The organism is Caulobacter sp. CCNWLW153 (assembly GCF_036889365.1).
GTDB lineage: Bacteria > Pseudomonadota > Alphaproteobacteria > Caulobacterales > Caulobacteraceae > Caulobacter > Caulobacter radicis.
Genome location: NZ_JBAKFV010000005.1, coordinates 286,396 through 344,066 on the forward strand (window position 1 = coordinate 286,396; position 57,671 = coordinate 344,066).

At 68.7% G+C, this 57,671-nt stretch carries 40 protein-coding genes (2 of these 40 only partly in view); 15 read left to right on the top strand and 25 right to left on the bottom strand.

Annotated features, from left to right (window positions below):
* Positions 1 to 740, bottom strand: partial view of a LacI family DNA-binding transcriptional regulator gene (locus tag V6S85_RS10590; protein WP_334348911.1) — the 5' portion only. The gene continues 280 nt to the left of window position 1, outside the view; only the first 740 of its 1,020 coding nucleotides appear in the window; the start codon lies at positions 738 to 740; its stop codon lies beyond the left edge, outside the window.
* 402 nt (positions 741 to 1,142) lie between these two features.
* Here V6S85_RS10590 and V6S85_RS10595 point away from each other — a divergent pair, with 402 nt between their 5' ends.
* Positions 1,143 to 1,877: a response regulator gene (locus V6S85_RS10595; protein WP_116563982.1), complete on the top strand. Its 735-nt coding sequence runs from the start codon at positions 1,143 to 1,145 to the stop codon at positions 1,875 to 1,877.
* Positions 1,874 to 3,922 carry an ATP-binding protein gene (locus tag V6S85_RS10600; protein WP_334348912.1) on the top strand — a complete coding sequence of 683 codons (2,049 nt, stop codon included), beginning with the start codon at positions 1,874 to 1,876 and terminating at the stop codon, positions 3,920 to 3,922. The genes V6S85_RS10595 and V6S85_RS10600 overlap by 4 nt, the downstream gene beginning before the upstream one ends.
* A 495-nt stretch (positions 3,923 to 4,417) precedes the next feature.
* Here V6S85_RS10600 and V6S85_RS10605 read toward each other — a convergent pair whose 3' ends face one another.
* Both V6S85_RS10605 and V6S85_RS10610 read right to left on the bottom strand, forming a co-directional pair.
* Entirely contained in the window at positions 4,418 to 7,186 is a 2,769-nt protein-coding gene (locus V6S85_RS10605; protein WP_334348913.1) for an exo-rhamnogalacturonan lyase family protein, read from the bottom strand.
* A gap of 114 nt (positions 7,187 to 7,300) precedes the next feature.
* Positions 7,301 to 8,446, bottom strand: coding sequence for a pyridoxal phosphate-dependent aminotransferase (locus V6S85_RS10610; RefSeq protein ID WP_116563985.1), 1,146 nt, complete (start codon positions 8,444 to 8,446; stop codon positions 7,301 to 7,303).
* Between the two features lie 91 nt (positions 8,447 to 8,537).
* Between V6S85_RS10610 and ybaK the strand changes: the two genes are divergently transcribed.
* Positions 8,538 to 9,011, top strand: a complete 474-nt coding sequence (ybaK, locus tag V6S85_RS10615) for a Cys-tRNA(Pro) deacylase (RefSeq protein WP_334348914.1) — start codon at positions 8,538 to 8,540, stop codon at positions 9,009 to 9,011.
* A 125-nt stretch (positions 9,012 to 9,136) separates the two neighbouring features.
* Here ybaK and dusA read toward each other — a convergent pair whose 3' ends face one another.
* The 14 genes from dusA to V6S85_RS10685 all read right to left on the bottom strand — a co-directional run bounded on the left by dusA (position 9,137) and on the right by V6S85_RS10685 (position 21,493).
* Positions 9,137 to 10,198, bottom strand: coding sequence for a tRNA dihydrouridine(20/20a) synthase DusA (dusA, locus tag V6S85_RS10620; RefSeq protein WP_334348915.1), 1,062 nt, complete (start codon positions 10,196 to 10,198; stop codon positions 9,137 to 9,139).
* 276 nt (positions 10,199 to 10,474) lie between these two features.
* The gene (locus V6S85_RS10625) at positions 10,475 to 10,900 is read right to left on the bottom strand and encodes a hypothetical protein (protein ID WP_334348916.1); all 426 of its coding nucleotides are present in this window, start codon (positions 10,898 to 10,900) and stop codon (positions 10,475 to 10,477) included.
* Positions 10,900 to 11,559: a hypothetical protein gene (locus tag V6S85_RS26565; protein WP_442885655.1), complete on the bottom strand. Its 660-nt coding sequence runs from the start codon at positions 11,557 to 11,559 to the stop codon at positions 10,900 to 10,902. Before V6S85_RS26565 ends, V6S85_RS10625 begins: the two co-directional genes overlap by 1 nt.
* A gap of 581 nt (positions 11,560 to 12,140) precedes the next feature.
* Entirely contained in the window at positions 12,141 to 13,367 is a 1,227-nt protein-coding gene (locus V6S85_RS10635) for a type II secretion system F family protein (protein ID WP_334348918.1), read from the bottom strand.
* Positions 13,360 to 15,063 carry a GspE/PulE family protein gene (locus V6S85_RS10640; RefSeq protein ID WP_334348919.1) on the bottom strand — a complete coding sequence of 568 codons (1,704 nt, stop codon included), beginning with the start codon at positions 15,061 to 15,063 and terminating at the stop codon, positions 13,360 to 13,362. The genes V6S85_RS10635 and V6S85_RS10640 overlap by 8 nt, the downstream gene beginning before the upstream one ends.
* Positions 15,051 to 15,704, bottom strand: a complete 654-nt coding sequence (locus V6S85_RS10645) for a prepilin peptidase (protein ID WP_334348920.1) — start codon at positions 15,702 to 15,704, stop codon at positions 15,051 to 15,053. Before V6S85_RS10645 ends, V6S85_RS10640 begins: the two co-directional genes overlap by 13 nt.
* Complete coding sequence (gene gspG, locus V6S85_RS10650; protein WP_243410435.1) at positions 15,701 to 16,117, bottom strand: type II secretion system major pseudopilin GspG; 417 nt, start codon at positions 16,115 to 16,117, stop codon at positions 15,701 to 15,703. Before gspG ends, V6S85_RS10645 begins: the two co-directional genes overlap by 4 nt.
* Positions 16,114 to 16,806, bottom strand: a complete 693-nt coding sequence (locus V6S85_RS10655; protein WP_334348921.1) for a hypothetical protein — start codon at positions 16,804 to 16,806, stop codon at positions 16,114 to 16,116. The genes gspG and V6S85_RS10655 overlap by 4 nt, the downstream gene beginning before the upstream one ends.
* Complete coding sequence (gene gspD / locus V6S85_RS10660) at positions 16,796 to 18,757, bottom strand: type II secretion system secretin GspD (protein ID WP_334348922.1); 1,962 nt, start codon at positions 18,755 to 18,757, stop codon at positions 16,796 to 16,798. The genes V6S85_RS10655 and gspD overlap by 11 nt, the downstream gene beginning before the upstream one ends.
* A gap of 25 nt (positions 18,758 to 18,782) precedes the next feature.
* Positions 18,783 to 19,325: a hypothetical protein gene (locus V6S85_RS10665; RefSeq protein ID WP_334348923.1), complete on the bottom strand. Its 543-nt coding sequence runs from the start codon at positions 19,323 to 19,325 to the stop codon at positions 18,783 to 18,785.
* On the bottom strand, positions 19,301 to 19,828 hold the full coding sequence (locus V6S85_RS10670; RefSeq protein ID WP_334348924.1) for a hypothetical protein: 528 nt from the start codon (positions 19,826 to 19,828) through the stop codon (positions 19,301 to 19,303). The genes V6S85_RS10665 and V6S85_RS10670 overlap by 25 nt, the downstream gene beginning before the upstream one ends.
* Positions 19,825 to 20,637, bottom strand: coding sequence for a hypothetical protein (locus V6S85_RS10675; protein ID WP_334348925.1), 813 nt, complete (start codon positions 20,635 to 20,637; stop codon positions 19,825 to 19,827). Before V6S85_RS10675 ends, V6S85_RS10670 begins: the two co-directional genes overlap by 4 nt.
* Entirely contained in the window at positions 20,634 to 21,191 is a 558-nt protein-coding gene (locus V6S85_RS10680; protein ID WP_334348926.1) for a hypothetical protein, read from the bottom strand. The genes V6S85_RS10675 and V6S85_RS10680 overlap by 4 nt, the downstream gene beginning before the upstream one ends.
* Positions 21,191 to 21,493, bottom strand: coding sequence for a hypothetical protein (locus V6S85_RS10685; RefSeq protein WP_334348927.1), 303 nt, complete (start codon positions 21,491 to 21,493; stop codon positions 21,191 to 21,193). The genes V6S85_RS10680 and V6S85_RS10685 overlap by 1 nt, the downstream gene beginning before the upstream one ends.
* Positions 21,494 to 23,602: 2,109 nt before the next feature.
* Here V6S85_RS10685 and V6S85_RS10695 point away from each other — a divergent pair.
* A complete protein-coding gene (locus V6S85_RS10695) occupies positions 23,603 to 24,286 on the top strand; it encodes a hypothetical protein (RefSeq protein WP_334348928.1) in 684 nt (227 codons plus the stop codon).
* A gap of 531 nt (positions 24,287 to 24,817) precedes the next feature.
* Here the strand turns inward: V6S85_RS10695 and V6S85_RS10700 are convergent.
* From V6S85_RS10700 to V6S85_RS10730, 7 genes are all read right to left on the bottom strand, one after another.
* Positions 24,818 to 27,343 (bottom strand): RHS repeat-associated core domain-containing protein, encoded by a 2,526-nt coding sequence (locus tag V6S85_RS10700; RefSeq protein ID WP_334348929.1) that lies wholly within the window; start codon positions 27,341 to 27,343, stop codon positions 24,818 to 24,820.
* A 230-nt stretch (positions 27,344 to 27,573) separates the two neighbouring features.
* Positions 27,574 to 28,092 carry a hypothetical protein gene (locus tag V6S85_RS10705; RefSeq protein WP_334348930.1) on the bottom strand — a complete coding sequence of 173 codons (519 nt, stop codon included), beginning with the start codon at positions 28,090 to 28,092 and terminating at the stop codon, positions 27,574 to 27,576.
* Between the two features lie 8 nt (positions 28,093 to 28,100).
* Positions 28,101 to 30,641, bottom strand: a complete 2,541-nt coding sequence (locus tag V6S85_RS10710) for an RHS repeat-associated core domain-containing protein (protein WP_334348931.1) — start codon at positions 30,639 to 30,641, stop codon at positions 28,101 to 28,103.
* A gap of 32 nt (positions 30,642 to 30,673) precedes the next feature.
* Positions 30,674 to 34,792, bottom strand: coding sequence for a transglutaminase domain-containing protein (locus tag V6S85_RS10715; protein ID WP_334348932.1), 4,119 nt, complete (start codon positions 34,790 to 34,792; stop codon positions 30,674 to 30,676).
* Between the two features lie 104 nt (positions 34,793 to 34,896).
* Entirely contained in the window at positions 34,897 to 37,455 is a 2,559-nt protein-coding gene (locus V6S85_RS10720; RefSeq protein WP_334348933.1) for an Ig-like domain-containing protein, read from the bottom strand.
* Positions 37,456 to 37,966: 511 nt separating this feature from the next.
* Positions 37,967 to 40,573, bottom strand: coding sequence for a M14 family zinc carboxypeptidase (locus tag V6S85_RS10725; RefSeq protein ID WP_334348934.1), 2,607 nt, complete (start codon positions 40,571 to 40,573; stop codon positions 37,967 to 37,969).
* Positions 40,574 to 40,599: 26 nt separating this feature from the next.
* Complete coding sequence (locus tag V6S85_RS10730; RefSeq protein ID WP_334348935.1) at positions 40,600 to 43,233, bottom strand: TonB-dependent receptor plug domain-containing protein; 2,634 nt, start codon at positions 43,231 to 43,233, stop codon at positions 40,600 to 40,602.
* Positions 43,234 to 43,646: 413 nt separating this feature from the next.
* On the opposite strand from V6S85_RS10730, the gene V6S85_RS10735 reads away from it, so the two are divergent.
* From V6S85_RS10735 to V6S85_RS10765, 7 genes are all read left to right on the top strand, one after another.
* Positions 43,647 to 44,570: a fatty acid desaturase gene (locus V6S85_RS10735; protein ID WP_334348936.1), complete on the top strand. Its 924-nt coding sequence runs from the start codon at positions 43,647 to 43,649 to the stop codon at positions 44,568 to 44,570.
* Positions 44,567 to 45,400, top strand: a complete 834-nt coding sequence (locus V6S85_RS10740) for a phosphate/phosphite/phosphonate ABC transporter substrate-binding protein (protein WP_334348937.1) — start codon at positions 44,567 to 44,569, stop codon at positions 45,398 to 45,400. The genes V6S85_RS10735 and V6S85_RS10740 overlap by 4 nt, the downstream gene beginning before the upstream one ends.
* Before the next feature lie 236 nt (positions 45,401 to 45,636).
* Positions 45,637 to 47,913 (top strand): TonB-dependent receptor, encoded by a 2,277-nt coding sequence (locus tag V6S85_RS10745; protein WP_334348938.1) that lies wholly within the window; start codon positions 45,637 to 45,639, stop codon positions 47,911 to 47,913.
* 9 nt (positions 47,914 to 47,922) lie between these two features.
* Positions 47,923 to 48,681: an SDR family NAD(P)-dependent oxidoreductase gene (locus V6S85_RS10750; protein ID WP_116565568.1), complete on the top strand. Its 759-nt coding sequence runs from the start codon at positions 47,923 to 47,925 to the stop codon at positions 48,679 to 48,681.
* 188 nt (positions 48,682 to 48,869) lie between these two features.
* Complete coding sequence (locus V6S85_RS10755) at positions 48,870 to 49,937, top strand: ABC transporter substrate-binding protein (protein ID WP_334348939.1); 1,068 nt, start codon at positions 48,870 to 48,872, stop codon at positions 49,935 to 49,937.
* 10 nt (positions 49,938 to 49,947) lie between these two features.
* Positions 49,948 to 50,946, top strand: a complete 999-nt coding sequence (locus V6S85_RS10760) for an ABC transporter permease (RefSeq protein ID WP_334348940.1) — start codon at positions 49,948 to 49,950, stop codon at positions 50,944 to 50,946.
* Entirely contained in the window at positions 50,943 to 51,737 is a 795-nt protein-coding gene (locus tag V6S85_RS10765; RefSeq protein WP_334348941.1) for an ABC transporter ATP-binding protein, read from the top strand. Before V6S85_RS10760 ends, V6S85_RS10765 begins: the two co-directional genes overlap by 4 nt.
* Here V6S85_RS10765 and V6S85_RS10770 read toward each other — a convergent pair.
* Positions 51,731 to 52,615, bottom strand: a complete 885-nt coding sequence (locus tag V6S85_RS10770) for an alpha/beta hydrolase (RefSeq protein WP_334348942.1) — start codon at positions 52,613 to 52,615, stop codon at positions 51,731 to 51,733. The genes V6S85_RS10765 and V6S85_RS10770 overlap by 7 nt on opposite strands.
* A gap of 167 nt (positions 52,616 to 52,782) precedes the next feature.
* On the opposite strand from V6S85_RS10770, the gene V6S85_RS10775 reads away from it, so the two are divergent.
* The 4 genes in view from V6S85_RS10775 to V6S85_RS10790 are tightly spaced (at most 18 nt apart) and all read left to right on the top strand, a layout consistent with a single transcriptional unit that may run on beyond the window.
* Positions 52,783 to 55,059 carry a TonB-dependent receptor gene (locus V6S85_RS10775; RefSeq protein WP_334348943.1) on the top strand — a complete coding sequence of 759 codons (2,277 nt, stop codon included), beginning with the start codon at positions 52,783 to 52,785 and terminating at the stop codon, positions 55,057 to 55,059.
* A gap of 16 nt (positions 55,060 to 55,075) precedes the next feature.
* Positions 55,076 to 56,140, top strand: a complete 1,065-nt coding sequence (locus tag V6S85_RS10780; protein WP_334348944.1) for an LLM class flavin-dependent oxidoreductase — start codon at positions 55,076 to 55,078, stop codon at positions 56,138 to 56,140.
* Between the two features lie 2 nt (positions 56,141 to 56,142).
* Positions 56,143 to 57,426 carry an MFS transporter gene (locus V6S85_RS10785; RefSeq protein WP_334348945.1) on the top strand — a complete coding sequence of 428 codons (1,284 nt, stop codon included), beginning with the start codon at positions 56,143 to 56,145 and terminating at the stop codon, positions 57,424 to 57,426.
* 18 nt (positions 57,427 to 57,444) lie between these two features.
* Positions 57,445 to 57,671, top strand: the start of a protein-coding gene (locus V6S85_RS10790; protein ID WP_334348946.1) for a Gfo/Idh/MocA family protein. The gene runs 856 nt beyond the window's last position; 227 of the gene's 1,083 nt are visible here — the first part of the coding sequence; it begins with the start codon at positions 57,445 to 57,447; the stop codon falls past the right edge of the window.

Below are 57,671 nucleotides of genomic sequence, written 5' to 3' on the forward strand. Positions count from 1 at the left end.
AAGATCGCGGTCGGCGGTTCGGTCAGGCCCAGCAACCGGTCGCCCGCCTCCAGGCCCGACAGCGGCATGAAATCGCCGGGCGCGATCCATTCGGGCTTCACCCGCTGGCCGCGCTCGGCCATGGCGGTCATGTAACCCTCGCGGCGACGGCGGGCCGAGCCGTGATCGGCGGGCCCATCGATGAAGCCGATGCGGCGATGACCCAGATCCCAGAGGCGGGCCGTCATGTCGTGGGCCGCCTGCTGGTCGTCCATGAAGACGTAGGGCGAGCGGCCGAAGTCGCGGTCGGGGGCGACGCGCACGTAAGAGAGCCCCTGGGCCTCGATGATCGCCAGGATCTCGGGGTCGTCGCAGACGGGCGGGGTCAGCACGAGACCATCGAAGCGGCCGGCCTTCAGGGCTTGCTCCAGGCCCGGCCCCCTCGCCTGCCCCGGATCGTCGACCTGCTCGATGACCATGTGATAGCCGGCCCGGCGGCAGGCGCGCATGGCCCCGACCTGGACCTCGCCGACATAGTGATAGGCGCCGACCCGCATGAAGACGACGCCGATCAGGTAGCTGCGGCGGCTGGACAGCGAGCGGGCCGAGACGTTGGGCCGATAGCCGAGCTTTTCGATCAGGTCCTCGACCCGCGCGCGGGTAGCCGGACCCACGCCCTCCTCGCGGTTGATGACGCGCGACACCGTCTTGATCGAGACGCCCGCCTGCTTGGCGATATCGACGATGGTGATGTCGCTCATGCGCTCCGCTCGGCCCTCCGCGCCCTGTGCTCCGCGCGATGTCCTGTGGTAGCGGCCCGCCTAACTTCCGCAAGTCCGGCGCTGCCGTATCGGCCGCCGCGCCGAACGATACAAGGCGGATACATAGCGACAAATTGCAGACGCGTTACACCGGCAAAGCTGGTCCATGGGCCTGGATCCGCAACGATTCCGTACTTTTCGGCGGTCATCGCCGGGCGTTCGAATCGAAGAGGCATGTCCGCGCCGCAACCATGGAGCGGAACCTTGAGCCCGCCTCCCGCGCCGGTCGCCCCACCAGGCGCCCCCCAGGCGCCGCCGCGACGTCATGACGCGCGCCGCCGCCCGCTAGCCCAGCCCGCGCTCGGGACGCGGACGCCCTCGCCATGTCATAACCGGGAGCCGATGACCCCCGACGCCTCGATCACCGAGACCGCGACCGTCCTGCTCGTGGAGGACGACGACGTCCTGCGCCGCGAGATGGCCGCCTATCTCGGCGCCCAGGGCTATGCCGTGCGCCAGGCCGGCGCCGTCGAGGCCGCCCGCGAGATCCTGGAGACCCACGCCGTCGACGTCGTGGTGCTGGACGTCAACCTGCCCGGCGAGGACGGACTTTCGCTGTGCCGCCAGCTGGCCCGCCCCGATGGCCCCGCGATCCTGATGCTCAGCGCCATGGGCGAGGCCGTCGATCGGATCCTGGGCCTCGAGCTGGGCGCCGACGACTATGTCGTCAAGCCGATCCCACCGCGTGAGCTCCTGGCCCGGGTCAAGGCCCTGATGCGCCGCCGGGCCGCCGCCGGCCCGCAGGGCCGCAATCCCAAGCGCAACACCTACGCTTTCGCCGGCTTCCGGCTCGACCTTTCGGCCCGGCAGCTGACGGCGCCGGGCGGCATGCTGCTGCTGCTGACGCGGGGCGAGCTGGCCATCCTTTCGCTGCTGCTCGACAACGCCCGCTCGGTGGTGTCGCGCGAGGACCTGCTGACCGTCATCCGCGGCGAGGCCGCCGAAACGGTGGGCCGGGGCGTCGACCTGCACATCAGCCGCCTGCGCCGCAAGATCGAGGCCCAGAGCGACCAGGAACTGATCAAGACCTATCGCGGCGTCGGCTACGTGCTGGACGCCAAGGTCGTGATCGAATGAAGCGCCTGATCGCCCAGCTGCGCCGCCCCGACGCGCCGATCGCCCTGCGCATCGTCTGCCTGCTGGTCGGCAGCCTGGTGGTCGCCCAGCTGGCCACCCTGGCCCTGACCCTGCTGCTGCCGCCCAAGCCGCCCGAACAGCACAGCCTGGCCGACATCGCCGCCGGCCTGAAGGGCGCCGCCATCGACACCGGCTCCAGCCGCCCCCTGGTGCGCACGGTCGAGGACGAGCCGCCGAGCCTGAACAGTCCCGGCTGGGTCGCCTCGGAGCGGTCGAGCGCCGACCTTGCCCGGCTGCTGAACGCCGATCCCGACGACGTGCGGCTGCTGTTCTACGCCCCGCCGCCGTTCGCCGGCGCCGGCGGCGGCGCCCCGCGCCAGCGCGCCGACGCCGCTCCCTCGCCCCTGACCTTCCTGTTCACGTCGTACGCTCAGGCCCAGCCGATGACCGGTCCCGGCGGGTTCCAGCGCCCGCCGATGCCGGGCATGCGCCCCTCGGTCGGCCCCGGCTCGGTGGGTATTCCCATCACCGCCACGCCCAGTATACCGATGTCCGGCGGTACCTGGCGTCCGGGACGAGGACCGCCGGGAGCGACGCGCCCCGACTTTCGTCCTCCAGGCGGCGCGATCGGCGATGCGCGTCCCTCACGACCGGGCCAGGCCTTCCAGGGCGCCCGTCCCGACGGCGCCGGCGCGGCCATGGCCGGCCCGCCGCGCGTGATCCCGCGCCTGCCGCAACGGCTGTCGTCGGATCCGCTGTTCACCGCCCCGTTCCGCACCTCGACCTTCGTGGCCGTGTCCGAGCCGCGCGAGCCGGTGACCGCCCCCGCGCCGCCGCCCCCGCCTCCACCCGAGCCGATAGCGACCCATACCGTCGCGACCCCGCCGCCGCTGACGCCGCGCGCCAAGCCGGTCGTCGAGGCCGTGGCCGCCGCCCCGCGCCTGGCCGCCCCCGCCGCCGCGCCAAAGCCCGTCGTCGCCCAGGCCAAGCCCCAGCCGCAGGGTCGCGCCCTGCCCGCCCCCGTCGCCCGCGGCCTATTCGGCCTGGCGCCCGCGCCCTATATAGAGGGCGACTTCGTGGCGGCCGTACGCGTCTCCGACGGCCGCTGGGTGACCCTGCAACCCAAGCCCGAGGGTTTCCCCAACAGCTGGCAGCGCCGGGTGCTGCTGTGGTTCCTGGTCTCTTTCGCCATCGTCGGACCGGTCGGCTACCTCTTCGCCCGCCGGCTGGTGGCCCCGCTGGCCGGCTTCGCCGACGCCGCCGAAGCCCTGGGCCGCGACCCGTCCTCGCCGGTGCTGGCCGCCCACGGCCCGGCCGAGATCGGCCGCGCCGCCCGCGCCTTCAACCAGATGCAGGCCCGCCTGACCCGGTTCATCAACGACCGCACGGCGATGATCGGGGCTATCTCGCACGACCTGCGCACGCCCCTGACCCGCATGCGTTTCCGCCTGGAGCGCGCCTCGCCCGCCCTGCGCCGCGAGATCGGCCAGGACATCGACCAGATGGAGGCGATGATCAATTCGGTGCTGGCCTTCATGCGCGAGAGCGCCGAGGCCGGGGCCCGCCAGCACGTCGACCTGCGCTCGCTGATCGAGTGCGTGGTCGATGACGCCGAGATCACCGGCGGCGACGTGGTGCTGGAGCCCGGGACCGCGCCGCAGGTCGAGATCGACGTGCTGGGCCTGCAGCGGGTGTTCACCAACCTCGTGGACAACGCCGTAAAGTACGGCGACAGCGCCCGGGTGCGCCTCTATGTCGACGGCGACGAGGCCGTGACCGAGATCCGCGACCGGGGCCCGGGCATGAGCGAGGACGAGCTGGGCCGGGTGTTCACGCCGTTCTACCGCAGCGTGGCGGCCCGCACCTCGACCAAGCAGGGCGTGGGCCTGGGCCTGGCCACCTCGCGCACCACCGTCCGCGCGCACGGCGGCGAGATCAAACTGTCCAACACCGGCGAGGGCCTGATGGCCCAGGTCCGTCTGCCGCTGGCCGTGCAGCGCGGCGGCGCCCAGGAACCGCCGGCGATGCTGGAAGCGGCGGAATAGCCTGGCCCAAGACGCTCCGAGCGGCCCCGCTCGATGCGGTCCTCGCCACGCTTGGGCCGGCGCCAAGAGCCCTCCCCATGGCGGGGACGGCTTTGATTATGACCCGGGGCTGGGCGCGTCTGATAAGTTTGGCTGAGAAAGTTGCAAGGCGTTGGATTGGTTCAAGACTTTTCGCTGAACGCCGGAGATCCACGCTGCTCTATCCCCGTCAGGACCACCTTTCCAAGTCCAACCCAACTCACGCCTTCCTCGCCCTTGTGGCGAGGATCCATCGTTCAGCCTGCTCAGACCTTTCGAGTTCTGCCGGGATCTGAGCGGCGGCCGGCATGGGCCCTCGCCACGAGGGCGAGGGAAGCGGGTGTTGGTGGGGCGCGCGACCGGCCAGCGCACCGGAAGCTGAAAACGCCCCCTCCAGCCCTTGGGGCCACCTCCCCCAGGAGGGGGAGGATCTCTATGGGCCACCTCCCCCAGAGGGGGAGGGTCTTGAGCTACCCCCTAGAACGTGTCCTTGCCCAGGTCCTGGCCGCGCTTGCCGGCGGCGGGAAGGTTGGCGCGGGCCTCTTCCAGGACGTCGCCGATCAGGGCGAGGTTCTGGATGGTGGCCAGGCCCCATTGCGAGCTGGCGTTGGTGGAGATGCGCGGGATCTCCTCCATCGGCTCGATGACGGCGGGACCATCGACGCGGCGCTTGGTGGCGATCGTGCCGACGCCCAGGCCCGCGTCGCCGCTGAAGTATTCGCGCCAGGCCCGCTGGGCCAGGGCCGGATCCTTGCGGTGGAAGGCGGCGTAGGCGGTCAGGCGCGAATGGCCTTCCTTGAGGTTGCGGCCCTTGGCCGGCGCGCCGGTCTTGGCCCGGAACTCGGCGTCCGAGGCGTTGTAGAACTGGCAGTAGTCGAGCCAGGCCTCGCGGTAGCGCGGGTTGTCGATCAGCTGGAACAGCTCGGAATGGACCTCGACCGCGCCGAACACGGCGTTGAGGTGCGAGACGCTGACGGTCTCGCCCTTGCCCAGGAACTTGCCGGTCTTGAGGTCGAAGTCCGTGCCGCCGGCGAACCACTGCTGCTTCATGGCCGCGATGGTGTCCATGCCGGCCACGATGCGGTCGCGCCAGTGCTTGTTCCCCGTCCGCTCCCACTCGGTGAGCCAGGCGGCGGCGAACGCGCTCCAGCTGGTGCCGAAGCCCATGTCGACGACGCCCGGCGGCCGCGAAGGCTGGGCGCCCGGCAGCTTGCGGCCGATGTCGACGCGGGTCAGGCTCTCGTCGGAGTCGATCAGGGCGTGCATCAGGTCGCCGACCCGCTCGTCGGCGGTCAGGTAGTAGTAGTAGCGGCGGTAGGCGGCGTTCGAGACGCGCGGCTGCTTGGAGCTGTCGGCCCAGTGCTGCACGCCATGCCGCGTACCGAGGCCCCGGTAGGGGCCGATGTGGCAGACATCGACCTCGCCGGTGTGGCGGGTCATGGCCTCGGCCAGGCGGAAGACGTCGGCCCGGCCCGAGCGCACGAACGACAGCCATAGCCAGAGATCCGGCGACAGCTCGGAATTGGCCCAGGCGAAGCCGCCGATGTCGTAGCGCCAGACGTGACGGTCGCTGTCATAGGTGTGCATGACGTCGCCGTGGTTCCAGAAGCCGTACCAGCGGTGCTGCTCGACATCGAGCATGTAGAAGGCCAGCAGGCCGTCGTTCTGGTCTTCCAGCGCGCGGCGGGTCGGGGTAGAGCGGTCGACTAGGCTCCAGTCGCCGAACACCTGGGCCGCCTTCAGCCGAGCGGGCGTGGCGACCAGGCGCGGGGTTTCGCGCAGGCGCGCGGCCATGGCCGCGAAGTCGGGACGCGACGGCGTGGCGGGCAGAGCCCAGAGGGTGATCTCGTTGGTGCGGGCGATGCCCAGCGGGCGGCCCCAGTTCTTTTCGTAGTCCTCGTAGGTGATCTCCAGGCCTTCGCGCTCGGCCGGGTGATCGTTCATGCCCAGGCCGTCGTGATAGAAGCGCAGGTCCATGGCCGCGGCGTCCGGCGACCAAAGCCAGATCGTGAACTCGGCCGCCTCGGTGTGGGCGTTCCGGATATCCAGGCGCGTCGGGCAACGCTTCCAGAAGTCGGTCATGGCGAAGGCCACGCCGCCGCTGGCCCCGCCGACATAGCCCAGGCCCGTGGCCCGGCCGCTGGTGATGGCGTCGATCCAGCCGTGGCCCGGCTTGGTGCGCTTCTTGATCGAGAAGCCGTCGGAATTGGGCTGGCTGAGGGTGAAGTCGCCCCACGCCGGGATCAGGTCCAGGCGCTTGGAGACGGTCGGCGCCATGCCCTCCAGCCCCGGGGTCTTCTGGCCGGCGACCTGGGCGTCGCGCCAGGCCTTGCCCGGGTCGCGGCGCAGGCCGGTCAGCGGACGGATCCCCTCGCCCCAGACGCCGTCGTTCTCCCCGGCGAAGCGGACGTGGCGGTCGTAAAGCGGATCGGTCATCGGCGCCTGGCCGACGAGGCCCAGGCCCCGGATGAAGTCGCGGTTCTCGTCGCCGTCGAAGACGAAGCTGTGCATGATCCGCAGCGAGCGGCCGCCGGCATAGACGTAGAGGCGCAGGGTGAAGGGCAGCCATGCGCGGCCAGCGCCCCGGTGCTTGCCTTCCAGCTTCACGACCGCGCGCACGGGGCCCTTCTGCTCGACGACGAGGCTTTCAATCTCGCCCTCGAAGCGGGTCTGCGTGACCGGACCGCTATCGAGGTCGGGCTTGTCCTGGGTCAGGGCCACCAGGCGCACGTTGCGGACGGTCTCGCGGCCGGCGACCGTGGCGCGGGCGATGATGTCGGCGCCCTTGCGCGGGATGGTCCAGGACTGCTCGCCGCTGATGATCTCGACCGCGTCGGCGGTCTCGCGCACCGAGACGGCGGCGGCGGGCGCGGTGGGCTTGCCGGCGACGATCTTGAGGGTCTCGGCGCGGCCGGCGTCGGCGGGAATGGCGTGGCCGGTCCACTTCAGCGAGCCGTCGGGCCAGTAGGCCAGCGGCCAGGTCTGGACCGGCACGGCTTCACCATTGGCGCCGGCGATGGCGAAGGTCGCCTTGGCCTTCTGGGCGCCGCGCGGCCAGGGCAGGCCGAAGGTCTGGCCCTCGTGGGCGGCGGGCGGCGCGCCGTCGAGCCAGCGCACGCCCTCGGCGTCGAGGTTGGCCGGCGCCTTGGGCGCGGCCTGGGCCTGGGCGGCCCCGGCGGCCATCGGGGCGACCGCGCCGGCAAGAGCGGCGGTCCGCAGGAAATCGCGGCGGTTGAAAGGATCCATGGCGGTGCGCCCTCCCGTACCGGGGCGGTCGAGACGCCGCGCGAGCAGCCGTCGCCACCCTTTCATCACCGGAACGGGCGCAGCTTTATTCTCACATAATGGATAGTCAACGCATTATCTGGAATTTCGCGACTGAGCTGCAAACCACGGTTGAATGCGTTCCAGCGCTTCACGCACCTCTTGTGTCGAGACCGCGAAACTGAAGCGGATGAAGTGGCGGCCCTCGACCGGATCGAAGTCCAGGCCGGGGGCGGTGGCCACGCCGGTCTCGCGCAGCAGCTTCTCGCAGAAGGCCAGACTGTCGTCCGTCAGGTGGCCGATGTCGGCCCAGATGTAGAAGGCGCCGTCCGGCGGGGCGATGGCGGTCAGGCCAAGCGACGGCAGGGCGTCGAGCAGCAGTTGGCGGTTGGCGCGGTAGACCGCGACATGGCCCTCCAGCTCCTCGCGCGCGTCCATGGCCGCCAGGCCCGCGTGCTGGCTGAGCGAGGGGGCGGTCAGGAACAGGTTGCCGACGAAGGCGCGGGCGCGGGCGACGAGGTCGGCCGGCGCGACCAGCCAGCCCAGCCGCCAGCCGACCATGCTGAAATACTTGGAGAAGCTGTTGACGATCAGCGCCGTCGGCTCGAACTCCAGCATCGAGTGGGTCGGGCCGGCGTAGCTGAGGCCATGATAGATCTCGTCGGAGACGATGCGGATTCCGCGCTCGCGACAGACCTGGGCGATCGCCGCCAGTTCGTCGGGCGGGATGATCGTGCCGGTGGGGTTGGCGGGACTGGCGATGATCACGCCGGCCGGGGCCGGTTCGAGGGCGGCCAGGGCCTGGGCGGTCAGCTGGTAGCGGCTCTCTGGACCACAGGCGATCTCCACCGGCGTCAGGTGCAGGGCCTTGAGGCTGTTGCGATAGGCCACATAGCCCGGCCGGGCCAGGGCGATGCGGTCGCCGGGCGTGAAGGCGCTGGAGAGGGCCAGCACCAGGGCCGGCGAGGCGCCGCAGGTCAGGACCGCCTGCTCGGCCTCGATGGCGACGCCGTAGGTCTCCTGGTAGTGGCGGGCGATGCGGGCCTTCAGCGCCGGGCTTTCCCAATAGCCCATGCCGTCGCTGTCGAGCACCTGGTGGGCGCGGGCGATGGCCGGCGCCGGCGCGCCGGTCGAGGGCTGGCCGAACTCCATGTGGATGATCGAGGCGCCCTCCCCCTTCAGCTGGTGCGCCAGGCGGCTGATGCCGATGGCGTGGAAGGGTTCGATCTCGGCGCGGGTCATCTTGGAGCGGTCCGTCGGAAAACTTGGCCCGACTGCTAGACCTGTTCTGGCCTTTGCGCCATCAACCGCCGCGCAGTCGAGGGGAAGTCAGATGTCCAAGAGCACGCCCGCCACCCTGGCGCTTTCCAAGGCCGGGGTCGCCTTCGAGGTGGCGACCTACGACTACGACCCCAATGCCGAGCGCGTGGGACTGCAGGCCGCCGAGGCGCTGGGCGTGGATCCCGGCCAGGTGCTCAAGACCCTGATGGCCCAGGTCGACGGCAAGCCGGTCTGCGTGATCGTGCCGTCCGACCGAGAGGTCAGCATGAAGAAGCTGGCGGCGGCCTTCGGCGGCAAGTCGGCGGCGATGATGAAACCGGCCGACGCCGAGCGCCTGACCGGCTTCAAGGTGGGCGGCGTCAGCCCGTTCGGCCAGCGCAAGAAGGTCCCGACCGCCATCGAGGACGAGGCCTTCGCGCTTGAGCGCGTCTACATCAACGGCGGTCAACGCGGATTGCAGGTTTTCCTGGCCCCGGCCGACGCCATGACGGCGTCGGGCGCGATCCGCGCGGCGCTGGTGGCCTAGAACCGGTACGTTACGCCGACCTGGGCGACCGGGTCCTTGGCGTCGTCGGGACCTCGGTTTCAGAAAGTCCCTTGCAGTCCTGTTCGGGCGGCGAGCCCGCAAGACCGCCCGGCAGTTCCCAAGGCTCAGCCGGCGGCGGGCTCGACCGTGTTCTGGACGCCACGGGCCTCGCGCTCCTCGACGGCGCGACGGACGGCTTCCAGGGCCTTGTCGACGACTTCGATCCCGGCCCCCTCGCCCACGCCCTCGACGGTGAGGATCCGACGCCAGGCGCGCGCGCCCGGCAGGCCGTGGAACAGGCCCAGCATGTGGCGGGTGATCCCGGCCAGGCGCCAGCCCTCGGCCAGGCTGCGCTCGATGTAGGGACGGTAGCGCTCGACGGCCTCGAAGGGCGTGACGTCGGGAAGGTCGAGCCCGAACACCCGTCGGTCGACCGCGCCCAGCAGGCCCGCCTCGTGATAGGCCGCCCGCCCCAGCATGACGCCGTCGACGTGCTCGAGATGCTCCAGCGCCGCGTCGACGCCGGGCACGCCGCCGTTGATCGAGATGGTCAGCTCCGGCCGCTCGCGCTTCAGCCGGTAGACCAGCGGGTAGTCCAGCGGCGGGACATCGCGGTTTTCCTTCGGCGACAGGCCCTGCAGCCAGGCCTTGCGGGCGTGGACGATGAAGGTGGCGACGCCAGCGGCGACGCACTTGTCGACCAGGGTGAACAGCGCCTCTTCCGGATCCTGGTCGTCGACGCCGATGCGGCACTTGACCGTCACGGGGACCTTCACGGCGGCGGCCATGGCGGCCATGCACTCGGCCACTAGGTCCGGCTCGCGCATCAGGCACGCGCCGAACCGGCCGCTCTGCACGCGGTCGGACGGGCAGCCGACATTGAGGTTGATCTCGTCGTAGCCGTAGTCCTCGCCGATGCGGGCGGCGGCGGCCAGGTCGGCCGGCTCGGACCCGCCAAGTTGCAGCGCCACGGGATGCTGATCCTGGTCATAGCCCAGCAGCCGCTCGCGATCGCCGTGCAGCACGGCGCCGGTGGTGACCATCTCCGAATACAGCAGGGCGCGCGACGACAGCACGCGGTGCAGCGACCGGCAATGGCGGTCGCTCCAGTCCATCATCGGGGCGACGGAAAACCTATGCGGTTGGAACTGCTTGTCTTTTTTAGTAGATTCAACGTGTTGGATCATCCGATTACCCGCCGATTGCACACGCCGATACGCCTCTTGTCGCCACTCTACGATCGCTGTCTGCACACATGGCGCACACGAGGATGGCCGCGTTGACGAAGCTACCTTGCGGGTCCTGGAGAGCCCAGGTCCGCCGTAAGGGCCGCTATATAGGCGAGACGTTCGCCAAGCGCGAGGACGCGCGGCGATGGGCCACGACGGCTGGCCGGGTCAATGCCGCCTTGTTGGGCTCGCGGGCGCGGTCATCGAGGCGGCGCCTCCGACCTCGGCCGGCCGTCAGCGTGCGCGCCTTATTGAAATCATCTTGAACAATAATGCGATCACGTGAACCACGAGCGAGAGACCCAACACCATATATAAAACATCAATTGCATTTATCATTTGATTTGCCGGCTTCAGAATATTTACAGAATACAAAAGTATAAAGGAAATTAGAATCGGAATAAATGTACTCCAAATATAGACAATGGAAAACGATCTTGTTGAAATAGATAATCTGTCATAATTGTAATTTCCAAAAATTTCCAGAAACCCGATCAATATTACAGAAAATAGCGATATAAATATTCCCATGGCGGACACACCAAAAGCCGCCCTCACAATGCCCACGTCAAATCCCAACAACCACGATGTCGCGCAAAATACTTCAGGGACAACAACAGATACGGAAATAACTTTTCCATATTGCAGCCAAGACATCATCAATTATCCTTAAGATATTTTGGCTCAACAATGTTTTGAACCGTCCCCGTCGCAGTATCGCTAAACGTTGACCCGGAGACACCCGCGCCCGTGGAGATGGCTTGAGAGGGAGACGAACTCCACCTGAGCACACCACCAAGCTCCAAGGCGTCCCTGAGGCTGCCGCTACTCGCACGCGATACTGCATTTTCCTGAAGCTTGTTTATCACTGCAGACTCCAAGCGCTGGGCGACTTGACCGCCGGCCAGCGAGCCTAAAGCTCCCCACCCTGCGCCTGACGCCAGCTCTGCTTGTGTGGGGGCGCGGTGCTCAAGTCCCGCCTTTATGGACTTGTCCGCAACACCCATCGCGGCCCCCTTGGCCAATTGCCCGACCGGGCCACCCAGGTTTATCAAGCTTCCCAAGCCCCCCGCCCCAGCGCCGGAGAGGCCTGAATTGAGCACGGCGCGGCGATCAGTGATGCGGCCATGCTCAATTTTCTGGGCCAATGCCTCTGATCCAGCCCCCACCACGCCGCCGATCAACGTACCGACCGTCACATCTTGAGCCTTCTTCTTGGCAAGGACCAGAAGGAGGGGGTTTTCGCCGCTGGGATCGGTCGCGTTAAGTGGGTCACCATCCACATAGGCGTAGAGATTGAGATCCGCCTTGTAGCCGATGGGGTCGGTTTGGAGGAACCAGCTTCGACCGGCGCGCCCTCGGCGTCATACCGGGTCGCCACGAACGCACCGCCGCGCTGGGTGCTGGGCGTATCGTAGAAGCCCGGGCAGCCCTGGCAGATGGAGTAGGTCCCAGACGGCGAGCCTGGCCCCAGCAGCACGTCCTTGGACGTGATGATGTCGAACCCCTTGTCGTGATAGGCCTTCAGCGCCGACGACAACACCGGCCGCGTGTCGAACTGCGGCCAGTACCAGGTGGATGGCGTGAAACTACTCGTCGCCGGCGCGCCATCGCCGGAGGCCACGCGCTGAAACGGAATCGCGGCCCGCGTCACGAACTCGGGATCTTCGCCCATCGTCGTTCCCGGGATGTAGCGCGCGCCCGTCTGGCTGACGGAGTCCGGCGCGTTCGCCCAGGTGAACCGACGGGCGGTGGAGGCCGAGTCTGGCGTGTCCTGCACCTGCTCCGGAACCGCGCCTTCCAGCGTCGCCGCCGTCGCGGCCAACGCCCGGATGACCGCCGCCCGCGGCGCGGGCCCTTGCGCTATTTCAACAGCGCGAGCAAAGGCCTTTCTATCGGGTCAGCGCAACGCCGCCTCGCCCAGTTCGGTGACGCCCGACAGCAGGCCCGCCATCAGCAGACCGACCATGCCGCCGAGCAGCACGATCAGCACCGGGCCGGCCATCCGCCCGAAGGCCTCGATGCGCCGCACGGCCGCCTCTTCCTCGAGCCGGCCGCCTCGCGCCAGCATCTGGCCGAGCGCGCCGGAGGCCTCGCCGACCGCGGCCAGGCGGGCGGCGGCCGTGGGAAAGCCCCGCACTCGCTCCAGCGCCGCCGACAGAGCCACGCCCTGGCGCACGGTCGGGGCCAGGTTCGCCAGGCGCTCCCGGGCCGTGGGCGAGCCGACCCCGCGAACCGCCAGCCGCAGGGCGTCCGACATCGGCGCCCCGGCCGCCAGCATGCCGCCCAGGCCGATGGCGAAGCGGCCGAACACCAGGGGACGGACCAGCGGGCCGGTGGGCCCTTCGACCAGGAACCGGTCGACCGGCTCGGCCAGCAGGCCCGCCCGCCCCATGACGAAGAGCGCGATCGCCGCCACCCCCGCCCCGGCCGCCAGATAGGGCCCGCTCGTCTGCAGCGCCGAACTGGCCCCGATCAGCAGCCCCAGGACCAGCGGCGGCGGGCCGTTGGAGGTCTCGACCAGCGGCGTCAGGGTCGGCACCACGAACAACAGAATGACCAGCAGGGCCGCCACGGTGCTGACCAGCACGAAGATCGGATAGGACAGGGTCGAGATCAGCTGTTCGCGCAGCTTGTCGCGCGAGGCGACCAGGTCGCTGGCGCGCTGCAGACCGCCCGGCAGGTCGCCCGAGGCCTCGCCGGCGGCGACGAAGGCGGCCACGAAGGCGTCCTTGGACGGCAGGTTGCGGGCGAAGGCGGCCTCGACCGCCTCGCCGCCGCCGATCTGGGCCGCCAGCCGGCGACAGAACTCGCGCACCGCGGGCGGCGCCCCCTGCCCGCCGAGAATGCCCAGTGCCGAGCGGATGTCGGCGCCGGCGCGCAGCAGGTCGGCGAGACTGCCCAGCAGAGTCGACAGCCGGCGATCGTCGATCGTCCGGCGCGATCCGCCCTGCCCTCCGGCGCCGGCGCCGCCGTCCCTGGCCCGCTTCAGCCGGACCGGCGAAAGGCCGTCGCGCCGCAGGCGCTCGAAGGCCTGGGCCTCGCCGCCGGCCTCGATCCGCCCCTTGAGCCGGCGACCGCCAGCGTCGAGCGCGACGTAGTCGAAGCGGCCCGCCCCCTCAGCCATGGACCGCCGCCGTCACTTCCTCGATGGTCGTCACGCCCTCGAGGGCCTTGGCCAGGCCGTCGCGCAACATGCTTTCCAGACCGCGGCGATGCGCGTGGGCAGCCAGGGCGCTTTCGCCCTCGCCTTCGGCCACGGCCCGCAGCATTCGGTCATCGGCGAGGAAGGCCTCGGCGATCGGCATCCGCCCCCGGAAGCCCCCGCTGCACGACGGACAGCCCACGGCGCGGAACACCCGGCGCGGCGCGGAAAGGCCAGCGGCCGCCAGCACCGCCTCGCCGGCGGCGTCGATCGGCCCCTCGACCCGGCAATGCGGGCACAGCCTGCGCACCAGCCGCTGGGCGGCCGCGCCGCGGAAGGCCGCCGCCAGCTGATAGGGCTCCACGCCCATGTCGCGCAGCCGCGGGAGCACCCCCAGGGCGTCGTTGGCGTGCACCGAGGCCAGCACAAGGTGGCCGGTCATGGCCGCCTGGATGGCCACCGCGGCGGTCTCCGGATCGCGGATCTCGCCGACCAGGATCACGTCCGGGTCCTGGCGCAGGAACGAACGCAGCGCCGCGGCGAAGGTCAGGCCCAGCTGGGCGGCGACCTGGGTCTGGGAGACGTGTTCGAAGTGGTACTCGACCGGGTCCTCGATGCTGAGCACCTTCTTGGCCGAACCGGCGAAGCTCTGCAGCATGGCGTAGAGCGTCGTGGTCTTGCCGCTGCCGGTCGGGCCGGTGATCAGGAACAGGCCGTGCGGCATGTGCGCGGCCTTGTCGAGCGGCTCCGACACCGCCACTCCCAGCCCGAGGGCCTTCAGGTCGAGCGGCACGGCCGAGCGGTCGAGGATCCGCAGCACGGCCGACTCCCCGAACACGGTCGGCGAGGTGGCCACGCGCACGTCGACCGCCTTGCCTCCGACGACGAAGCTGGTGCGGCCGTCCTGGGGCAAACGACGCTCCCCCAGATTGAGATTGGCGATGACCTTGATGCGGGACACAGCGGGGGCCGCCAGGTCGGCCGAGACCACCCGGTGCTCGACCATCCGCCCGTCGATACGCAGGCGAATGGCCAGGTCGTGGCGGCGCGGCTCGAAATGGATGTCGGACGCGCCCGCTGACAGGGCCGCCTCGAAGACGGCCGCGACCAGCCGCGCTCCGCCGCCGTCGAGCGCCCCGTCCGACACTTGGTCGATCTCACGCTCCAGTCGGCGCTCGTCGGGCGCATCGTCCGAAGCCGCGCGGGCGGCCTGGCCGAACATCGTGTCCATGGCGCGGCGCCAGTCGGCCGGCCGGGCGACGAACAGGCTGACGGTCTCGCCGGTGGCGAAGACCAGGCCGCTCAGCGCCTCGTTGTCGAGCGGGTCGCAGGCGGCGCAGATCAGGCCGTCGCGCACCCGGCGTAGCGGCAGGATGCGGGCCCGGCGCAGGAACTCCTCGGAGACGCCGAGTTCGGCCGGGTCGACGGCGGGCGACAGCCGCTCGGGGCGCCAGATTTCGCAGCCAGAAACCTCGGCATAGGCCTGGGCGAGATCGTCGTCAGCCAGCGAGCCCAGCTGGTTCAGCACCTGCTCGACCGGCTGGCCGGTGCGCGAGGCGACCAATTCTGCCCGGGCCACGGCGGAGGCGTCGACCAGGCCGGCCTCCAGCAGGTTCTCCAGCAGCGTGGCGCGCTGGCGCGCGGAAGGATCGTTCAGCAGGCGGGTCACATCGGCCATGGGCCAGCCTCCGAGGCAAGGCCTACGACCCAGGCGCCGAGCGCCAGGCAGGGACCGAAGGCGAGACGACCGTCGGCCGGTCGCCGCACCACGATTACGGCCAGCGCGCCCAAGGCCGCCAGCACCAGGAACCAGGGCGTGGCCGCGCCCAGCCACAGGGCCAGGGCGGCCGCCAGCTTCACGTCGCCCAGCCCGAGCGCCTGACGACCGGCGCGGCGGGCCAGGACGGTGCGCAGAACCAGAAGCACGGCGCCGGCGACGACGGCGCAGGCCGCGCCTTCGGCCAGCCGGCCGCCCAGCCAGGCCAGGACGGCGCCGGCGACGGCCGCCGTCGCCGTCAGCGCGTCTGGCAGTCGCATGGTCGTCGCATCGACCAGGGCGGCCGTCAGCAGCGTCAGCCCCAGCAGCGCGAGCAGAAGGCCTCGGACGCCGGGCGCGACCGTCAGGGCCGACAGCACGACCAGCACGCCAGCGACCTGGCCGATCGAATGCAGAGACAGCAGCCCCCCGCCCCAGGTCGCGCCGACCGCGCCGGCGCTCGCGCGAGCGCCGGCCGTGCGTCCAGCCACGGCGCCGCAAAGACGTCCCGCCAGCAGGCCGCAGGCGGCGCCCAGCGCCAGCATGGGCCAGTCGATCGTCATTCAGGGCGACGCAGGTCGCGCTTGACGCCGGTTCCGCCCGGCTTGCGATCGGCGCCGTTGCTGGACACCTCGAAGCCCTGGCCTTCGTCGGTCAGGCGATAGATCAGCGGCTGGCCCCACGGGTCCTGCAGGGTCTTGGCGTTCTTCACATAGGGGCCCGTCCAGGCGTCATCGCCGGAGGGCGCGTCGACCAGGACCTTCAGCCCCTCGGCCTGGGTGGGGTAGCGGCCCACGTCGCTGTGGAAGGTCTCGACGGCGGCCGCCACCGAATCCAGCTGCAACTCGGCCGCCTTGACGCGCGAACGGCCCAGCTGGCCCATCAGGCTTGGCGTCAGCACCGCCGCGATCAGGCCGATGATGGCGATCACCACCAGCATCTCGGTCAGGGTATAGCCGTCGTCATTCCTGGTCATGCGCTCTTGGCCTTCTTGCCGATGCATCGATCCCCGCCCTCTCCCTGTCGCCTGAAGCTGCGCCAGATGACGGCGGCGGCCTGCTGGTCCCCGCCGACGAAGCGGACGAGGCGTTCGTCCGTCCAACCTGAATCGAGCCTCGCCCGCAAGCGCCAGACCTGTCCGAGCCGGGAGCCGGATCCCTGCGCCCCAAGCCGTCCAGGCGTTCTTACCGTCGCTTCGTTCGCCTCGCCCCAGCCCGAGACCAGGGAAGCCCCGCAGATCCGCCAGTCGGGCGCCGTCGCCAGCTGGGACAGCGTCTCGGGCGAGGGATAGAGGTCGGCCAGCGCCGTCAGTCGGGCTTGCAGGGCGCGGGGATCGGCCACCCCGAGGGCCGCCAGATCGCCTGCCGCCACACCGTTGGCCAGCCGCAGCTTGTCGCGTTCGGGCTCGGCCTCGATGGCCGCCGAACCGGCGCTGGTCTCGACGGTGAACGCCAGTCGCCCTTCGCCGGTGTCGCCGGCCAGGCGCGCGGCGGCCTGCTCCTGCGCGCCGGCCAGGGCGTAGTCGGCCTGCAGCATGGCCATGTCGCGCTGCGCCTGGCGCAAGGCCGATACGCTGCGCTGGGTCACCGCGCCGGCGATCATCGCCATGGCCAGGACCACGGCGAGGGCCGCGCCGCTGACATAGCCGCCGCTCCTATCGGCCATCGGGCAGCAGCCCGCGGGCGCGCAGCTCGCGCAGGTCGGCGTAGAGATCCTGCATGGTCCGCTCGGCCCCGGCCGGATCGGTGATGATCCGCGCGGTCAGCAGCACGATCAGCTCGGTGCGGCTCTCGTCCCGGCTCTGCGACTTGAACAGCGATCCGATGCCCGGAACGCTGCGCAGCCCCGGCACGCCGGCCTCGTTGCGTGTGCGGGTCCGGCTGATCATCCCGCCGAGTGCGACCACGGCGCCGTCGGCGATGGCCAGGGTGCTTTCCAGCTTGCGCTGCTGGATGGTCGGGGAGTCGATGCCCGAGGTGACCGTGCGGGCCACCGAACTGACCTCCTGGGCCACCTCCAGCACGATGCGATTGTCGCCGGTGATGCGTGGGGTGACATTCAGGATCACGCCGGTGTTGCGATAGTCGACCGTGTTGATCAGCGCCGCGTTCTCGCCCGTCGTGTTCTGGGACGACTGGGTGACGATCGGCACCTGGTCGCCGACCTGCAGGGTGGCCGACTTGTTGTCGAGCGTGACGATCTTCGGCGCCGAGACGACCTCGACGTCGGTCTTGGAGCCCAGGGCGCTGATGGCCGCCTTGATATCGCCCGTCAGGTAGGTGATCGAAAAGCCTGGATAGGTCGGGGCGACAGCGCCGCTTTCGTTGTAGATCGAACTGGCGGTCAGCTTGCCCGAGGCGCCCAGCGTCTGCCAGTCGACCCCGAACTGCAGGTCGTTGTTGAGCGTGACCTCCAGGATCGAGGCCTCGATCATCACCTGGCCGGCCGGCCGGTCGATCTCGGCCAGGATCTTCTGCATCTGCAGCCACCGCGACTGGGAGGCGAAGATCAGCAGGGTGTTGGAGTCCTTGTTGACGCTGATCCGGACGCCGTCCTCGCCTTCCGAGCCGGCGGTCACCCGCGCTCCGCCGGACGACGGGGCGATGGTCGGGGCGGTCGTTCCACCGCCCGTGGACATCCCGCCGCCCGCCCCGCCGATCATCGAAGAAGACGACGCCGAGAGGGTGGAGCTGCTGTTCGATGCGCTGCTGCCCGCGAAGGCGGCCTCAGCGCCAAACGCGCTGGCCAGGGTCGCCCCCAGCGTCTCGGCGGCGACGTTGCGCGGCCGGTAGACCCACAGGCTGGAGCCCGCGTCGGGCGCGACGACGTCCAGGCGACGCACCCAGGCGCCGACCTCGTCGAGGGCCTGCGAGGTGCGGGCCAGGGCCACCAGGCCGTTCAGCCGCTTGAGCGGGACCAGCGTGACCGCGGTCATGCCGCCCGCCTGCAGCAGGCGCTCCAGCTCGCTGGCGGCGGTGGAGGCCGACACCTGGCGCAGCTCGAACCAGCGGATGCGCGAGCCCTCGAAGGCGCTGCGATCGAAGACCTTGATGGTCTCCAACGCCGCGTCGATCTCGGAACCCAGACCGCCGAGGATGATCAGGCCCTGCTTGTCGTTGACGTACAGCACCGTGTCTGCGCCGCTCATCGCCTCCAGCGCCTTGGCCACTTCGCTGGGGGCCACGAACGAGACGGGCACGGCCAGCACGTCGTAGCCCGCCCGACGGCTGCGCGAACCGTCGCCGGCCGTGCGGATGGCGCCGCCGGAACGCGCCTTGGCGCGCGGCGTCACGCGAACATTGTCGCCCTCGCGCACCAGCACGATGTCGCTGGCCGCCAGCGTCGCCTCCAGCGCCTCGTAGAGCTGGGCGCGGGTCAGTCGCTGCTCGATGCGGAACGACATCTTGCCGTTGATCGCCGGATCTAGGGTGTAGGCGACGCCGAGCGTCGAGCCGAGGATCTCCTCAATCACCTGGGCGATGTCGGCGTCGCGGAACGCGAAGGTGTAGGTCTCGGCCCGCCCCTGCGACCAGGCGACACCTGGCGCGGACACGCCGGCCACGACTGGCGCCAGGGCCAGCCAGATCGCCGCCGTGCTATACTTCAAACGCTTCACGCCACGCCCCAAAGTCGAAAATTCCTCATATGCCGCTCATCGCCGGCGCGCTGGCCGGCGGGATCGGTCCGCGCCCCGGAGGCGGCCCGGCGTCACCTTGCATCGACGGCGAAATCGACGACGAAGCCGTCCCCCCGGATGCCCCGGCGCTGGCCTCTCCCAGCCGCACGTCGCGCAGGCCGCCGGCCGTATCGATCGTGATCCCGCCGACGCTGACGCTTTCAAGGGTCACGCCGTCGCGCGCTTCGCCGACCGACAGCCAGGCCGCCGCCGCGCCGCCGATCGAGACCAGTGCGGCCGTCCGCCGCGCGCTGCGCGACAGGCCCAGCAGGCGGACCTGCGGCTCGGGCGCCGCGGTCGCCGCGAACAGGGACGGCGCGCCGCTCCAGTCCCCAGCGCCGGGCGAGGCCGCGCCGCGGCCGGCCCGCAGCCGCGGCGCGGCCTCCTCGACGGCGGCGATGCGCTCGTCGGCCATCTTGGGCCCGCCGGCGGCGGCCCAGGCCGCCACGCCCAGCGCCAGCCCGACGGGCGCGGCGGCGAGGATCAGCGTGAAACGGCGGTCCAGCAATAGAAGCGTCCTTCAAGAGTAAGTCGCACCGACCCGTCCTCGCCGCGCAGGTCCACGGCGTCGGCCTGGGTCAGCATCGGCCCGCGCCGCAGGGTCTCCATCAGCCCGACCGCGCCCGCATAGGAGCCGCCGGCCTCGACCGTGAACCGCACGGGCGTCAACGGATCGCCGAACTCGGGGGCGGCCGGAGCCACCTTCACGCTCGGCTGGGTCAGACCCGCTCCGGCCGCCATCGCCTCCAGGCGCTGGCGCGCGGCTGCCAGGTCCGCGGCCCCAGTGGACGGACACACGGCCTCGGCCGGATAGATCGTGCTCGAGCCCCGTCCCGCGGCCAGCCGCTCGGTGCGCGCCTGCATGGCCGTCACGGCCTCCAGCCGGCTCTCCAGGTCGACCGGGCGCGCCAGGCTGGCCAGGCCCCAGGCGCCGACGAGGGCAATGCTGGCGGCGGACAGGACGGAGCCCAGCACCATCAGAGGCCCAGGGGTCTGCGCTTTCACGGTCATCGGCGGGGCTCAGCGGCGACGGGCTCGGCGGTCTGGGCGGCGGGCCCGACGCCCCATAGCCAGACCCCCCGGCGGACCGGCGCGCCCGACCTCTGGACCGGTCGATCGGCAGCCGCGAAGGGACTGTCCTTGCCACGGCTCTCGACCGCCGACAGGCCAGGCTCCCAGTGCCAGGCCAGGATCCTCGCCTCGGGCTTCTTGCCGCGCGCGCTCCAGGCGAGATCGGACAGCGGCATGTCGAACCCGGGTCCGCGATCGCGGTCCTCGATGGCGGCGGCCAGGCGTCTCTGCCGGTTGACGGTCTGGGCCTTGCGCAGGTCCGAACGCGCGCTGACCTCCAGCGCCGCAAGGCGGGCTTCGGCCGCCTCGCCGGCCTGGCGGGCCACCCCCGCGCCGACCATGGCCGCGAACATCGTCAGGCCCGCGCCCAGGCCGACCAGGGCCAGCATCCGCATCCGCCGCCGCTCCTGGGCGGACGAGACGAACACCACGCGATGCCGCTCGCCGGCCAGCAGGGCCTCGGTCTCCAGCCGGTCGCCGACCTCGGCGCGGCGGACGTAGAAGGCGGCGAACCGCGCCGGCTGGCCGGGTCGCCAGGCTTCCAGGCGGCGCAGCTGGTGGGCCACCTCGTGCACGGGCAGGGGCGCCGAATGACGGGCCTCCAGCGCCGCGGCTCGCGCCTGCTCCCACGGCCAGCCGGCCGGGGCGGCGATGGAGCGGGCGAAGACGCGCGGCTCGACGACCGCGGCTTCGGCCAGGGCTTCGGCGGTCTCGGCTTCGACGAGCTGCAGACTGGCGGGCTTGATCACAACGCGCTCCTGCACTCGCCAGAAACGGAATCGAACACGCAGGGCCCTGGCTGGACCTGCCAGATGCGAGCGACCGCCAGGGGACGCTCGCCGTCGACCACGGCGATGGCCCGCAACGTCCGACGCGGCATGACAGCTGGCGGCCAGGCCTCGTGCACGCCGTCGTCGTCGACATATTCGAACCGAGCGCGGCGCGTCGGTCCCAGCGCCAGGGAACGCTGGCGCCCCCTGCCGTCGCGAAGGTTCAGGCGCTCGCCGTCGGCCGAGCGCTCGAGATCCAGCCGGCACGTCGCGCCATGGCCGCAGGGCAGCACGGCCGAACGGCTGGACGTCTGCGCGCCGCCGCGATCGGACCAGACCGGCTCGATAGCCTGCAGGTGGCGGTCCAGCCCCTGCTGCAGCGCCAGACTCCGGGCCTGGGCCTGGACGCCGGCCGCCGACCGCTCCTGCAGGCGGCCGATGACATGGGCCGCCTGGGCGAGCCCCCCGATAGCCAGGCCGATCATCACGATCGCCGCCAGGGCCTCGGCGAGGGTGTAGCCGTCATCGGACATCACGCCGCCTCCGGGCAGGCGCGGTCCGTGGCGATCTGGTAACGTCGGTGGCTCTTGCCGCCGCGCAGCGCCACCTTAACCCGGCAAATCCGAGGACGCATGGCGGGGCCGCCCAGAGGCGCAACCTCGCGCGTCCAGGCCAGGACCCCGCTGCGCCCCTCGGCTCGGCCAGGTATGGCCGGCGCCGTCTGGACCAGATAGCGGAGCAGCGCCTGGGCCTGGGCGAATTCGGCGGCGGCGTCGCCGGCGCGGCGCGAGGCGTGGGCGGCGGCCAGGGTCAACCCAAGACAGGTCGACAGCACGACGAGCGCCACAAGAGCGTCGACGGCGGCGAACCCCGCCTCGGCGTGCGGGCCGCAATGATTGCTACGAAAACGAATCTTACTCCCGGCCCGCATCGCCCCCGACGCGCCCGCTCCCGCTCAAGGCCTTCCGAAGCTTCGCTCTATCATACAAGCGCAGAGCGCAACCAGCGGTTACTCGAACTTGCTTCCCAGTCTCGCTTCAGGACGTCCTCACAAGGATCACCGCGAGCCGCTTCTGGACGCCTTGAGCGCTGACCTACTTCATCGGGGCGCGCCCAACCAAGCCCCCCCCTCGTGGCAACAGCATCGTCACCCGCCAGTGCTTTGCCTCACGCCGCGAACGGCTCAACGGCGACGCCGACGGACGTGGTGGCGTGGGCCGCATCGGCGATCGGGGCCGCCCGGCCCCGATGCCATCGTCCGGCGACACATCTCTTCGCGCGGAGACAGACAGAGTTGACTCCGGCTGGCGACGGCATGGCCGATCGCCAGCCGGACCAGGGCGGGGAAATCTGTGGGCCGGTTCAGGAGAGCGTCCAACGCGACGGCATCCGCAACCGTTGTCGCGAGCTCGGCCCGAGAGGCCTCACCAGCTCAAAGCATCACTTTTATCTTATCACTATATAGTAGTCGACGCCGAATACTGACAGAACACTCCAGATGCTCAACAAGCGCTCGTGTAACCGATATAAAATTTAGCATTATTCCTCAACGAAAGACCACAATCATGCATATTACATATGATCAATCGAAAAATTGCCGTCACCTAATCGGCAGAACAAGACCGCCCAAGAGCGGCAAAGCGACAACTTTACCCCTCCTCCCACCACTCACCTGGTGTGATGTGCGATTTCCAGCTTTGTCATACGTATAGGTCACCAACTGCCCATCGCTCTGAGTGACCTTTATCACCCTACCTAGCGCATCGTACGTGTATTCAACTTCTACCGGATCAGCAATTGCCACCCCGCCTGACGAAACCATCAAAACGATTGCAATCGCGAAATTCGCTCTAAAAAACACACTCACGAAACTTCCCAAATCTCACCCACCGAAACATCAGCCTCAAATACAAAAATACCTAGTACACCCTTACGCCGGCCACCAGGGACGCCCCATCAGAGTCACAAGAATACGCATATACCGATACAGATCTTTGAGTTGTGAAAGCGGTGATCAGGAGAGACACCATGGCATCCCTATTCGACATGGAATTCGAAATTCGAAACAACTCCGGCCTGCTACAATTCATTGGATTTGTCGTTCCGATTATATAGAAGTCAAATCCAAGATCCCGGGCATTGATACTAGAAATAACGGCCTGCGCTGTATTGTCCGGCGAGTTGGCGGAGGCTGGCGCGGCGAGCGCCAAGGCAAACGAGATCGACACGATGCCGATTTTCTTTTTGAGCATTTTTGTTCCATTTTTGATGGATGGGCCGCCCCGTGAAGAGCCACAACCTCACCGTCGATGAGCAGAGACGCCTAGCCAGCGCCTAGTCAAGGTTGATTGAGGCCACCCTGATGCATCGGCATCATCAGCTGGCACTTCCGTGGAAAACGCCGCCCCTCAAAAAAGTTAGCGCAGAGTCGCCTAACCAAGCTCCGCAATGCCAGGGGCAGCCGCAGCCCGACCATACCACCTGGCAGCAAGATCATGACCGGGCAGGCCATCCACTCGAGCCCCCCCCTTTGGCGCACTAGCCTAGGCCGAGGCGGGTTGGACCAGATAGGCAAGAAGCATATGGGAACCGGCTCGACTCGGCCGCCACCTCGGACGGGCGGCGCGACACATTCGCCGCGAACAAGGCCAAGCCGAGGCAGATCGAGAACGCCACGAACGCCACAAAAGCATCGACGGCCGCGAAATCCGCATCGCCGCGCGGACCGCGGAGGCGGTCACCAGAACAAATCCTCACCCCGGCCCGTATCGCCCCCGACGCGCCCGCTCCCGCTCAAGGCCTTCCGAAGCTTCACTCCATCATGTAAGCGCAGAGCGCAACCAGCGGTTACTCGAACTTGCCTCCCAGTCTCGCTTCACGACGCAATCGGCAGACAGCCGCGCTCGCCGCGTCAGCTGCGCTCCACGTACTCCTGCTGCTGGCGATGTTCGGTCAGGCCGGCGGTGATCTGCCCATGGCCGGCGGCGGCGAGACGGTCGGCGCCGTCGAGCCGTATGTGGCCATCGAACTGTCAGGCCGCGCCGGCGAGGAGCAGCCTGATCCGGCGCGGGAGCAGTCGGCCCAGATCGCCCAGCTTCTGACCAGGCTGCGCCAAGCCGATCCGGAGATCGCCATCCCCGTCACCCAGGCCGCCCAACCGCGCAGTTCGGCCCGCAGTCTGTTCGAGGCGGTCGAAGCCTCCCGCACCCGCCAGAGCCGGGGCGACCAGCAGGGTGAGGGGCGCGGCAAGGGACAAGACGATCGCGGCGGTGAAGGCGCGGGCCGCGAAACCGGCCAGGCCGCCGCCAAGCCCGCGGCCGGCCCGCGCTCAGCCTCGCCCACCAAGGGCAAGGGCGCCGGCGGCGGAGGACTGTTCGGTTTCGTCGAGCCTTGCTGGAAGCAGTTGCCTGGCCGGTCGACCGTGCCCGTGCAGTTGGAAGTGACGCTCGATCACCGCGGCCTGATGGCCGCCCCACCCCGCATCGTTCGCCCCGAAAGCGGTCCGCCGGGCGAAGCACGCCTTGTCGCCGAGGCCCGCGCGATCGCCGCGCTCAGCGCCTGCTTGCCGTACACTGGGTCACAAGCGCTCACCAGACAAGCACACAGGGTCGACTTCCCGGCCGCCTGATATTCGCCGCAGCGCTCCCCGCCGAGGCGTCAGCAACGAACGTGCGTCAGGGACAAGCGAAAAGAGCCCCCCCGCCTTCCAATTGGATATCGAAGCGCTCGCTGTATTCATTCGGATCGAACTCGGGGTCGGAGGGCCCCTTCTTCAAACGCCGCGCCTCAAAGACGCCTCTCTGCCGATCAAATCGCAGGAGCACTTCAGGAAAGGAACTCGCAACGTAAGATCCCGCAGGCGGGGCCAGGTGCGCCGATGGGGCCACCATCGCCAGCGTCCCGACTTCGGAGGGCGCTGGCAGATCGGCCGTGTTGCGGGAACATGAGCGAGGGAACGCCAGCACCATGTGTCCCGGCACGAGGAGACAGGAGAAGGCCGAGTTTGAGCAATCGCTCGTGCGCACAGTCCACTCCGGCGACCTCGCAATTCCGTTTTTCAGGTCGAGGCGCAACACACGCGCGACCCCGCCGGCCTGCGCCGGAGGCTTAACCTGCGCCGCACACCCGTTCGCAAAAACGGCCATGAAAGCAACGGCGATCAACAGCCTAGGTCGAAAGTTGCGCAATTGAATGTTTCCCCGATTGTTTCGCCTATTGCCTTGCCAAGTTTGCTGGTCGCTTTTTCTTGGTTATCGAACTGCGTATTCCACGGATACATCCGAGCGATCGCCTCGCCAATCCGCGTCCTGTGCCCGAAATCATGGATGACAACCGAACGGGTCGCCTCATCCGCGTCGCGCTGCCAACGTGTGGCGCTGTCGCGGAATGACTCCAGATAGCTCGGCGTGCCCCTGAACTGCCCGTTTCTATCTATCCCCGCGCCATAGTCATTGATCTTGGTCCCGTTCGGAACCACAGCCCAATCCGTCTTCGCCCAGGCCCTCTTGACCTGTGCTCCGCTCATTTCACGGGGCTTGCCGCCGCCGATGCTAACGGTGAGCTTGGCCTTCGGGTCGAGCGAGCGGATCGCATGGTCGACACGTCGAACCTGCGCTTGAAGGTCTTTCGCCGCCTTGTCTCCCTCCTCCCCCGCAGTGTTTGTCACCTGGCACTCACCTTCCTTGTCGCGGGTCCTGCAATTGCCCGTAGGGTCGGTTTTGTTCAGCGGATCACCGCCGGTGTAGGCATAGAGGTTTAGGTCGTCCTTGTAGCCGATGGGGTCGGTCTGCAGGAACCAGCCGCGGGCCGGGTCGTAGGCGCGGGCCTTGTAGTGATAGAGCCTCAACTCCTGCAGGGCGATCTGGCCGGTGTAGCGGAAGCGGCTGCCGACGCTCCAGTTGTCGCCGGGCTCGCCATAGGGACCGTAGGTGTAGACCTGCGCCGAGCCGTAGTTGGCCGCGGCGATCACCGATCCTTGGCGGTCGGTGTGCAGGCTGCGAGGCGTGAGATTGTCCGCGCCCTCCCACCATACGATCGCCTCGTCGACGCCGTAGCTGGGCGCATAGCGGCGCAGCACCGTTCCCGCGCCGTCATACTCGGCCACCAGCTTGTCGCCAGCGTATAGAAACTGGGTGACGGCCCCGTTGATCGTGGTCTTCGAAAGCCGCCCCAGCGGATCGTATTCCAGCTCCGCGGTCGCCGGACCGTTCATCCGGATCAGCCGGCTTTCGCCGTCGTAGCCGAACGCACGCCCGGCCCCGTCGTTGATCAGGTTCTGCTTGAGCCCATAGCCGCCCGCCGCGGCGATGGCCGCGTCGCGATTGAGGCCGTCGGCCGTCGCCGCCAGGCCGACCGTCGGCGCGTTCCAGGCATAGGCGCTGTTGGACGTCGACTGGCTGGTGGCCTGGCCCGCCGGGTTGTAGGCGAAGCCGAAGCTGACGTCCTGGGCCGTTCCGGGCAGGTCGTGGGCCAGGCTGGTCAGCCGGTCGCCCGCATCGTACCCCCAGCTCGACGTCGCGCCGTTGAAGAGGCTGGCCGAGGTTCTTCGTCCCTGGTTGTCGAAGCCGTAGGTCACGAACGGCGTGTTTGTCGTCAGCGCCACCGACTTCAGCCGACCGGCTCCGTCCAAGGCATTGACGACGTAATAGCCATCGGGCCAGCGCATCACCGTGCGGTTGCCGGCCTTGTCGTACTCGTAGGTCAAGGCCCGGCCGAAAGTCGTCTCGCCCGTCTGCCGCCCAGCCGTGTCGTAACCGTAGGCGACGCCTTGCCCCGAGGCGTGGAAGTGGACCGAGGTGGGCCGCCCGCTCAGGTCGTAGACATAGTTCACCGTCGCAAAGCCCGGGCCTTCCTTGGCCGTCATCCGGTTCAGCGCGTCGTAGCCGTATCCGGTGATCGTCGTGTCGCGCCGCCGCCAGCCGACGCGGTTGCCGTTGGCGTCGTAGCCGTACTCCTCGTAGTCGGTGGTGCTCGACACGCCCGATCCCCGGGTCGGCGAAGGGAAGTACTGGTACTTCAGCCGGTCGAAGCCGTCATAGGCCAGGGTGGTCTTGTTGCCGTTGGCGTCGGTGATCGTCTGCTGCTTGCCGTTGGCCGTATAGGTCCAGGTCGCGTAGGTCCGCTGCTCGGCCAGCCCTACCGCCTGCATCGTCTTGAGCGTCTGGCCCGCCGCGTCGAACTCGGTCTTGGACACCCGATCGGGCCCCTGCCCGCCCTGCGCCGTCAAGGCGCAGGCGTCGGGGCGCTCGCCCGCGTCGTAGAGGCTGGCGAACGCCGTCGCGTTCATCCGGGTGACGGTGCAGATCGCACGGTTCAACCCATCGTAACGGGTCTGGGTCAGGCTCGCCGCGCTCGTGCCGGGATTGGCCCAGACCTGGGTCCGATTGCCAGAGGCGTCGTAGCGGGTCCGCGTCGTCTGACTGACCGTGAAGTCCGAGCCCGACGCGTCGCTCACCACCCCGAGCTCAACCCGCACCACCCGGCCCGAAACGTCGTAGGTCGTCTTTTCGGCCACTCGCTTCAGCGGTCCCGACCCATCCGGATCCGGACCGATCTTCAGGACCGGGCGTCGCATGGCGTCGTACTGGAAATAGGTCGTGTAGTCCGCGCCGCTCAGCGCCTGCGACCAAACCGGCCCGCCCGCCAGCGCGACACCCAGCGCCGCCAGACTAACCCCAAAACGCAAACTGAACCCGCGGTTTGACCCCAACGTCTTCCCTAGCATTACAGGCATGCCCCAATTCCATCGCCCCCATCGGAAGCCTTTCGCGCCCGTTGGCCCGGCCTAACGCAGCGCGGTCGAAGGCGGCACTCGGCGCCTCCGCGACCTGCGCCGCTGGGGGGAGCGCAAACTCGCGCGAACCCCGCGCGATCCTCGGATCCGCGTGAATGATTTCTCCCGCAGACGCCGTCACTTCAGACATCGGGCTCTTCGCCGTACGGATCGCCCGCCTCATCCATGCAGAATCCATTTCTGAGTCGCCACTGACCGCCAACGACAGAAAATTCACATATGAAGTATTTTTCTAAATAAGCTCCTCTCATTGCTTTTGTATTTGAGCCAGAAACCTCCCCCTCAAAACCCGCGTCATAATAAATTACGTTGAAATTAATCGAATCCCCGCCCCACTTCTTGAATTTTACATCACCACCATCAACAATCCTGGACAACTTACCGTCCAGATAATCTCGAACACGCTTGCGCGTCTCGGCGTCCGATTGAATATTTTTGTCATAACTGGACAGAGCGTCGTAATCCCTGTCCGCAAGATGCTTCAGGAATTTTCGCGCATTCAAATCAAAATCAGTCTGCGCAGTGGCAGTGACCTTCTTCTCCGCTTTTGCCACGCCTGCATCGTCAGCAACGGATCCGCCGCACGCTGGAACAGCGATAATGAACAAGCCTGCGAAGGCGCCACGAAGAAGACTATTCATTTCATGTCCTAGGGGCATCCCGCTGTTCCTTTCACACACCCGCCCGGCTTGTCCTTGAACTGCGACGCCATCGGGTCCTGACGATCTCCGTTCGTATCCTTGAAAGTGTAGTGGGTATGCGGATTTTTGGTGCCCGAGCCATCAGACGTGCCGATCTGCTGACCTTGCTCGACAACCGCTCCCGGTACGATCCCTCCGGCAGCCCCCGTGTGCGCATAGCCACTGGTCGTTCCATCGTCGTTGCTGATGATGATCTGATTTCCACCCGCGCCAGGTCCGACCTTGGAGACAACGCCATCCTGGGTCGCAAAAACGTCTCCGCCCTTGGGATTACGGAAATCGGTCCCCGTATGGGGATCGGAAGCGCCAGGCGAGGGCGCCACCCGAGGACCGTATGGACTGGTCACCACGACGTTCCCCCTCCTGTCCGGAGAGACAGGCCAAGCAGGCGACGACGGCCTAGCTTGTTGCTTTGATGGCGGGACGAAAGGCTGCGAACCGCGCAACACCGGTCGCATGTTTCCTTGCGCGAGCTCCGGCCCAGGCCAATGCCTGGCTGCTTCACGACCGCTCGGATCGTGCGCGTTCAGCGGATCACCGCCGGTGTAGGCATAGAGGTTTAGGTCGTCCTTGTAGCCGATGGGGTCGGTCTGCAGGAACCAGCCGCGGGCCGGGTCGTAGGCGCGGGCCTTGTAGTGATAGAGCCTCAACTCCTGCAGGGCGATCTGGCCGGTGTAGCGGAAGCGGCTGCCGACGCTCCAGTTGTCACCGGGCTCGCCATAGGGCCCGTAGGTGTAGACCTGCGCCGAGCCGTAGTTGGCCGCGGCGATCACCGATCCTTGGCGGTCGGTGTGCAGGCTGCGGGGCGTGAGATTGTCCGCGCCCTCCCACCATACGATCGCTTCGTCGACGCCGTAGCTGGGCGCATAGCGGCGCAGCACCGCGCCCGCGCCGTCATACTCGGCCACCAGCTTGTCGCCAGCGTATAGGAACTGGGTGACGGCCCCGTTGATCGTGGTCTTCGAAAGCCGCCCCAGCGGATCGTATTCCAGCTCCGCGGTCGCCGGACCGTTCATCCGGATCAGCCGGCTTTCGCCGTCGTAGCCGAACGCACGCCCGGCCCCGTCGTTGATCAGGTTCTGCTTGAGCCCGTAGCCGCCCGCCGCGGCGATGGCCGCGTCGCGATTGAGGCCGTCGGCCGTCGCCGCCAGGCCGACCGTCGGCGCGTTCCAGGCATAGGCGCTGTTGGAGGTCGACTGGCTGGTGGCCTGGCCCGCCGGGTTGTAGGCGAAGCCGAAGCTGACGTCCTGGGCCGTTCCGGGCAGGTCGTGGGCCAGGCTGGTCAGCCGGTCGCCCGCATCGTACCCCCAGCTCGACGTCGCGCCGTTGAAGAGGCTGGCCGAGGTTCTTCGTCCCTGGTTGTCGAAGCCGTAGGTCACGAACGGCGTGTTTGTCGTCAGCGCCACCGACTTCAGCCGACCGGCTCCGTCCAAGGCATTGACGACGTAATAGCCATCGGGCCAGCGCATCACCGTGCGGTTGCCGGCCTTGTCGTACTCGTAGGTCAAGGCCCGGCCGAAAGTCGTCTCGCCCGTCTGCCGCCCAGCCGTGTCGTAACCGTAGGCGACGCCTTGCCCCGAGGCGTGGAAGTGGACCGAGGTGGGCCGCCCGCTCAGGTCGTAGACATAGTTCACCGTCGCAAAGCCCGGGCCTTCCTTGGCCGTCATCCGGTTCAGCGCGTCGTAGCCGTATCCGGTGATCGTCGTGTCGCGCCGCCGCCAGCCGACGCGGTTGCCGTTGGCGTCGTAGCCGTACTCCTCGTAGTCGGTGGTGCTCGACACGCCCGATCCCCGGGTCGGCGAAGGGAAGTACTGGTACTTCAGCCGGTCGAAGCCGTCATAGGCCAGGGTGGTCTTGTTGCCGTTGGCGTCGGTGATCGTCTGCTGCTTGCCGTTGGCCGTATAGGTCCAGGTCGCGTAGGTCCGCTGCTCGGCCAGTCCTACCGCCTGCATCGTCTTGAGCGTCTGGCCCGCCGCGTCGAACTCGGTCTTGGACACCCGATCGGGCCCCTGCCCGCCCTGCGCCGTCAAGGCGCAGGCGTCGGGGCGCTCGCCCGCGTCGTAGAGGCTGGCGAACGCCGTCGCGTTCATCCGGGTGACGGTGCAGATCGCACGGTTCAACCCATCGTAACGGGTCTGGGTCAGGCTCGCCGCGCTCGTGCCGGGATTGGCCCAGACCTGGGTCCGATTGCCAGAGGCGTCGTAGCGGGTCCGCGTCGTCTGACTGACCGTGAAGTCCGAGCCCGACGCGTCGCTCACCACCCCGAGCTCAACCCGCACCACCCGGCCCGAGGCGTCGTAGGTCGTCTTTTCGGCCACTCGCTTCAGCGGTCCCGACCCATCCGGATCCGGACCGATCTTCAGGACCGGACGCCGCATGGCGTCGTACTGGAAATAGGTCGTGTAGTCCGCGCCGCTCAGCGCCTGCGACCAAACCGGCCCGCCCGCCAGCGCGACACCCAGCGCCGCCAGACTAACCCCAAAACGCAAACTGAACCCGCGACACCCGCAATTCGGCCGGATCATGGGCAGATCCCGGCGCGAGGATCCCTCTCGGACACGACGTTGCCAACCGCGTCATAGGTCCTGCATGTCTGAGCGTTAACCCCCGACGGATCGATGGCGGAAGTCTTCGCGTTGCCTTGGGCGTCGTAGCTGGTCTGCGTGACGAGCCCAGTGGGATCCGTAGCTTTGGTCAGCTGTCCGTAGGCGTCGTACTCATAACGCCATGTGGGCCGTCCGCCCGTCACAGCCGGCTGCTCGACCGTCAGCACCTCTCCAAGGCCTGCGCCCGAGGACACATAGGTGATGTCGGTCTGGTGGCCGTTGGCGTCCCTGACCCAGGCGGGCTTGTTCCAGGTCGGGTGATAGCCCGCTTCGGCGACGAGCGCGGCAAGACCCGACCCCAGCTTGGGCGTCTTGGTCAGCTTGATGACGTTGTCACGGTCATCATACTGGAACTGATCGACATCCCCTTCCGGATAGGTGCGAGTGACGACGCGGTGGCGACCGTCATAGTCAGCCAGGCTCAACCGCCCCAGTTCATCGACCAGGCGAACCCTGTCGCCATCCTGGTCGAAGTACGCCGTGAAGCGCCCGCCCAGTGGATCCACACGCTGGCTGCGCACCCCCTCGGCGAAGAAAAACCGATGCGGCGTCAAGCCGTTCTCGATGGCCACGCCGTCCCGGGCCTCACGCACCCTGCCGACAGCGTCATAGGTGTAGGACAGGCTCGGCCGTGCCTGGGCCAGCTGCGAAGCGGAATCGACCGGCGCGTAGATCGTCCCCACGCGCTGGAAAGGCACGGGACGCACGCTGGCGGAACGCGGCGTTGGATTGAGGAGATCGACTCGCGTGGCCTGCCCTGCGGCGTTCACGACCGGCGAAGCGGTCTGGCCGCCGCTGACAAAGTCCAGGTAACTCAGGGTCGCGGAACGGCCTAGATTGTTGCTGACCCCCGTGACCTTGCCAAAACCGTCGGTCTGGAACGTGTAGGAAACGCCCTTTGGCCAGGTCCAGGTCGTCGGCTTGAAGCCATAGGTGAAGGAGCAGACGTCCGGCGCGTTGTAGTTCGTCTGCCAAGGGGTGAAGGCAAGATCGTCACCACCGCCGCCGCGAACCACGAAGGAAGTGTTCAGCCAGTTCCAACGACGGGTAGGCCACATCGACCCGCATTGGTCCCGGATCTTGTGCACGGCGCCCGACTGCAACAAGCGCGTCGCCGGACTTGTGGGGGCAAACCAGTTCCCGTCCGCCAGCTTGATGAACTGCAGACCGTTCCCAGCGCGGGTTACGGTCGCCACGTTGCCAACCATCTGCCGACGCCACCAGTCCGCCGCGAGGGTCGCGTAGACGTCTTTCTGGAGCTCGCTCAGCGTCGTACTGGCGTAGATGTCCTGCATCGACCAGAACGCCGCCAGGCTGGCTGGAGCGGCTTGGGCCGTGCTCGCCCCCAGCGCCTCGGCGGCGCTGGCCGAAACGCTGAAATGGATCTCCCAGTTGGAGACCCACCCCCCTGCCGTGGGGCCCGTGCAAGGTCCGGTCTGGCCGATGCACGGCGCGCCAGCCTTGTAGGTCAGCTTGTACTCCAGGCCGTAAGGAGCGGCTCCCCCTACGTTTGCGAGGACCGGCGTGGAGTAACCGGCCAGGCCGGACTTCAGATCGACGCCAAGCGCCGCGCTTCGGTCGACGAAGCGATCCTTCAGGACGTCGGCGGCCTTGTTGATGTCATAGGCGCCGATCTTGTCGACTTCCTTACCGGCGCCGCCCTTGGTCAGCCCCGTGTAGTCGACGATCGCGTGAGCGATCTCGAGCACATTGCCGCTGGCGTCGTACTTCGAGGCGACAAGCGCCGCGCCGCGCTGACGAGATTGGTCATAGCCCGTCGGGGTGCAGCCCCAGTACTCGCTGCAAGCCGGCTTCAACTCGGCGCCTATCCGATAGCCAGGACCCAAGAAGGATTCCGACGACGATATGACGTTCTGGAAGCCGGCGGACGTGTAGCGATCAACAGCGGAGGTCAGGCGATCCAGAGCATTGGTCACTGTAATAGCGCTGACATTGGGGTTGGCCTGCGCACAGCCGCTGACGCGCCCCTCGAACTCCATCAGCCCAGGCCACACGCTCGCGGACGCCGCAGCATAGTCATAGAAGCGGCGGGGACCGGCTTGGCAGTCATCCTCGTCGGGTCGGTTGCCCCATCCGAACCGCGCGGCGGTGGAAGCGCCGTCGGGCAGATCCATGGTCTGCTCGACCAAGGCCCCTTCCAGAGTCGCGGCGGTGGCGGCGAAGGCGCGCGACACGGCCTTCGCCCGGTTGGCGTCGTTCGTTTTGCTGGCCACGCTGACCACGGTGTCGATGTCGAGACTGGTCAGCTGATCGACGATGTCCCAGTCGCCGATCTGCGGAACATTATTGACCAGTGTCAGATCGGTTCGCGACTCCACCTTGTAGCGCCAGGCGACCACGCCGATCGAATGGTGATGCTGTGCGGCGACGGCGCCCAACTGGGCATGCATGCCGAGCGCCTTGGATGTCTGAGCCAGCCAGTTCGCAGCGAGTTTCTGCCGCGTCATGTCGCCGGCCGAGCTGCGGAACATGGGATGGCACTTGTATTCCTGACCGTCGGGACATGTGTAAAGACCCTGCTGTCGAGGAAGTAGCTCATCCTCAGCGCGCTCGCCGCCCCATTTGGCCGCTAGCGCGTCGGACGCCTCGCCAAGGCCCGCGACGATGGCCACCGGGACCGTCAGCCCGACGTGCTTCCGGATGGTCTGGTCGGCAAACGTTCCGCCTCCGGAGACGTAGGGGTGGTCGATCGCCAGTTGCAGCACCCCATCGAAGCCAGGAGTGCAGCCATTGGCATAGCCCGGGCATTCGCGACTCCAAGTGGCCAAGGCCACGTCATCGAGCTCAATGGAGACGCGATCCTTGTGATAGCTCGTCAGGCTGTCGTCGAAGCCGGTGTCTATCTCCAGACGACGGCCATAGGCCTCATCCATATAGAGCTGCCGCTCCAAAGGCGCGGGCCCCGTGGCCGGAGGATTCGGGTAGATCCAGAACTCGATACGGACATGCAGCTTCGTGCGGTACTGGTCGGGCAGATCTCCGCTGAAAACCTGTCCGGCGTCGGTGACGACATAGGCCGGCGCTGAAGACCATTGAGACGACCCGACATAGGTTTCCACGTATCCTGGGCGCCCGATCAGAGCGCCCAGATTATCCGTCGCCGCATCCGTCCGGATCGCATTGAGCAGTTGCACGCTGCGCGCGGAAAGCTGCGCGTCGAGTTGCTCGGTGGCGATGTTGCGAATGAAAGGCGCGCCTGATTGGGTTCCCGTCTGCAGGCCGGAAGCTGCGGCCGTGGCCGCAGCCCCCGAACTGAAACCGCCCATGGCCGTCAAGTCGCGGGTCGGCGCGGTCTTGAGAGACTTGAAGCTGGGATCCAGCGTTCGCCAGACCCCGCCGACCTCAACCTCGGCCCAAGCGTGCAGCAGGGTCACCGTTGAGAAGGTCCCGCCGGACGAGCAGTCGGCCGGCGTCGCCTCGGGGAAACTCGCCGGGATGCCGCCGTTGGCCAGGAAGCGGCAAGCGGCCTGGCGGTCGCCGACGCCGGTCCAGTCCGCGAACTGGGCGGCCGTGAGACGGACCTGCCCAACGCGATAGCGTGCGTTGAGGCCAGACTGCCGGGCCAGTTCGACGACCAGCGCGGCCTGGTCGAACGGGGTGCCCGACTTGTCGACGATGACCCCGAGCGGCCCCTTGCTCAGCCCGAAGGTGAAGGCGGTGTCGGCGCTGTTGCGCACGTGCTCGAGGATCAGGTCGGCGATCTTGCCCTGATCGGTCTCGTCGCCTTTCAGCGCTCGAGCCAGTTCCACCACCTCGGGCGGCCGTCCCTCGAACCCGCTGACGCCAGTGAAGCTGGAACTGCGGGTGGTCGCCGCGCCGTAGTAACCGATCGCGGCGCTGGGCGAGACCAGTTCGCCGCGGACGAAGCGCATCGACGGCAGGGTCGTCGTAGCCTGGGCGTAGGCGGTTCCGCCGACGGCCGCCGCAATGGCGAGCGCCAGACCCGAGCCTATCAGGCCGCGCGTCCAGCACGACGAGGACATCCAGAAAGCGCGGGAAGCGAACACGGGCATCGTTGGTCCCTGTGGGATGGAAAGCTTCGAGACAAAGGCGGCGCGGATCGCGCCGAGGCGCCCCGGGCACGAGGCCCCGGGATCGGCGGAGGACGGAGGCGCCGTCACCATTCCGGCGTCCCGAGGTTGCCGGTGATGAAGAAGTTCGCCTGGGCGGTGTGCCCCTGACCGTCCGAGATCGTGTAGGTGACCACGATGGTCCCCGAGACGATGCGGTTGAGCGATATGGTGTTCCCGGTGAAGCTCGCCGTGACGCCGTTGCCCGGCTGGGTGATCGCCACGATGGTCAGCGGATCGCCGTCGGGATCAGAGTCGTTCTGCAACGGCCACAGGGTCACCGGCTGGTCTGCGTAGAAGGTCTCGAAGTCGTTCTCAGCCACCGGCGCACGGTTGGGCGGATTGGCGACGCTGACATTGACCGTGGCCGCGGCGCTGGTTCCGCCGGGACCAGAGGCCGCGAAGGTGAAGCTGTCGGCGCCGTAGGTCCCGGTGTTGGGCGTGTAGGTCACCACCGAGCCCGACAGGCTCAGCGTCCCCTTGGACGGACCGCTCGGGAAGCCGATCGAGCTCCAGACCCCCGACGGCGCCAAGTCGACCGCGCCCGCGGCGTTGTGAGCGGTCGAGATGGACCGGTTCGACACCGAGGGCGCCGGCGGATTGCCGATCGCCACGCTGACCGTGCCAACGCTGCTGCCCCCGCCCGGTCCGCTGGCCTGGAATGTGAAGCTGTCGGCGCCGTAGGCCCCGCCGTTCGGCGTGTAGGTTACGGTCGAGCCCGAAAGGCTCAGCGTGCCCTTCGACGGGGCGTTCGGGAAGCCGATGGAACTCCACACGCCCGACGGCGCCAGATCGGCCGAACCAGACGCCCCGTAACCCGTCGACAGCACCTTGTTCGACACCACCGGCGCCGGCGGATTGCCGATCGTGACGCTGACCGTGCCGACGCTGCTGGTCCCGCCCGGCCCCGAGGCCGTGAAGGTGAAGCTGTCGGACCCGTAGGTGCCGCCGTTGGGCGTATAGGTCACCGTCGAGCCCGACAGGCTCAGCGTTCCCTTCGACGGGGCGTTCGGGAAGCCGATCGAGCTCCACACCCCCGACGGCGCCAGATCGGCCGAACCGGACGCCCCGTAGCCCGTCGACAGCACCTTGTTCGACACCACCGGCGCCGGCGGCAGGCCGACGCTGACGCTGACGCTGGCCGCGGCGCTGGTTCCGCCCGGACCGGAGGCGTTGAAGGTGAAGCTGTCGGCCCCATAGGTTCCGGCGTTGGGCGTATAGGTCACGGTCGAGCCCGACAGGCTCAGCGTGCCCTTGCCCGGCGCCGCCGGAAAGCCGATCGAGCTCCACACGCCCGACGGCGCGAGGTTGACCGCGCCCGCGGCGTTGTAGCCGGTCGAGAGCGACTTGGCCGACACCGTCGGCGCCGGCGGATTGGCGATCGTGACGTTGACCGTGGCCTGACCGCTGGTGCCGCCCGGACCGCTGGCCTGGAAGGTGAAGCTGTCGGCGCCGTAGGCTCCATTGTTGGGCGTGTAGGTCACGGTCGAGCCCGACAGGCTCAACGCGCCCTTGGCCGGACCGGCCGGGAAGCTGATCGAACTCCACACGCCCGACGGCGCCAGATCGACCGCCCCGGCGGCGTTGTAGCCGGCGGACAGCGACTTGTTCCCGACCACCGGCGCGGCGGGATTGGCCACGGTGACGCTGACCGTCGCGGCGCTGCTGGTCCCACCCGGACCGGAAGCCGTGAAGGTGAAGCTGTCGGTCCCGTAGGTTCCGTTGTTGGGCGTATAGGTCACGGTCGAGCCCGACAGGCTCAGCGTTCCCTTGGTCGGCCCGGCGGGGAAGGCGATCGAGCTCCACACGCCGGCTGGCGCCAGATTCACCGAGCCCGCGGCGTTGTAGCCGGTCGAGATCGACTTGGCCGACACCGTCGGCGCGGGCGGGTTGGCGACCGTGACGCTGACCGTGGCGGCGCTGCTGGTTCCCCCCGGTCCCGTGGCGTTGAAGGTGAAGCTGTCGGCGCCGTAAGTTCCGGCGTTGGGCGTATAGGTCACGGTCGAGCCCGACAGGCTCAGCGTGCCCTTGCCCGGCGCCGCCGGGAAGCCGATCGCACTCCACACGCCCGACGGCGCGAGGTCGACCGCGCCCGAGGTGTTGTAGCCGCTCGAGAGCGCCTTGGCCGACACCGTGGGCGCGGCGGGCACGGCCACGGTCACGGAAACCGTCGCCACGCCGCTCGCTCCGCCTGGCCCGGTGGCCCGGAAGGTGAAGCTGTCGGCGCCGTAGGTTCCGGCGTTGGGCGTGTAGGTCACGGTCGAGCCCGCCAGGCTCAGCGTTCCCTTGGCGGGGGCCGCCGGAAAGGTGATCCCGGTCCAGACGCCCGAGGGGGCCAGGTTGACCGAACCCGGCGCTCCATAAGCGGTGGCGATCGACTTGGCCGACACGCCCGGCGCCGGCGGCGTGGCCGTCGTCTGGGTGCGATTGCCGGCCGCGTCATAGCTGTAGGAGACGGCGTCGCCTGCCGAGTAGGTCGCTCCGGTCACTCTACCCAGACCATCATAGGTGTAGGTGACGGTGGATTGCGCATAGGCAAAACCGACGCACGACAAGCACGACCAGAGCGCTGCGATCAGCGCTCGCCCCACAACGCGATTGAACATGTAGCCCCCAGAGACAGGTACAACCCATACCTGCGCCGATACATCCGGCGATTGATCCGAACTTATTGTCAAGCTTGAATGCAACCGATTGGTGATCGGCGGCCACGCATGCTCGCCGCAGTTGGTCAACGGCTCTTGACGGGGGCGGTTTGTGTGCGGTCAGGCCAGCCGCACCACGCCAACAAGCGCCTGCATCGAAACAAGGCCGCGGCGGCCGACAGGGGCTACGACGCCCAGGTCATCATCGACCCGGTCGCTGCCAGCGGTGGAGCCGTCTGCATACCCACCCAGAAGGACCGCAAGGTTCAACGCTCGGCAGACCCCGCCATCTGCAGGGGGTCGAGGGACGCCAGCCTTTCCTGCCGCGAGCCGAGGCCGGAGATCGTCCACGCCATACGAAATTTCGGTGATCCGATCGACCTTCATGCTGACGCGCAGCGCGCCGCCCCGCCCCGCGCCGCGCGCCAGCTTGAAGGGCCCTATCCTCCTGCCTGACCCGCCAGGCCATCGCTCATCGGGCCGACGGCGCCAGCTGGTTGGCGAAGAACAGGCTGTTGAGGAGCAGGCGCTCGGTCCCCAGCCAATACTTGCGGTGGGCCGGATCGTCGGCGAACAGCACCACGTTGCCCTCGCCCGAGCGCGCCACCTGCGCCCAGACCGACCCCGCCGCCTGCTTGCGCAGGGTTTCGGGCAGGTAGCCGTTGACCACAGGCTGGGCGTCGATCCGCACCACGTTCGAGAAGGCGTCCGCCACCGGCGACAGGGTGACGTCGGTCTCCTTGTTCACGAACAGCGCCCGGCGGGTCAGGCCGAAAGCCAGGGGGTGGGTGATGTCGGCGTCGGCCGACAGGGCATTGCCGGCGCTGCGCTTCTCGGCCAGGGCGTCGCGGCGCTGGGCGAAGTCCTGCCGCTCCTCGGCCTTGGCCGCCTCGGGCTCGGCGGCCTTGGGCGGCGGACCGGCCAGGCCCTTGGCCACGGCCCATTTCGAGGCCGCGCCGAAGGTCACCAGCGAGCCGCCGGACTGCACCCAGCGGCGCAGGGCCGCGACCGTGTCCTCGCTCCAGTCGTCGTAGCGACCGCCCGCCAGCACGATGCTGGTGTAGCCGCCCAGGGGGGCGCGACGCAGCTGGGCCGGGTCGAGCTTGGTGGCCGGGAAGCCCAGGCGCTCGCTGAGCGAGAACCAGGTCGAGCCGATCTCGGTGGCGTTGACGCCCTCGCCCATGACCAGGGCGATCCTCGGCGTGCGCAGGGGGCGGACGCTCTCGCTGCCCAGATCGACGCCCGACAGGCTGCGGCCCGAGGCCAGGGCGTAGGCGACGACGCCGGCGTCGCGCGAGGCCTTGTCGACCGCCGCCCGCAGCTCAGCCGCCGCAAGCGACTGGCCGGCCGTGGTCACCACCAGGGTTCCGCGTCCGAACGCCGTCTGGCCGCCCTGCACGCCGGCGGTGAACGGGTCGAACGCCGCGCGCACCTTCACGCCCCGCTGCAGCAGGCTCGACAGCACCTTGGGCGCGTTGAGGTCGCGCCAGTCGACGGCATAGGCGTATGCGGTCTCCCGACCGACCACGCCGCCGACCGCCGCCGGAACCTGCGTCACCGCCGCGCCGAGCGCAGGCGTCTTGGACAGGCGGCCGACAGCCAGGTTGTAGGCCGGCGCGATGGCGTAGGAGGTGCTGCCGTAGACGCCGCCCTTGGTCGGCGGCGTCGGCTCGAAGATCGAGTGGACGAGGCGGAACTGCGGCTGGGCCGAGGGCACGATCCAGGCGCTGCCCGGCGCGTAGGCCTGGCCGTCGATGGTCACCGGCGCGGCCAGGGCGTGGACCTCGATCCCATGCTGGAGCAGCAGGTCGAGGGTCTGCCGCGACAGGCCGGGATCGGCCGGATCGCCAAACACGAAGGCTCCGTACTTGTAGCGCCGCCCCTCCTCCACCGCCGTGCGGAAGGTGTCGCGCTGCAGCTTGAACAGCCCCTCGCGCTCGGCCACCGCGCCGCGCACCGAGGCCAGGCCCGTGGCCACCTGGTTGCGGATCGTGAACGGAAACTCGACCTTGCCGCCGGCCGCGTCCTGCACGAGGCCGCGCGAACTGGCCTGCTCGACCGTAACCCCGACGCCGCCATGGAAGTCGGGATAGGTCGAGCCGTAGACGGCCGAGAAGTTGTCGTAGTTTTCGCCGGTGTAGTAGAGCGAGCCCAGGTCATCGAGCGACTTGGCGTGGTACCTGGCCAGCACTTTGTTGAACTCGTACGAGGCCTTGGGCAGCAGCGGGCTTTCCATGCTGGCCGGCGACGGCTCGAAATAATAGGTGCTGCCCGTCCCCATCTCGTGGAAGTCGATCTGCACGTTGGGCAGCCAGCGGTGGAAGACTTTCAGCTTGGCCCGGGTCTCGGCCTGGGTGATGGCCAGCCAGTCGCGGTTGAGGTCGGTGAAGTAGTGGTTGGTGCGCCCCATCGGGAACGCCTCGACATGCTCCTTGTCGAGCGGGTCGGAGACCGGCGGGTTGCTCTTCCAGGCATTGTGCCAGTTGGCGGCGCGGTCGCGGCCGTCGGGGTTCTGGACGGGATCGATCAGGATCACGGCCTTGTCCAGCCACTCGGTCACCTCGGCCGAACGGCCGGCGACCAGGTAATAGGCCGTCAGCAGCGCGGCCTCGCCGCTGGAGGTCTCGTTGCCGTGGACGCCGTAATAGAGGCCGACCACCACCGGGGTCTTGGCCGGGTCGGGCTGCGGCGCCGACGGATCGGCCAGTGCGGCGTGGGCCTTGCGCAGCTCCTCCAGGCGGCCCTGGTTGGCCGGCGAGGTGACGATCACCGCCAGCAGCGGACGGCCCTCGTAGGTACGGCCGATCTCCTCGACCGTGATCCGGTCGGAGAGCCGGTCGAGTTCCTTCAGATAGGCCACGACCTGATCGTGGCGGGTATACTGCGAGCCGATCGAATAGCCGAGGAAGGCCTCCGGAGTCGGGATCGCGGGGTCGAGGTCGGCCGAGGCCGCCTGCGGGAAATAGTAGCCGATCGGCGCGGCCAGGGCGGCCGGCGCCGCGACAAGGGTCGCGCCGGCCACGGCGGCGGCGAGGAGCGCCGCAGGGGCGGCGCTCCGGATCCAGGACTTGATGGACATGATGTTTCTACTCGGTCGGAGGACGCTTACAGGCGGTAGTCGAAGCCGACTTGGAAGTAGCGGCCACGCAGGTCGTACTGGCTGAAGTCGTACGGTGCGCGGATGCCGGGGAAGTTGGCGTCATGCGGCGGCGCCTCGTCGAAGACGTTCTCGACCTTGGCGTAGATCGTCACCTTCTTGAAGCCCGACCAGCCGACATAGAGATCGACCTGGTCGTAGGCGTCGACGCGGCTCTGGCCGGCGACGGTCGGGATCAGGTCGTAGCCGCTGGTGTGGTACCAGGTCAGGTTGGCGTCGAGGTCGGAGATCCTCCAGCCCAGGCGCGTGGTGGCCTTGTCGGCCGGCAGCACCGGGCCGCGGTTGTTGCCCGCGTAGTTGACCAGGGCGCCGCCCGGCGTGACCGGCCGGCGATAGTCGAAGACGTGGGTATAGGCGGTCGACACCGTGAAGTCGCCGTAGGCCTCCGTGCTCAGCTTCTGGCCCAGTTCGATGTCCAGGCCCGAGGTCGTGAGCTCGGTGAGGTTCTGGTAGCGGTTGTAGACGGCCACCAGCTTGCCGCGGGAATCCCGGATCACGTCGGCGGGGTTGTTGCCCTGGACGATCGAGGTGGTGTTGCCCGTGCCCACCAGGTTGCTGAGCTTGATCTTGTACCAGTCGATGCTGATCAGGCTGCCGCGCAGCGGGGTGAACACCGCGCCAACGTTGAACGAGCGCGTACGCTCGGGGTCGAGGTCGGTATTGCCGACCGTGAAGAAGGTCGGGCTCTGGCGCGAACCGGGCAGGTCCGGATCGTAGGGATCGACCACCGTGCCGTAGGAGATGTTGGTCGAAGCCGAGTTCTCCGACAGCGACGGGGCGCGGAAGCCGCGCGAGGCCGAGGCCCGCAGGGTCACCTTGTCGCTCGGACGCCAGCGCACCCCGGCCTTGGGCGAGAAGGCGCTGCCGAAGTCGCTGTAGTGGTCGCCGCGGCCGGCCACCTGCAACTCCAGGGTCGACAGGATCGGGACGTTGGCCTCGACATAGCCGGCGACCACCTCGCGCTCGCCGTCGACGGCGGCGATGGCCGGACGGACCTGAAGGCCCGCGTCGATCTGCCAGGGATTGCGCGAGACCAGGGACTCGTTGCGGTACTCCACGCCCGCCGCGTAGCCGACCGGACCGGCCGGCAGCTGGAACAGCTCGCCGGAGACCTTGAAGTCGGCGCCGTACAGCTCCGACTTGGCCGGACGCACGGTGCTGAGGCGGATGGCGTCCAGCACGGCCTTGGGGGTGTCTTCCGGCTGGTGCAGGTTCAGCGTTCCGTTGGCCAGGGCGTCGGCCAGGGCCCAGCGGTTGGCGAAGCCGGCCGCGACCGTCTCGCGCTCGTCGCTGGCCGAGGCGAAGGCGGCGAACTCCCAGTCGAACCGCTCGTTCTTGCCGCGCACGCCGCCGACCACGCGATAGGCCTTGGAGACGTTGGTCTTCAGCGATTGGCCCAGGTCGAAGAAGGTGTACTCGATCGGCACGGCCACGCCGTAGGGGTTGTAGGGGTTGCCCGCCGGCAGCAGGTTCGAGACCGGCTCGGCCAGGCCCGTGGCGGCGTTCAGCGCGAAGCGGCCGCCCTCCAGGGTGAAGTACGGGCTGGAGCCGAAGATCGAGGCGCCCTTGATGTAGCTGTAGACCGCCTCGCCGAAGAGCTCGACGTTGTCGGTCACGCGGTACGTGCCGCTGACATAGCCCTGGTAGCGGTCGGTCGACGGGATCAGCGTGGTGTAGGGCGACAGGTTGATGGCGCAGGTCTCGCCGGCCAGGCCGTCGATCGGCGCGCTGGCGGTGCGGACCATGCCGGTCGGGCAGTTGCCGGCCGCGTCGAGGAACGGAACCGACGCGCCATTGACCAGGAAGCGGGCGCCCTTGGCGCTCCAGCCGTTCCAGCGGCCGCCGGGCTGGCCGCTATAGATGCCCGACTTGGTCAGGTCGCGCTCGTCCTGGTCGAGGCGGTCGCGGGTGTAGGCCTCGACACTGAACAGCACGTTGAAGCGGTCCTCGTCGAGATCGCCGAAGCCGCCGACCAGCTTGCCGCGCCAGGTGTCGAGGCCGCCCTCGCCCGACGTGCCGTAGGTGGCGCCGCCCTCGAGGCCCTGGAAGTTCTGGCGAGTGATGATGTTGACCACGCCGGCCACGGCGTCGGAGCCGTAGATGGCCGAAGCGCCGTCCTTCAGCACTTCCATGCGCTGCACGGCCACCAGAGGCAGGGCATTCAGGTTGACGAAGGTGTCCGACAGGCCGTTGGACGGGAAGCCGTAGTTGGCGACGCGGCGGCCGTTCAGCAGCACCAGGGTATTCTTCTGCGACAGACCGCGCAGGCCGATGCCGGCCGAGCCCGAGGCCCAGCCGCTGTTGCTGGTCTCGTTGGTCGAGTTGCCGGTGTTGGCCGAGATCGAGCGCAGCAGGTCGGCGACCGTCACCTTGCCCGAGGTCTTCACCTCCTCGATGCCGATCACCTGCACCGGGTTGAAGCCCTTGGCGGAGGCGCCGCGGATGTTGGTGCCGGTGACGACCAGCTCGTCGACCGCCGTCGAGGAGGAGTCGGCGGGCGCGTTCGCGGCCTGGGCCTGGACGAAGGTCGGGATGGCGGCGGAAGCGAGGAGCGCGGCGAGCGCGAGCGTCGACTTGGACATGAACGGTAAGCCCCAGAAACAAACAGTGGGGCCGCCTTAAGGCCGCTCGTGGCGCTTATCGCTCCAGTTTTTCTATCGTCGGAGTGAGGTTCAATTCGACACCGGTAGTCGAAACAAACTCATTTCGACCAAGGACTTGTTTCAAATTTCCTCATTTTGAGGGCTCGCGCGCCAACACCGCGAAACGCTCAGCATATATATTTCTACTTGTTTTATAGGATTTTAGCTCGCCACGCGTGGAAGGCGCGACGTCTTCACGGCGACGCGGCCCTCCTCGCCAAGGCGGCTTCGCGTCCGCCGGGCCTGAACGCATCGCCAGAAAAACTCCCTCGACCCAATTCCTACTCAATTTGTAGATTTTTGACATCACACCCCGGCAGGCGCGCCTGCCCACTTCGTTGGAAGTCGCATAGATGTCGTCGGCGCCCCGACCCGATTCACCCCCACTCTCGAGCCGTCTCGAAGTTCCCACCCTGATCCTCTGGGCCGTCATCCATGGCGGCTGGATCATGCTCACCCTGGCCAGCGCCAAGATCCCGACGCCGCTGCTGGCGGCGCTGGGCGGCTGGATCCTGGCCTGGCACGGCTCGTTCCAGCACGAGGCGATCCACGGCCACCCCACCCCGTGGCGACGGGTCAACGACGCCCTGGCCTCCGCGCCGCTGTCGCTGTGGCTGCCCTACCCGCTCTATCGCCGCACGCACCTGGCCCACCACGCCACCCACGACCTGACGAGCCCCGAGCACGATCCGGAGTCGCGCTACCTGCCGCCTTCGGCCTCGCGCTGGGCGCGGGTCTCGGCCTTCGCCGGATCGACCCTGGCGGGCCGGCTGCTGCTGGGCCCGCCGATCGAGATCGCGACATTCCTCGTCCGGGAGGCCCGGAGCCTGGCGTCGCCTCGCGCGGCGGCGGCCCGCCGGATCTGGGCGACGCACCTGGCGTTGGTCGCCGTCGTGCTGGCCTGGCTGCATTTCGCCTGCGGCCTCTCGCTCGGCCGCTATCTGCTGTGCTTCGTCTATCCGGGCGCGGCCCTGTCGCTGATCCGCTCGTTCGCCGAACATCGCGCCCACCGCCTCCACGACCGGCGCGTGGCCGTGGTCGAGAACGCGCCCGTGCTAGGCCTGCTGTTTCTCAACAACAACCTGCACGCCGCCCATCACGACAGTCCCGGCACGCCCTGGTACCGCCTGCCCGGCCGCTACGTCCGCGAGCGCGCCCGCCTGCTCTCGTCCAACGGCGGGCTCGTCTACGACGGCTATGGCGAGATCTTCCGTCGATACCTGCTGACCCCGCACGACCACGCCGACCACGGCAAGGCGCTGGAGACCTCGTCATGACCATCGCCCGTCGCCACCGCCCCGTGGCCGCCGTCGCCGCCCTGCCGATGTACGACCTGCCCGAACTGCGCGAGGCCAACGACCAACTGTGGTCGGCCATCGCCAGGCGGTTGAAGGCACGCGGCGTACGGGCGCCGGCGCGCCTCAGCCGCGACGAGCCGCTCGAGGACGTCTGGCGCAATCCCGACCTGCTGCTGGCCCAGACCTGCGGCTACCCGCTGGCCAAGCAACTGAAAGGCGCGGTGCGGGTGCTCGCCACGCCGCGCTACCGCGCCGCCGGCTGCGACGGCGCCCTGCACCGCAGCGCCATACTGGTGCGCGCCGAGGATCCGGCCGCCAACCTGGCGGACCTGCGCGGCCAACGCTGCGCGCTCAACGACCCGGCCTCCAACACCGGCATGAACCTGCTTCGGGCCGAGATCGCTCCCCTGGCCGGCGGCGAGCGGTTCTTCAGGTCCGTGGTGCTCACCGGGGCCCATGTGGCCAGCGCCCAAGCCGTGATCGACGGCGACGCGGACGTGGCGGCGGTCGACTGCGTCACCTGGGCCCACATCCAGCGTCATCGCCCCACGCTCGCCGGCGGCCTGCGCGTACTGGCCTGGACGGCCGCGACTCCCGGCCTGCCGCTGATCGCCTCGGCGGCGCTGCCGGCGTCCGTTCACGCCACGACCCTGGCCGTGCTGGACGAGGTCGCGACCGACCCGGCCCTGCGATCGGCTCGCCAGGCCCTGCTGCTGGACGGCTTCGACCTGCTGCCGGCCGCCCACTACCGCGCCGTCGTGCATCTGGAGGATCTCGCTCGCGGCCTTGCCTATCCGAAGCTGCATTGAGGCGGCGAACCGGCGCTCATAACCTTCATTCGAATTATTCAGATTTACGCACTCAAACCGGCAATACAGACATCGAAATATGCCGCCTTGTTTTAGAACAAGAAATAAAGACGCAATTTCAATATTCAGAAAACCTCAAAGCGAAGGGCAAGAAACCTAGGTTTCATTCACTCCGCCAACCACGCCCTTGACGCCCCGACCACCGCCGCGCCTGTCGGCCACTCTCTCGGGGCATCATGCACAGCTTCATTCCGTCGCCGGCCTTTCGCATCCGCCTGTTCGCGGCGACCGCCCTCGCCACGCTCTCGACCGCCGCCGCCCACGCCGCGCCGAACCCGTCTTCGCCCGACGCCGCCGACGGCAAGGTCGAGGAGGTGATCGTCACCGCCCAGAAGCGGTCGGAGAACCTGCAAAACACGCCGATCGCCATCACGGCCCTGGCCGGCGAAGCCATCGAGCAGCAGAAGATCGCCACCTTCCGCGACCTGGCCGGCCGCGTGCCGGGCCTGCTGGCGCCGCGCCGCTCCACGGCCTACACCACCCAACAGTATTCGATCCGCGGCATCGGCGAGATCGACACCTATCCCGAGCCCTCGGTCGCCGTTTACGTCGACGACGTCTACCTGGCGCGCACCGTCGGCTCGCTCTACGACACCCCCGACCTGGAGCGGGTGGAGGTGCTGCGCGGACCGCAGGGCACGCTCTACGGCCGCAATTCCAGCGCCGGCGCCATCCGCTTCATCACCAAGGAGCCGACCGCCCAGCGCAGCGGCGAGGTCGGCCTGGCGCTCGGAAGCTACGACAACCTCGACTTCAAGGCCCGTATCAACGGCGCGATCCTGGCGAACGACAAGCTGAACGGCTCGCTGTCGGTGATCCGCCACACCCGCGACGGCTGGCAGCACAGCGTGCCGCTGAACAAGGACGTCAACGACCTCGACCTGACCGTCCTGCGCGGCAAGCTGTTCTCGCAGCTGACGGAGAACACCAGCATCGGCTTTTCGGCCGACGGCATGTGGGACCGCTCCAGCCAGAGCTACTACACGCCGGTGAACCAGCCCGACGGCCAGGTCGGCGGAAACGGCAAGACCGATCCGGACCTGACCTGGTCTGACACCCTGCCCTACAACAGGACCACGGTTTACGGCGCCTCGCTGACCATCAAGCATCGCCTGACCGACAATCTGAGCCTGAAGTCGGTGACCGCCGTGCGCGGCATGCACGGCCCGATCTACTACGACAACGACGGCGTCACCCAGATCAAGGGCGACAGCTACGCCGGCTTCGACCAGCACTATCGGACGCAGGAGTTCAACCTGAACGGCGAGTACGATCGCCTGAACTTCGTCGCCGGCGTCTATTACTTCTACGAATATTTCCACAATCACCGGCTCAGCCAGTCCGCCGGCAGCCCAAGCGACAACGTCGGCACGGTCACCCACACCAACAACTACCTGCGCACCGAAAGCTGGGCCGTTTTCGGCCAGGTGAACTACAAGCTGACGCAGCGCCTGACCGCGACGCTGGGCGGCCGCTACACCGAGGACCGTCGGCGCTTCGACAATTTCGGCCAGCAGAAATCCAACACCGCCCTGCACGACCCGCAGGAGTGGAACTACGACCCCTGGCAGTTCGAGAAGCTGTACGGGCCCTACACCACCAATTTCGACGTCCATGCGCCGTGGACCAGCTTCGACAGCTTCACGCCGAAGCTTGGCCTGCAGTTCCAGTGGACGCCCGACGTTCTGGTCTACGGCTCCTATTCGCAGGGCTTCAAGAGCGGCGGTTACGACCTGCGCACCAACACCGTGGTCGGTTCGCTGACCCCCTACCTGCCGCAGACGACCAGCACCTACGAGCTGGGAATCAAGACCCGCTGGCTGGACGGCGCGCTGACGGCGAACCTGGCGGCCTTCTACAACGACATCGAGGACTTCCAGGTCCGGGCCACGGCGACGGCGGCCCTGGGCAACGTCGTCAACCAGCTGATCAACGCCGGCGACGCCCACTCGCAGGGCGTCGAGGTGGAGCTGGCGACCGCGCCGATCGAGGGCCTGCGCCTGTCGGCCACGGCCGCCTATCTGGAGACCGCCTACGACACCTTCACCGCCACCCTGCCCAACAACGTGGCGGGCCGGAAGACGCTGGTGGGTCTCGATTTCCCCTACGCCCCGCGCTGGCAGCTGGGCTTCTCGGCCAACTATCGCCTGCCGCTCGACACGCCGGGCGCATGGCGGGTCGGCGCCGACGCCCAGTACGAGTCCCGCCGCTACGTCGACATCTACAACACCGCCCAGACCCAGGTGCGGCCGCAGACCTTCGTCAACGCGACGGTCAACTATACGGCCGACGACGAAGGGTGGACCGCCGGCGTGCAGGTCAAGAACCTCTTCGACCTGCGGCGCGGCCAGGCCGGCGGCTATTCACCCAGCAACGCCGGGACCTCGCCCCTCTACTACCGCGCCTACAACGAGCCGCGGATGGTCAACCTCTACGTCAATCGCAAGTTCTAGGAGGCCGTCATGGACCTGAAACTGGCGGGAAAGCGCGCCATCGTCACCGGCGGCAGCCGGGGCATCGGCAAGGCCATCGCCCTGGCGCTGGGCCGCGAAGGCGTCGAGGTGGCCATCGCCGGGCGCGACAGCGTGGCCCTGGAGGCGGCGACCTTCGAACTGGCCAACGCCCTGGGCCGGCGGGTGACGCCGATCCGCGCCGACACCGGCGACGACGCCTCGGTCGACAATCTCGTGCGCGCCGCGATCGCCGAGCTGGGCGGGATAGACATCCTGGTCAACAACGCCGCCACGCCGGGCGGCGCGGCCCCCGCCGCCCGGCTGGCCGAGGTGGACGGCGCGGCGCTGCTGGCCGACGTCAACGTCAAGGTCGCCGGCTATCTGCGCACCGCCAGGGCCGTCGCGCCGCATCTGTTGGAGGGCGGCTGGGGCCGGATCATCAACATCGGCGGGCTGGCGGCGCGGACCACCGGCCACTACGTCGCCTCGATCCGCAACGGCGCGGTCTCGTCCCTGACCAAGAACCTGGCCGACGAACTGGGTCCACGCGGGATCACCGCCAACGTCATCCATCCGGGCGGCACGCGCACGGAGAAGACGACACCGGAGGCCGAGGCCAGGATCGCCCAGGGCAACACCATTGGCCGCATCGTCGACGCCTCGGAGATCGCCTGGCTGGCCGCCGTGCTGGCCTCGCCGCTCAGCGGCGCGATCAACGGCCAGACCATCGCCGCGGGCGGCGGCATACCCCGGACCATCGACTACTGAGCCTCCGGCCCCAGTAATTCTGGCCCGCTTCCAAGATTAAGCGAAGGCGGGCGTCAATTCCTCAAGCCCCGGCGAACACATCAGTCGCGCTGATACCGTTGATGAGAACTGCGCGTTTGTTCGCTTTTTCTCGCTCCGGCTAAGCGTCGGACACGAAGACCGCCCTCCGAAGAAAGACGACAGACGCCATGTCCGAAGACCTCGACGACATCGCCGAACCGGAGGCCAGGCCCAAGCCCTCCCTGCTGAGCCGCCGCAACCTGCTGGTCGCCGGCGGCGGCCTGGCGGCGGCCGGCGTGGCAGGCGCGGTCGCCTGGGGGACTGCGGGCCCCAAGCGCCCCGTCACCGCCGACGGCAAGCGCAAGATCCGCCTGGCCTGGAACGCCAACGCCATCTGCCTGGCCCCTGCCCTGCTGGCCAAGGAATACGGCATCTACGCCGACAACGGCCTGGACGTGGAGCTGGTCAACTTCGCCGGCTCGACCGACCAGTTGCTGGAGGCGATCTCGACCGGCAAGGCCGACGCCGGGGTCGGCATGATCCTGCGCTGGATCAAGCCGCTGGAGCAGGGTTTCGACGTCAAGCTGATCGCCGGCACCCACGGCGGCTGCCTGCGAGTGGTGGGCTCGCGTCGCCACGGGATCACCGACGACGTCCAGAGCCTGCGCGGCAAGACCATCGGCCTGGCCGAGATCAGCGGCTCGGGCCGCAACGCCCTGGCCGTGCTGCTGAAGGCCAACGGCCTGGATCCCAACCGCGACGTCGAGTGGCGGGCCTTCCCCGCCCCGCTGCTGGCGGCGGCCGCCGAGAAGGGCGAGATCCAGGCCTTCGTCGATTCCGATCCCCTGCTCTACCTGCTGCAGAAGGCCTCGAAGGGCGACCTGGTCGAGGTGCTGTCGAACCTTTCCGCGCCCTGGCAGGACCGCTTCTGCTGCGTGCTCGGCGCCAGCGGCCACCTACTGCGCGACGACCGGCCGGCCGCCACCGCCCTGGCCCGCTCACTGGTCACCGCCGCCACCCTGTGCTCGCAGGACCCACACGCCACCGCCCGGGTCTTCGCGCCCTACGCCAAGGCCAGCGAGGAGGACCTCGTGGCCGTGCTGCGCATGCAGACCCACGACAAGCACCCCGTCGGCCGCGACCTGCAGCACGAGGTTGCGCTCTACGCCCAGGAGCTTCGCGACGTCGGGGTGATGAAGCCCAACCTCGTCCCCGACCGCTTCGCGGCTGGGATCGTCGACAACGTCTTCGCCTGAGGAGCCGACCATGACCGGCATCGACGTCGCCCGCCCCACCGCCCCGCCACTGGCGCGATGGACCACCCCGCCGATCTGGAGCGAAGGCCTGGCCGCCGCGCTCGTCTGGATCGGCGCGAGCGCCCTGACCCTGGCCTGGCCCGACCTGACGCCTTGGGCGCGGACCGGCCTGTGGGCCCTGCTCCAGTTCGCGCTGGCCGCGCCGCTGCTGGCGCTGTCGCTGGCCGGCGCGTCCTGGACGCTGACCGGCCGCCTGAAACCCGCCGGCCGCTGGCTGATCGCCCTGCCGCTGGCCCTGACCGCCTGGCAGGTGCTCACCGCCAAGACCGGCATCCTGCCCCTGCCCTTCTTCCCGCCGCCGCAGTCGATCCTGGAGGTCTATACCGACGACGCCGGCCGGCTGGTCGAGAGCGTCGTCCACTCGCTGGCCCTGCTTCTGCCCGGCTACTTCTCCGGCGCGCTCTTCGGCTTCGCCATCGGCGTGGCCGTCGGCTGGTCGAAGACCGCCAGCTACTGGGGCCATCCGATCCTGCGGTTCGTCGGACCTCTGCCGGCCACAGCCTGGCTGCCGGTCGCGTTCTTCTTCTTTCCCGGCGCCCGCAGCGCCAGCACCTTCCTGATCGGTCTCTCGACCCTGTTCCCGGTGGCGGTGCTCACCGCCTCGGGCGTCGGCAGCGTGCTCAGCGGCTATTACGACATCGCCCGCACCCTGGGCGCCTCGCGCGCGTTCCTGATCCGCAAGGTCGCCGTTCCGGCCGCCCTGCCGCACGTGTTCGTCGGCCTGTTCATGGGGCTGGGCGCCTCGTTCGCGGTGCTGATCGTGGCCGAGATGATGGGGGTGAAGGCCGGTCTCGGCTGGTACCTGCAATGGGCGCAAGGCTGGGCCGCCTACGCCAACCTCTACGGCGCGCTGATCATCATGGCCCTGCTGTTCTCTGGCCTTATCGGCCTGCTCTTCGCCGTCCGCGACCGGGTGCTGGCCTGGCAGAAAGGCATGGTGCGCTGGTGACCGCTCTGGAACAGACCCTCGACACCCCGGTGCCGTCGGCGCCCCAGGGCCTGTCGGTGCAGGCCCGCCGGGTCAGCCACGCCTTCACGACCAAGACCGGGCAACTGCCGGTGCTCGACGACGTCAGCTTCACCATCGAAGCCGGCGAGTTCGTGGCCCTGCTGGGCCCCAGCGGCTGCGGGAAGTCGACCCTGCTGCGCCTGCTGAGCGGGCTGGATGCGCCGCGCGAAGGCAAGATCGGCGCGGACGGCGTCAGGATCACCGGCCCCGATCCCAGCCGCCTGCTCGTGTTCCAGGACCCGACGCTCTATCCGTGGCGTTCGGTGCGCCAGAACCTGGCCGTCGGCCTGGAGACCCGCGGCGTGCTCAAGGCGCAGAAGGGGCGGATCGACGAGATCCTGCGCCTCGTCGGCCTCGAGGCCTTCGCCGACGCCCTGCCGCACGAACTGTCCGGCGGCATGGCCCAGCGAGCGGCTCTGGGTCGGGTGTTGGTCAACGACCCGCGCCTGCTCCTGCTGGACGAACCGCTGGGCAAGCTCGACGCCCTCACCCGCATGACCCTGCAGGAGGAACTGCTGAAGATCTGGCAGGCCCGCCGTTTCACCAGCGTCCTGGTCACCCACGACGTCGAGGAGGCCCTGCTGCTGGCCCAGCGTATCCTGGTGTTCAGCGATCGGCCGGCCCGCATCATCCGGGAACTGGCCGTGCCGCTCGACTATCCGCGCCGGCGAGAAGACCCCGTCTTCGTGGCGCTTCGGCAAGAGATCCTGTCCGGACTGGCGCCTCACTGACCAGGGACGCCGAGCGCACGCACCCAGTTCAGGAAGAGATCCGGCCAGGCGGCCGCGGAGGAGCCGGCCGGCGCGCGCAGGCCAAACCCGTGGCCGCCGCGCTCGAACACGTGCAGGGCCGCCTGGGCGCCGGCCTGCCGCCACCCTTGAAAGGCCTGAAGGCTGTTGTCGACAGTGACGCGCGGATCATCGGCGGCGTGGAAGAAAAAGGTCGGCGGCGGCGACTTGGGCGGACCGGGATAAAGCCCCCGCCGGGGCGAGGCTGGCACGTTCAGATAGGGATAGCCCAGGCCCAGGAAATCGATCCGAAGAGGGTCGCGGTCGAGCTGATCGACTGGCGGATAACGGATTTCATCGCTGCGGGCGACTAGGCTCGCCGCGATCGTGCCGCCCGCCGAAAAGCCCAGGACGCCAACGCGGCGCGCGCCCGTACGGCGAGCGAGCAGGCGCAGCGCCCGCGCCGCGTCGTGCAGCATCACCTCCTGGCCGTCGGCCCAGCCCTCGCCAGGCAGGCGATAGAGCAACGCCCCCGCCGCGTAGCCGGCGTCCGCCAGCCAGCGGCACACCTCCTCGCCTTCCTTGTCGAACACCACCCGGTTGAAGGCGCCGCCGGGAACGACCAGCACCGCCGTGTCGCTTGGGCCGGAGGGTCGATGCAGGCTCAGGCGCGGTTCACGCACGCCGGAGATGTCGCGCCCCTTGCGTCCCTGGTCCTCGACCTCGCGCACGGTCTCGCTGACCGTGACCTGTTCGCCGCCGGGCGCGCCGGCCGACCACAAGGGGATCGTCTCGGCCAGGCGCGCCTTCGGGGCGGCGGAGCCGGCGCTCGCGGCGGCCGAAACGCCGAACACGCCGGCGAGTAGGATGCGTCTGTTCATGCGGTCTTCCCTGGTCGGACGACCGCCCTAGCAGAGGTGGCCGATCAGTCCCTTTTGGAAATCCTATTAATCCGATAGGAAAAATTGAATAACGACATTTGCCCCCCTCAAGCTACTCCGCCACGGCTCGCCGACCGGTCGGCGCCAAGCCATCTGGGGGATTTCCAATGCCGTCTTCCGTCTCGCGTCCTCGCGGTCGCGCCCTCGCCGTCTCGGCGCTTCTGATCGGCGCCAGCCTGCCCGCCCTTGCCTGGGCCGCTGACGCGCCCGCCTCCGACACGCAGCTGGAAGAGATCGTCGTCACCTCGCAGCGCCGGGCCGAGAACGTCCAGAAGGTGCCGGTGGCGGTGACGGTCGTCCGGGGGGACGACCTCGAAAAGCGCCAGACCTTCTCGGCCGAGCAACTGGTGCAGCAGGTGCCGTCGCTGACGTTCCGCAAGGGCACGACCAACGTCAACTCGTCTCTGAACATCCGCGGCATCGGCACGACCTCGTTCTCGGCGGGCTCGGAGCCCGCGGTCTCGACGGTGGTCGACGGCGTCGTCTACGCCCGCTCGGGCCAGGCCTTCTTCGACTTCTTCGACGTCGACCGCATCGAGGTGCTGCGCGGTCCGCAGGGCACGCTGTTCGGCAAGAACGCCTCGGCCGGCGTCGTCTCGATCGTCACCCGCCGCCCCTCGGCCACGACCAAGGGCTTCGTCGAGGGCAGCTGGTTCGAGGGCGATGAATATCGCCTGCGCGCGGGCGTCTCGGGCCCGATCAGCCAGACCCTGCGCGGCGGCCTGACGGCGGTGTACGGCCAGTACGACGGCTCGGCGACCAACGTCTACGACGGCTCCAAGGTCAACGGCTACGAGCGCCTGGGCTTCCGCGGCAAGCTGGAATGGACGCCCAGCGACGACCTGACGGTCAGCCTGATCGCCGACAGCGTCAACGCCGTCGACAACGGCTCGGCCGACGCCATCGGCTACGCAACGCCGGGCGACGCGATCATCGGCCAGCAGGCGCCGCTGGTCCTGAGCCCCAGCAACCGCGACATCAACAATGACGTCGCGCCCGTCACCAAGGACAGCACCTGGGGCTATTCGGGCCAGGTCGACTACCGGCTGGGCGACTACACCCTGACCTCGATCACCGCCTGGCGCGGCTGGGGCAACACCGAGGTGCGCGACGGCGACTACACCTCCATCGCCGGCCGGCGCGTGGGCACGGCTTCGTCGAAGGACGTGGGCGTGCTGGACTTCAACCAGTTCACCCAGGAAGTGCGCCTGGCCTCGCCGACCGGAGGCTTCCTCGACTACGTGGTCGGGGCCTTCTACTACAAGACCAAGCAGGACAATTACTTCAACCGCACCAACGTCGCCTGCGCGGCCACCACCCTGGCCGGCGGCGTCTGCGCCACGGGCTCCTCGACCTTCGTCGTCACCTCGAACGGCACGGCCAACTTCACCACCGAGCTCGAGAACTACGCCGCCTTCGGCCAGGCCAACCTGAACTTCACCCCGCGCCTGCGCGGCGTGGCCGGCCTGCGCTGGTCGCACGACGAGATCAGCTTCGACTTCGCCCGGGTCTCGGCCTTCCCCACCGCCACGGCCGGCGTGCGCCCCAGCTTCGCCGCCCAGGGCTCCAAGAGCACCGATGGCGTGTCGGGCCGGATCGGCCTGCAGTACGACCTCTCCGACAACGTGCTGGGCTACGTGAACTATTCGCGCGGCTACAAGGGCCCGGCGATCAACGTGTTCTTCAACATGCAGGCCTTCGACACCCTGCCGCTGGATCCGGAGAAGTCCGACGCCTACGAGGCCGGCCTGAAGAGCACGCTGCTGGACCGCCGGCTGGTGCTGAACCTGGCCGCATTCACGACCAACTTCAAAGGCTTCCAGACCACCAACTTCGACACCGTGGCCGGCACGATCGTCAGCCGCCTGGTCAATGCGGGCGAGGTTTCGACCGCGGGCCTGGAGCTCGACGCCCAGGCGCGTCCGGCCAGGAACCTGACCCTGTCGGGCGGCGCGGCCTACACCGACGCCAAGATCGAGAAGTTCCACTGCCCGGCGGGTTCGCCGGCGACCTGCTCGGCGATCAACGGCCAGCCGCTGGGTCCGGCGAAGTGGCGCTGGTCGGCGGCCGTGGACTATCTGGTCGAGACCCCGTCCCTGCCCTTCGACATCGGCCTGAACTCGTCGATCGCCTACCAGGGCGCGGGCCGTCCGAACGTCAACAACCCCAACCTCGGCCCCGCGCCGGAAGGCTTCAGCCTGTGGGACGCGACCGTCTCGCTGGTCGATCGCGAGGACCGTTATCGCCTGTCGTTCATCGCCAAGAACATCGGCGACAGCTTCTACACGACGGCCAGGATCCCCAGCACCTACGTGCGCCAGCAGGTTCCGCGCGACTCCGAGCGTTATTTCGGGGTTAGCCTGCGCGCCAACTTCGGCCGTTGATCGAGGCGCTCCCAGCATGACCGCATCGAGTGAAGTCTCCTGGTTCTCGGCGCTCTGCGACGACGACTACGAGTTCCTGGGCGTGCCCGACCCGGCGCTGGCGTCGAGCTGGGAGCATTGCCGCAACATCGCCCTGGCGGCCGAAGCAGGCGGTTTCGACAACCTGCTGCTGCCGTCGGGCTATGGCCTGGGCATCGACACCCTGGCCTTCGCGGCCGGGATCGCGCCGTTGCTGAAGCGCATGCGGCTGCTCGCCGCCGTGCGCATCGGCGAGGCCTGGCCGCCGCAGCTGGCCCGCCAGTTGGCGACCATCGACCAGATGCTGGGCGGCCGGCTGACGATCAACGTCATCTCCAGCGACCTGCCGGGCGAGACCCTGGCCAGCGGTCCGCGCTATCGCCGCACGGTAGAGGCAATGGCCCTGCTGCGCGCCTTCCTGAACGGCGAGAGCGTCGATTTCGACGGCGAGTTCTGGAAGCTGAAGCTCGATCCGCCGCGCATCCGGCCCGTGTCGGGTCGCGCCCCGCCGTTCTATTTCGGCGGCCTGTCGGAGGACGCTCGCGAAGCGGCCGCGCAGGGCGCCGACGTCTATCTGATGTGGCCCGACCGGCTGGACGTGGTTCGCGACACCATCGCCGACCTGACGGCTCGCGCCGACAAGCGCGGCCGCAAGCTGAAGTTCGGCTATCGCGTCCATGTCGTGGTGCGCGAAACCGAGGAAGAGGCCCGCGCCGCCGCCGACCGCCTGCTCTCACGCCTCGACGCCAAGACCGGCGAGGCGATCAAGAACCGCTCGCTCGACAGCCAGTCGGCCGGCGTGCGCCGCCAGGTCGAGCTGCGCGAGGCCTCGGCCGGCGACGGCTTTGTCGAAGACAACCTCTGGACCGGCATCGGCCGCGCCCGCTCGGGCTGCGGCGCGGCGATCGTCGGCGATCCCGACCAGGTGCTGGCCAAGCTGAAGGCCTATCAGGCCCTCGGGATCGAGGCCTTCATCCTGTCGGGATATCCGCACCAGGCCGAAGCCGACCTGTTCGCCCGCCACGTCCTGCCGCGCCTCGCGCACGGCCCGCTGGAGCTCTGAGCATGGCGCACGGCGCATACCTGCCGCCGTCGGAGACGACGGGCCAGGCGACCTCCAATCGACGCTGGCTGCTGCTGGCCTTCCTGATCGGAGCCGGCATCCTCAACTATGTCGACCGCCAGATCATCGCGATCCTCAAGCCGGTGATCGAGAAGGACCTCGGCTGGACCGACGCCGACTACGGGACCCTGGCGGCCCTGTTCCAGTTCTCGGCCGCGGTGGCCTTCGCCTTCACCGGCTGGATCGTCGACAAGCTGGGCGCCCGCCTGGCCGCGCCGGTCGGCGTGGCCGCCTGGAGCCTGGCGGCCATGGCCCACGGCGTGGCCGTGACCTTCGGCCAGTTCGGCCTGGCCCGCGTGGCGCTGGGCGCGACGGAGTCGATGGGCACGCCGGCCGGCATCAAGGCGCTGCGGGCCCTGTTCAACGACCGCATGCGCTCGCTGGCCGTCGGCATCTCGAACGGCGCGCCGAACATCGGCGCCGTCGCCACGCCCCTGCTGCTGCCGCTGCTGGCGGCCGCCGTCGGCTGGCGGGCGTCGTTCGTGATCGTCGGGGCGGCGGGCTTCGTCTGGGTCGCCGCCTGGTTCGCCGTCTCGCGCAAGGCAGACCTGCCGCACGAGCCCGCCCAGGCCAAGGACAAGGGCCAGACCCTGGCCATGCTGCGCGACCGCCGCACCTGGGGCCTGGCCGGCGCCAAGGCGCTGTCGGACCAGGTCTGGTGGCTGATGCTGTTCTGGGCCCCGGACTTCTTCCACCGGGTGTTCGACCTGACCATGGCGCAGCTGGGTCCCGCCCTCGCCGGCGTCTACGGCCTGGCGGCCCTGGGCTCGATCGCGGCGGGCTGGATCGGCGCGCGGCTTCTGGCGCGGGGCTGGAGCCTCAACGCCGTGCGCAAGACCTCGATGCTGGTCTGCGCCCTGCTGGTGCTGCCCGTGCCGCTGGCGGTGCTGGCCCAGAGCCACTGGATCGCCGTGGGCCTGCTGGGCCTGACCCTCGCCGCGCACCAGGGCTTCTCGGTCAACATCTTCGCCACCATCACCGACGTGATCCCGGCCCGCCGGATCGGCGCGGTGACCAGCTTCGGCGCGCTGTGCGGCAACTTCGCCGGCATGGGCATCGTCTACCTGGCCGGCAAGATCCTGACCGGCGGCCACGGCTACCTGCCGCTGCTGCTGATCGCCGCCGCCTCCTATCTCGTGGCGCTAGCTTGGCTGCAGCTGTGGCTGCCACGCCTGCAACCGGCCGAGGACGACCACATCCCCTTGGCCCCGGCCCCTTCCCTCTGAGTGAGCGTGAGTAGAGACATGACGCAGCCCCTACGGTTCGGGATCGTCGGCGCAGGCATGATGGGCCGCGAGCACATCCGCAACCTGAAGCTCCTGTCCGGCGCACGGCTGACGGCCCTGGCCGACCCCACGCCAAGCTCGCTGGACTGGGCCCTGAGCGAGGCCGGCGACCCGGGCGTCGCGACCTTCGAGACGTCGCAGGCCGTGGCCGCCAGCGGCCTCGTCGATGCGGTGATCGTCGCCTC

Bases quoted from the DNA above. Each gene is read 5' to 3' on its own strand.
- V6S85_RS10625 (WP_334348916.1), bottom strand. From the start codon at position 10,900: ATGATGTCTTGGCTGCAATATGGAAAAGTTATTTCCGTATCTGTTGTT.
- V6S85_RS10780 (WP_334348944.1), top strand. From the start codon at position 55,076: ATGACCGCATCGAGTGAAGTCTCCTGGTTCTCGGCGCTCTGCGACGAC.
- V6S85_RS10695 (WP_334348928.1), top strand. From the start codon at position 23,603: ATGTTCGGTCAGGCCGGCGGTGATCTGCCCATGGCCGGCGGCGGCGAG.
- V6S85_RS10770 (WP_334348942.1), bottom strand. From the start codon at position 52,615: ATGAACAGACGCATCCTACTCGCCGGCGTGTTCGGCGTTTCGGCCGCC.
- V6S85_RS10775 (WP_334348943.1), top strand. From the start codon at position 52,783: ATGCCGTCTTCCGTCTCGCGTCCTCGCGGTCGCGCCCTCGCCGTCTCG.
- V6S85_RS10750 (WP_116565568.1), top strand. From the start codon at position 47,923: ATGGACCTGAAACTGGCGGGAAAGCGCGCCATCGTCACCGGCGGCAGC.
- V6S85_RS10725 (WP_334348934.1), bottom strand. From the start codon at position 40,573: ATGTCCATCAAGTCCTGGATCCGGAGCGCCGCCCCTGCGGCGCTCCTC.
- V6S85_RS10600 (WP_334348912.1), top strand. From the start codon at position 1,874: ATGAAGCGCCTGATCGCCCAGCTGCGCCGCCCCGACGCGCCGATCGCC.
- V6S85_RS10635 (WP_334348918.1), bottom strand. From the start codon at position 13,367: ATGGCTGAGGGGGCGGGCCGCTTCGACTACGTCGCGCTCGACGCTGGC.
- V6S85_RS10605 (WP_334348913.1), bottom strand. From the start codon at position 7,186: ATGGATCCTTTCAACCGCCGCGATTTCCTGCGGACCGCCGCTCTTGCC.
- V6S85_RS10730 (WP_334348935.1), bottom strand. From the start codon at position 43,233: ATGTCCAAGTCGACGCTCGCGCTCGCCGCGCTCCTCGCTTCCGCCGCC.
- V6S85_RS10705 (WP_334348930.1), bottom strand. From the start codon at position 28,092: ATGAATAGTCTTCTTCGTGGCGCCTTCGCAGGCTTGTTCATTATCGCT.
- V6S85_RS10720 (WP_334348933.1), bottom strand. From the start codon at position 37,455: ATGTTCAATCGCGTTGTGGGGCGAGCGCTGATCGCAGCGCTCTGGTCG.
- gspG (WP_243410435.1), bottom strand. From the start codon at position 16,117: ATGACCAGGAATGACGACGGCTATACCCTGACCGAGATGCTGGTGGTG.
- ybaK (WP_334348914.1), top strand. From the start codon at position 8,538: ATGTCCAAGAGCACGCCCGCCACCCTGGCGCTTTCCAAGGCCGGGGTC.
- V6S85_RS10640 (WP_334348919.1), bottom strand. From the start codon at position 15,063: ATGGCCGATGTGACCCGCCTGCTGAACGATCCTTCCGCGCGCCAGCGC.
- V6S85_RS10595 (WP_116563982.1), top strand. From the start codon at position 1,143: ATGACCCCCGACGCCTCGATCACCGAGACCGCGACCGTCCTGCTCGTG.
- V6S85_RS10670 (WP_334348924.1), bottom strand. From the start codon at position 19,828: ATGACCGTGAAAGCGCAGACCCCTGGGCCTCTGATGGTGCTGGGCTCC.
- dusA (WP_334348915.1), bottom strand. From the start codon at position 10,198: ATGATCCAACACGTTGAATCTACTAAAAAAGACAAGCAGTTCCAACCG.
- V6S85_RS10715 (WP_334348932.1), bottom strand. From the start codon at position 34,792: ATGCCCGTGTTCGCTTCCCGCGCTTTCTGGATGTCCTCGTCGTGCTGG.
- V6S85_RS10680 (WP_334348926.1), bottom strand. From the start codon at position 21,191: ATGTCCGATGACGGCTACACCCTCGCCGAGGCCCTGGCGGCGATCGTG.
- V6S85_RS10740 (WP_334348937.1), top strand. From the start codon at position 44,567: ATGACCATCGCCCGTCGCCACCGCCCCGTGGCCGCCGTCGCCGCCCTG.
- V6S85_RS10785 (WP_334348945.1), top strand. From the start codon at position 56,143: ATGGCGCACGGCGCATACCTGCCGCCGTCGGAGACGACGGGCCAGGCG.
- V6S85_RS10655 (WP_334348921.1), bottom strand. From the start codon at position 16,806: ATGGCCGATAGGAGCGGCGGCTATGTCAGCGGCGCGGCCCTCGCCGTG.
- V6S85_RS10735 (WP_334348936.1), top strand. From the start codon at position 43,647: ATGTCGTCGGCGCCCCGACCCGATTCACCCCCACTCTCGAGCCGTCTC.
- V6S85_RS10745 (WP_334348938.1), top strand. From the start codon at position 45,637: ATGCACAGCTTCATTCCGTCGCCGGCCTTTCGCATCCGCCTGTTCGCG.
- V6S85_RS10755 (WP_334348939.1), top strand. From the start codon at position 48,870: ATGTCCGAAGACCTCGACGACATCGCCGAACCGGAGGCCAGGCCCAAG.
- V6S85_RS10645 (WP_334348920.1), bottom strand. From the start codon at position 15,704: ATGACGATCGACTGGCCCATGCTGGCGCTGGGCGCCGCCTGCGGCCTG.
- V6S85_RS10760 (WP_334348940.1), top strand. From the start codon at position 49,948: ATGACCGGCATCGACGTCGCCCGCCCCACCGCCCCGCCACTGGCGCGA.
- V6S85_RS10610 (WP_116563985.1), bottom strand. From the start codon at position 8,446: ATGACCCGCGCCGAGATCGAACCCTTCCACGCCATCGGCATCAGCCGC.